The organism is Bradyrhizobium sp. USDA 3397, assembly GCF_054060965.1.
Window position 1 is genome coordinate 7,927,598 of the sequence record NZ_JBSSDS010000001.1, and the last position, 57,671, is coordinate 7,985,268.

Annotated in this window: 48 protein-coding genes and 2 pseudogenes (2 of these 50 running past the window's edge); 30 read left to right on the plus strand and 20 right to left on the minus strand. The window is 65.6% G+C overall.

The genetic code is table 11. The features are described from left to right. Together ACVWYQ_RS36860 and ACVWYQ_RS36865 are read right to left on the minus strand one after the other, a co-directional pair. Positions 1-102 carry the start of a thiolase C-terminal domain-containing protein gene (locus ACVWYQ_RS36860; RefSeq protein ID WP_275496593.1) on the minus strand. It extends 1,038 nt beyond the left edge of the window, so the window shows 102 of its 1,140 coding nt (coding positions 1-102); it begins with the start codon at positions 100-102; its stop codon lies off the left edge, out of view. A 4-nt stretch (positions 103-106) separates the two neighbouring features. Then, on the minus strand, positions 107-520 hold the full coding sequence (locus ACVWYQ_RS36865; protein WP_275496592.1) for a Zn-ribbon domain-containing OB-fold protein: 414 nt from the start codon (positions 518-520) through the stop codon (positions 107-109). 188 nt (positions 521-708) lie between these two features. Here ACVWYQ_RS36865 and ACVWYQ_RS36870 point away from each other — a divergent pair, with 188 nt between their 5' ends. From ACVWYQ_RS36870 to ACVWYQ_RS36890, 5 genes are all read left to right on the plus strand, one after another. Further along, positions 709-2,058: an amidase gene (locus ACVWYQ_RS36870; protein ID WP_456727069.1), complete on the plus strand. Its 1,350-nt coding sequence runs from the start codon at positions 709-711 to the stop codon at positions 2,056-2,058. Beyond that, a complete protein-coding gene (locus tag ACVWYQ_RS36875; RefSeq protein WP_404542519.1) occupies positions 2,051-2,737 on the plus strand; it encodes a DUF2848 domain-containing protein in 687 nt (228 codons plus the stop codon). Before ACVWYQ_RS36870 ends, ACVWYQ_RS36875 begins: the two co-directional genes overlap by 8 nt. 401 nt (positions 2,738-3,138) lie before the next feature. Beyond that, entirely contained in the window at positions 3,139-3,885 is a 747-nt protein-coding gene (locus tag ACVWYQ_RS36880; protein WP_404542517.1) for a 2OG-Fe(II) oxygenase, read from the plus strand. A gap of 9 nt (positions 3,886-3,894) precedes the next feature. Beyond that, positions 3,895-4,548: a DNA oxidative demethylase AlkB gene (gene alkB / locus ACVWYQ_RS36885; RefSeq protein WP_404542515.1), complete on the plus strand. Its 654-nt coding sequence runs from the start codon at positions 3,895-3,897 to the stop codon at positions 4,546-4,548. Positions 4,549-4,601: 53 nt separating this feature from the next. Beyond that, positions 4,602-5,828 carry an MFS transporter gene (locus ACVWYQ_RS36890; RefSeq protein WP_404652617.1) on the plus strand — a complete coding sequence of 409 codons (1,227 nt, stop codon included), beginning with the start codon at positions 4,602-4,604 and terminating at the stop codon, positions 5,826-5,828. Positions 5,829-6,023: 195 nt separating this feature from the next. Here the strand turns inward: ACVWYQ_RS36890 and ACVWYQ_RS36895 are convergent, their stop codons facing one another. The 6 genes from ACVWYQ_RS36895 to hpaH form a co-directional block, all read right to left on the minus strand. Further along, entirely contained in the window at positions 6,024-7,649 is a 1,626-nt protein-coding gene (locus ACVWYQ_RS36895) for a thiamine pyrophosphate-dependent enzyme (protein ID WP_271545311.1), read from the minus strand. Positions 7,650-7,674: 25 nt separating this feature from the next. Beyond that, positions 7,675-8,544: a fumarylacetoacetate hydrolase family protein gene (locus ACVWYQ_RS36900; protein ID WP_157281278.1), complete on the minus strand. Its 870-nt coding sequence runs from the start codon at positions 8,542-8,544 to the stop codon at positions 7,675-7,677. Beyond that, entirely contained in the window at positions 8,544-9,527 is a 984-nt protein-coding gene (gene hpaD, locus ACVWYQ_RS36905; protein WP_157281281.1) for a 3,4-dihydroxyphenylacetate 2,3-dioxygenase, read from the minus strand. The genes ACVWYQ_RS36900 and hpaD overlap by 1 nt, the downstream gene beginning before the upstream one ends. 131 nt (positions 9,528-9,658) lie before the next feature. Continuing rightward, positions 9,659-11,197: a 5-carboxymethyl-2-hydroxymuconate semialdehyde dehydrogenase gene (hpaE, locus tag ACVWYQ_RS36910; protein ID WP_456727070.1), complete on the minus strand. Its 1,539-nt coding sequence runs from the start codon at positions 11,195-11,197 to the stop codon at positions 9,659-9,661. Next, entirely contained in the window at positions 11,190-11,588 is a 399-nt protein-coding gene (locus ACVWYQ_RS36915) for a 5-carboxymethyl-2-hydroxymuconate Delta-isomerase (RefSeq protein WP_404542509.1), read from the minus strand. The genes hpaE and ACVWYQ_RS36915 overlap by 8 nt, the downstream gene beginning before the upstream one ends. 28 nt (positions 11,589-11,616) lie before the next feature. Further along, complete coding sequence (hpaH, locus tag ACVWYQ_RS36920) at positions 11,617-12,423, minus strand: 2-oxo-hept-4-ene-1,7-dioate hydratase (protein ID WP_271545308.1); 807 nt, start codon at positions 12,421-12,423, stop codon at positions 11,617-11,619. A gap of 112 nt (positions 12,424-12,535) precedes the next feature. Between hpaH and hpaR the strand changes: the two genes are divergently transcribed. From hpaR to ACVWYQ_RS36960, 8 genes and pseudogenes are all read left to right on the plus strand, one after another. Further along, positions 12,536-13,054 (plus strand): homoprotocatechuate degradation operon regulator HpaR, encoded by a 519-nt coding sequence (gene hpaR, locus ACVWYQ_RS36925; protein WP_225149904.1) that lies wholly within the window; start codon positions 12,536-12,538, stop codon positions 13,052-13,054. A 114-nt stretch (positions 13,055-13,168) separates the two neighbouring features. Further along, entirely contained in the window at positions 13,169-13,945 is a 777-nt protein-coding gene (locus ACVWYQ_RS36930; protein ID WP_035709283.1) for an HpcH/HpaI aldolase family protein, read from the plus strand. Positions 13,946-14,040: 95 nt separating this feature from the next. Further along, positions 14,041-15,564, plus strand: a complete 1,524-nt coding sequence (locus tag ACVWYQ_RS36935) for a UxaA family hydrolase (RefSeq protein ID WP_404542505.1) — start codon at positions 14,041-14,043, stop codon at positions 15,562-15,564. A gap of 239 nt (positions 15,565-15,803) precedes the next feature. Continuing rightward, the gene (locus tag ACVWYQ_RS36940) at positions 15,804-16,322 is read left to right on the plus strand and encodes a PAS domain-containing protein (RefSeq protein WP_404542502.1); all 519 of its coding nucleotides are present in this window, start codon (positions 15,804-15,806) and stop codon (positions 16,320-16,322) included. Continuing rightward, a pseudogene (locus ACVWYQ_RS36945) lies at positions 16,300-17,602 on the plus strand (methyl-accepting chemotaxis protein). Before ACVWYQ_RS36940 ends, ACVWYQ_RS36945 begins: the two are co-directional and overlap by 23 nt. A gap of 259 nt (positions 17,603-17,861) precedes the next feature. Beyond that, positions 17,862-21,131: a transglutaminase family protein gene (locus tag ACVWYQ_RS36950; protein ID WP_456727071.1), complete on the plus strand. Its 3,270-nt coding sequence runs from the start codon at positions 17,862-17,864 to the stop codon at positions 21,129-21,131. Between the two features lie 27 nt (positions 21,132-21,158). Beyond that, entirely contained in the window at positions 21,159-23,672 is a 2,514-nt protein-coding gene (locus ACVWYQ_RS36955; RefSeq protein WP_271545304.1) for a circularly permuted type 2 ATP-grasp protein, read from the plus strand. Then, positions 23,669-24,547 carry a transglutaminase family protein gene (locus tag ACVWYQ_RS36960; protein ID WP_271545303.1) on the plus strand — a complete coding sequence of 293 codons (879 nt, stop codon included), beginning with the start codon at positions 23,669-23,671 and terminating at the stop codon, positions 24,545-24,547. The genes ACVWYQ_RS36955 and ACVWYQ_RS36960 overlap by 4 nt, the downstream gene beginning before the upstream one ends. A gap of 74 nt (positions 24,548-24,621) precedes the next feature. On the opposite strand, the pseudogene ACVWYQ_RS36965 reads toward ACVWYQ_RS36960, so the two are convergent. The 3 genes and pseudogenes from ACVWYQ_RS36965 to ACVWYQ_RS36975 all read right to left on the minus strand — a co-directional run bounded on the left by ACVWYQ_RS36965 (position 24,622) and on the right by ACVWYQ_RS36975 (position 28,337). Further along, a pseudogene (locus ACVWYQ_RS36965) lies at positions 24,622-26,734 on the minus strand (xanthine dehydrogenase family protein molybdopterin-binding subunit). Then, positions 26,731-27,708 (minus strand): FAD binding domain-containing protein, encoded by a 978-nt coding sequence (locus tag ACVWYQ_RS36970; protein WP_404542496.1) that lies wholly within the window; start codon positions 27,706-27,708, stop codon positions 26,731-26,733. The pseudogene ACVWYQ_RS36965 and the gene ACVWYQ_RS36970 overlap by 4 nt, the downstream one beginning before the upstream one ends. A gap of 2 nt (positions 27,709-27,710) precedes the next feature. Continuing rightward, complete coding sequence (locus ACVWYQ_RS36975) at positions 27,711-28,337, minus strand: (2Fe-2S)-binding protein (RefSeq protein WP_404542494.1); 627 nt, start codon at positions 28,335-28,337, stop codon at positions 27,711-27,713. 447 nt (positions 28,338-28,784) lie between these two features. On the opposite strand from ACVWYQ_RS36975, the gene ACVWYQ_RS36980 reads away from it, so the two are divergent. Continuing rightward, positions 28,785-29,609, plus strand: a complete 825-nt coding sequence (locus tag ACVWYQ_RS36980; RefSeq protein ID WP_404542491.1) for an AraC family transcriptional regulator — start codon at positions 28,785-28,787, stop codon at positions 29,607-29,609. A 144-nt stretch (positions 29,610-29,753) separates the two neighbouring features. Here ACVWYQ_RS36980 and ACVWYQ_RS36985 read toward each other — a convergent pair whose 3' ends face one another. From ACVWYQ_RS36985 to ACVWYQ_RS37010, 6 genes are all read right to left on the minus strand, one after another. Continuing rightward, complete coding sequence (locus ACVWYQ_RS36985; RefSeq protein ID WP_404542490.1) at positions 29,754-30,119, minus strand: metallophosphoesterase family protein; 366 nt, start codon at positions 30,117-30,119, stop codon at positions 29,754-29,756. A 4-nt stretch (positions 30,120-30,123) separates the two neighbouring features. Further along, positions 30,124-30,576: a metallophosphoesterase gene (locus ACVWYQ_RS36990; protein WP_404542487.1), complete on the minus strand. Its 453-nt coding sequence runs from the start codon at positions 30,574-30,576 to the stop codon at positions 30,124-30,126. A gap of 67 nt (positions 30,577-30,643) precedes the next feature. Beyond that, a complete protein-coding gene (locus ACVWYQ_RS36995; protein WP_404542485.1) occupies positions 30,644-31,924 on the minus strand; it encodes an ABC transporter substrate-binding protein in 1,281 nt (426 codons plus the stop codon). Positions 31,925-31,952: 28 nt separating this feature from the next. Next, positions 31,953-32,789, minus strand: a complete 837-nt coding sequence (locus tag ACVWYQ_RS37000) for a carbohydrate ABC transporter permease (protein WP_157281323.1) — start codon at positions 32,787-32,789, stop codon at positions 31,953-31,955. Then, positions 32,786-33,733, minus strand: a complete 948-nt coding sequence (locus tag ACVWYQ_RS37005; protein ID WP_404542482.1) for a carbohydrate ABC transporter permease — start codon at positions 33,731-33,733, stop codon at positions 32,786-32,788. The genes ACVWYQ_RS37000 and ACVWYQ_RS37005 overlap by 4 nt, the downstream gene beginning before the upstream one ends. Then, the gene (locus ACVWYQ_RS37010) at positions 33,726-34,877 is read right to left on the minus strand and encodes an ABC transporter ATP-binding protein (protein WP_404542480.1); all 1,152 of its coding nucleotides are present in this window, start codon (positions 34,875-34,877) and stop codon (positions 33,726-33,728) included. Before ACVWYQ_RS37010 ends, ACVWYQ_RS37005 begins: the two co-directional genes overlap by 8 nt. A gap of 150 nt (positions 34,878-35,027) precedes the next feature. Here ACVWYQ_RS37010 and ACVWYQ_RS37015 point away from each other — a divergent pair, with 150 nt between their 5' ends. From ACVWYQ_RS37015 to ACVWYQ_RS37055, 9 genes are all read left to right on the plus strand, one after another. Continuing rightward, positions 35,028-35,927, plus strand: coding sequence for a LysR substrate-binding domain-containing protein (locus tag ACVWYQ_RS37015; RefSeq protein ID WP_404542478.1), 900 nt, complete (start codon positions 35,028-35,030; stop codon positions 35,925-35,927). A 208-nt stretch (positions 35,928-36,135) separates the two neighbouring features. Continuing rightward, a complete protein-coding gene (locus ACVWYQ_RS37020) occupies positions 36,136-36,963 on the plus strand; it encodes an HD domain-containing protein (protein ID WP_271545292.1) in 828 nt (275 codons plus the stop codon). An 11-nt stretch (positions 36,964-36,974) separates the two neighbouring features. Further along, positions 36,975-37,868, plus strand: a complete 894-nt coding sequence (locus ACVWYQ_RS37025) for an alpha/beta fold hydrolase (protein ID WP_271545291.1) — start codon at positions 36,975-36,977, stop codon at positions 37,866-37,868. Positions 37,869-38,039: 171 nt separating this feature from the next. Next, positions 38,040-38,666, plus strand: a complete 627-nt coding sequence (gene folE, locus ACVWYQ_RS37030) for a GTP cyclohydrolase I FolE (RefSeq protein ID WP_036006126.1) — start codon at positions 38,040-38,042, stop codon at positions 38,664-38,666. A gap of 28 nt (positions 38,667-38,694) precedes the next feature. Beyond that, on the plus strand, positions 38,695-40,218 hold the full coding sequence (locus ACVWYQ_RS37035) for an FAD-dependent oxidoreductase (protein ID WP_404542474.1): 1,524 nt from the start codon (positions 38,695-38,697) through the stop codon (positions 40,216-40,218). A 127-nt stretch (positions 40,219-40,345) separates the two neighbouring features. Further along, positions 40,346-40,915: an HdeD family acid-resistance protein gene (locus ACVWYQ_RS37040; protein WP_271545288.1), complete on the plus strand. Its 570-nt coding sequence runs from the start codon at positions 40,346-40,348 to the stop codon at positions 40,913-40,915. Between the two features lie 121 nt (positions 40,916-41,036). After that, positions 41,037-42,248, plus strand: coding sequence for an ABC transporter substrate-binding protein (locus tag ACVWYQ_RS37045; RefSeq protein ID WP_404542471.1), 1,212 nt, complete (start codon positions 41,037-41,039; stop codon positions 42,246-42,248). A 295-nt stretch (positions 42,249-42,543) separates the two neighbouring features. After that, positions 42,544-43,758, plus strand: a complete 1,215-nt coding sequence (locus tag ACVWYQ_RS37050; protein ID WP_404542469.1) for an acyl-CoA dehydrogenase family protein — start codon at positions 42,544-42,546, stop codon at positions 43,756-43,758. A gap of 255 nt (positions 43,759-44,013) precedes the next feature. Further along, positions 44,014-45,471: a hypothetical protein gene (locus tag ACVWYQ_RS37055; protein WP_271545285.1), complete on the plus strand. Its 1,458-nt coding sequence runs from the start codon at positions 44,014-44,016 to the stop codon at positions 45,469-45,471. A 211-nt stretch (positions 45,472-45,682) separates the two neighbouring features. Here ACVWYQ_RS37055 and ACVWYQ_RS37060 read toward each other — a convergent pair whose 3' ends face one another. Beyond that, complete coding sequence (locus ACVWYQ_RS37060) at positions 45,683-47,422, minus strand: methyl-accepting chemotaxis protein (RefSeq protein ID WP_404542466.1); 1,740 nt, start codon at positions 47,420-47,422, stop codon at positions 45,683-45,685. Between the two features lie 235 nt (positions 47,423-47,657). Between ACVWYQ_RS37060 and ACVWYQ_RS37065 the strand changes: the two genes are divergently transcribed. The 5 genes from ACVWYQ_RS37065 to ACVWYQ_RS37085 all read left to right on the plus strand — a co-directional run bounded on the left by ACVWYQ_RS37065 (position 47,658) and on the right by ACVWYQ_RS37085 (position 54,998). Next, entirely contained in the window at positions 47,658-49,040 is a 1,383-nt protein-coding gene (locus tag ACVWYQ_RS37065) for an ethanolamine ammonia-lyase subunit EutB (RefSeq protein WP_404542463.1), read from the plus strand. Between the two features lie 147 nt (positions 49,041-49,187). Then, positions 49,188-50,774, plus strand: coding sequence for a B12-binding domain-containing radical SAM protein (locus tag ACVWYQ_RS37070; protein ID WP_157281353.1), 1,587 nt, complete (start codon positions 49,188-49,190; stop codon positions 50,772-50,774). Between the two features lie 6 nt (positions 50,775-50,780). Further along, positions 50,781-51,566 carry an ethanolamine ammonia-lyase subunit EutC gene (gene eutC / locus ACVWYQ_RS37075; protein ID WP_404542460.1) on the plus strand — a complete coding sequence of 262 codons (786 nt, stop codon included), beginning with the start codon at positions 50,781-50,783 and terminating at the stop codon, positions 51,564-51,566. Positions 51,567-51,775: 209 nt separating this feature from the next. After that, the gene (locus ACVWYQ_RS37080) at positions 51,776-54,142 is read left to right on the plus strand and encodes an efflux RND transporter permease subunit (RefSeq protein ID WP_271545280.1); all 2,367 of its coding nucleotides are present in this window, start codon (positions 51,776-51,778) and stop codon (positions 54,140-54,142) included. 73 nt (positions 54,143-54,215) lie between these two features. Continuing rightward, positions 54,216-54,998 (plus strand): class I SAM-dependent methyltransferase, encoded by a 783-nt coding sequence (locus tag ACVWYQ_RS37085; protein WP_404542458.1) that lies wholly within the window; start codon positions 54,216-54,218, stop codon positions 54,996-54,998. Positions 54,999-55,014: 16 nt separating this feature from the next. On the opposite strand, the gene ACVWYQ_RS37090 is transcribed toward ACVWYQ_RS37085, so the two are convergent. Next, positions 55,015-55,845, minus strand: coding sequence for a hypothetical protein (locus ACVWYQ_RS37090; RefSeq protein WP_404542457.1), 831 nt, complete (start codon positions 55,843-55,845; stop codon positions 55,015-55,017). 91 nt (positions 55,846-55,936) lie between these two features. Then, positions 55,937-56,434 carry a hypothetical protein gene (locus ACVWYQ_RS37095; RefSeq protein ID WP_157281367.1) on the minus strand — a complete coding sequence of 166 codons (498 nt, stop codon included), beginning with the start codon at positions 56,432-56,434 and terminating at the stop codon, positions 55,937-55,939. A gap of 457 nt (positions 56,435-56,891) precedes the next feature. Here ACVWYQ_RS37095 and ACVWYQ_RS37100 point away from each other — a divergent pair, with 457 nt between their 5' ends. Beyond that, positions 56,892-57,125 (plus strand): hypothetical protein, encoded by a 234-nt coding sequence (locus ACVWYQ_RS37100; RefSeq protein ID WP_225145159.1) that lies wholly within the window; start codon positions 56,892-56,894, stop codon positions 57,123-57,125. A 190-nt stretch (positions 57,126-57,315) separates the two neighbouring features. After that, positions 57,316-57,671 carry the 5' portion of a squalene synthase HpnC gene (gene hpnC / locus ACVWYQ_RS37105; protein WP_404542456.1) on the plus strand. Its footprint extends 529 nt past the window's final position, so the window shows 356 of its 885 coding nt (coding positions 1-356); the start codon lies at positions 57,316-57,318; the stop codon falls past the right edge of the window.

A 57,671-nucleotide genomic window follows, 5' to 3' on the forward strand; every position in this document is an offset into this window, starting at 1 on the left:
GAGCGCGGCATCCGCATGCAGCTGGAGCTGCGAGGCGTTGGGAATGACACCGAGCTCTGTGGTCTCGGCCGCGCCGACGACGGCAACCTGGTTCTTGCGCATGGCCTTACCCCTTCGCCGGGCGGAAGACGGGGAGGGTGATCTTGTCGTCGAGCTCCTGGAAGGCGACCTCGAGCTTCATGTCGAGTTCGAGCGCCTCGGGGGTCTGCGGGCAGTCGATGATGTTGCTCATCATCCGCGGGCCCTCGTCGAGCTCGACCACCGCGATGGCGTAAGGCGGCGTGAAGCCCGGCGCGGCCGGACGATGGTTGATCACGTAGCTGTAGAGAATGCCCTTGCCGCTCGCTTTGAAGATGCTGACCTTGCGCGAGGCGCAGGAGGGGCAGAACGGGCGCGGCGGGAAGTAGACATGGGCACAGGCATCGCAGCGCTGCAGGCGCAATTCGCCGGCCTTGGTGCCGTCCCAGAAGTGCTGGGTCTCCGGCGTCGGTTTCGGTCGCGCGCGCTGCGGTTCGGCCATGTTGGCGGCTCCTCCCAAGAGACTCCCGAGCGACAGGCCTCGCGCCCGCCGGTTTCGAACTTGATGCGACAATCGACCATGGCGCGTCAACGGTCCAGCAATGCGCATGCATGCCATCATGCGCACAATGCTTGTGTCGAGCTGAGCCAGCGCTATAGATTGCGCGCGAAATATTCCGTGAGACAGACATGCCCGATTTTCCGACACTGGCGCAGCTCGCCGAAGATCTCGAAAGCGGCCGCACCACCTCCCGCAAATTGGTCGAGGCCTGCCTCGCCAGGATCGCCGACCCCGCGGGCGAGGGCCAGCGCGCCTTCATCCATGTCGACAAGGACGCCGCGCTCGCCGCCGCCGATGCGATGGATGCCTTGCGCAAGGCCAAGGCGGCGCCGTCGCGCTATGCCGGCATCCCGATCTCGATCAAGGATCTGTTCGACATCAAGGGCCAGGTGACGCGCGCCGGCTCGCGCGCGCTGGATGACTCAGCCCCGGCCGAGCACGATGCCGCGACGGTGGCGCGGCTGCGAAAGGCCGGCTTCGTCGTGATCGGTCGCACCAACATGACCGAGTTCGCGTATTCCGGCATCGGCATCAATCCGCATTATGGCACGCCGAAGGGAGCTTGGAACCGGTCCGAAGGCCACGTGCCCGGCGGCTCGTCCGCCGGCGCGGCGGTGTCCGTGCTCGACGGCATGGCGCATGGCGCGCTCGGCACCGACACCGGCGGCTCCTGCCGGATTCCGGCCGCCTTCAACAGCATCGTCGGCTACAAGCCGACGCAGCGCCGCGTGCCGCTCGACGGCTCGGTGCCGCTTTCATTCTCGCTCGACAGCATCGGACCGCTCGCACGATCGGTCAGCTGCTGTGCCATACTCGATGCCGTGCTCGCCAATGAGCCGATCGTCGCCTTGAGGCCGCGGCCGATCCAGGGCATGCGCCTTGCGGTGCCCACCACGATCGCGCTCGATGACCTCGACGCCGAGGTGGCCAAGACCTTCGAGCGCGCGCTGAAGACGCTGTCCGATCACGGCGCCATCGTCGAGCGTATCGAGATGGCGGAGTTCCATGACGTCGGCCCGATGAACGCCAAGGGCGGTTTTGCGGCCTCCGAGAGCTATGCCTGGCACCGCTATCTCATCACGGCCAAGGGCGACGTCTACGATCCCAGGGTCGCGGTGCGCATCATGCGCGGCGAGGCGCAGAGCGCGGCCGACTACATCGACCTGCTCAACGAACGCCGCTCGCTGATCGCGCGCGTCAATGCGCGCATCGCGCCCTATGATGCGCTGGTGCTGCCGACCACGCCCAACACACCGCCGAAGATCGCCGACCTCGCCGACGATCAGGCGTTCACCCGCGAGAACATCCGCGCCTTGCGCAATTGCAGCCTGATCAACCTGATCGACGGTTGCGCCATCTCGCTGCCCTGTCATCGCGAGGGCGACATTCCCGTCGGCCTGATGCTGGCGGGCGCAGGCGGCTCGGACCGCCGTATCTTCGAGCTTGCTGCCGGCATGGAGGCCGTCATTCGTGTTTGATCTCACTTTCACCGTCGATGCCCAGGACACCACCACGCCCCTAACGCTGGCGATCGACCAGCTGGTCATCGCCGGCTGGACCGGCCGCGACACGGTCGCGCGCGACAAGCACATCGCCGAGCTGGAGGAGATGGGCATCGCCCGCCCGGCCTCGACGCCGATCTACTACCGCGCCTCGGCGCGGCGGCTGACCCAGGAGGACAGCATCGAATGCACCGGCGGCGATTCTAGCGGCGAGGTCGAGTTCGTGCTGATCGGCTGGCAGGGCCGCATCTTCGTCGGCTGCGGCTCGGATCACACCGACCGCAAGGTCGAGGCCTACAGCGTCACGGTCTCCAAGCAGATGTGCGACAAGCCGATCGCCTCGGCGCTGTGGCAGCTCGAGGACGTCATCGGCCATTGGGACAAGATGATCCTGCGCTCCTACGCCACCATCAAGGGCGAGCGCGTGCTCTACCAAGAGGGCACGCTGGACGCGATGCTGCCGGTCGCCGACCTCATCGCGCGCGGCTTTGACGGTAGCAAGTTCCCCGACGGCTGCGCCATGTTCGGCGGCACCTTCGCCGCCAAGGGCGGCATCCGCCCCGCAGATCGGTTCGATTTCGAGCTGGAAGATCCCGTGCTGAAGCGGACGATCCGGCACGGCTACGACGTGGTGACGCTGCCGGTGCGGGGGTAACTCGCTCCACAAGCGACGGCCCCGTAGGGTGGGCAAAGCGAAGCGTGCCCACGTATTGCCAAGACGTGGGCACGGCGCAAGAGCGCCTTTGCCCACCCTACGAAACTGCCGGTGAGGGGCTGATCCCTCTCCGCGTCATTGCGAGCGAAGCGAAGCAATCCAGGCTCTCTCCGCGGAACCAGTCTGGATTGCTTCGTCGCAAGGGCTCCTCGCAATGACGGGGAGACGATCATCGGAAATCGGGTGGTTGTGGCGCCCGGGATCTGCGACACCCGCTCCCGTCATTCCGGGGCGCGCCCACTTGGGCGCGAGCCCGGAATCCATACTCCCGATCGTGGTTATGGATTCCGGGCTCGCGACTGCATCGCGCCCCGGAATGACGGATGGATAGGATCATCGCCATGGCCATCGCGAAACTCGTTTCCGCTCTCGATGAAACAGCCGACCTCGCCGGCCACGTCGACGCCCTCGACTGGCCCCAAATCACCGCCGAGCTCGACTCCCAAGGCTGCGCCGTGCTGAAGAACCTGCTGACGCCTGCCCAATGCGGCGCCATTGCCGCGCTCTACCCGGACGATGCGCACTTCCGCAGCCGCATCGTGATGGGCCGCCACGGCTTTGGCCGCGGCGAGTACAAGTACTTCGCCTATCCGTTGCCCGAACTGATCGCGCAGCTCCGCCCCGCGCTCTACGCGCACCTGCAAGCCGTCGCCAATCGCTGGAATGAGGCGATGGGGATCGACATCCGCTATCCCGGCACACATGCGGCGTTCCTGAAGCGCTGCCACGACGCCGGGCAGACGCGGCCGACGCCCCTGCTGCTGCAATATGAGGCTGGCGACTACAATTGCCTGCACCAGGACCTCTATGGCGAGCACGTGTTCCCGCTCCAGGTCGCGATCCTGCTGTCCGACCCCGGACGCGATTTCAGCGGCGGCGAGTTCGTGCTGACCGAGCAGCGTCCGCGCATGCAGTCGCGGGCCGAGGTGGTGCCGCTGGCACAGGGCGATGCGGTCGCCTTCGCTGTGCATCATCGTCCGGTGCAGGGGACACGCGGCACCTACCGCGTTAATCTGCGCCACGGCGTCAGCCGGATCAGATCCGGCCGGCGCCACACGCTGGGTGTGATCTTCCACGATGCCAAATGAGCGCTGCGATTGACGGGTGATCTGTTCGACAGCCTCGCCGAGGCGCAGCCATCGCGCGAAAAGATCGCCGACGGTGCCGTGCTGCTGCGCGGCTTCGTCAAGCCGATCGAGAGCGGGCTGATCGACGCGGTCCGCGCCATCGTGGCGCAGTCGCCGTTCCGGCGGATGACGACGCCGGGCGGCCACCTGATGTCGGTGGCGATGACCAATTGCGGCGAGCGGGGCTGGATCACCGATCACACCGGCTATCGCTACGATCCCATCGATCCGCGCACCGGTGCGCCATGGCCGGCGATGCCGCCGCTGTTCGCCGATCTCGCCCGCCGCGCCGCGGAGCAGGGCGGCTTTGAAGGCTTTGCCCCCGATGCCTGCCTCGTCAACCGCTACGAGCCGGGCACGAGGCTGTCGCTGCATCAGGACAAGGACGAGCTGGACTATTCCGCGCCGATCGTCTCGGTCTCGCTCGGGCTGCCCGCGACCTTCCTGTTCGGCGGCCTCGCGCGCAATGACAAGCCGCGCCGCTTCCGGCTCGTCCATGGCGACGTCGTGGTCTGGGGCGGGGCCAGCAGGCTCGCCTATCACGGCGTGGCGCCGCTCGCCGACGGCGAGCATCCGCTGCTCGGCCGGAAGCGGATCAACCTGACCTTCCGCAGGACGCGCTGACGCGTTTCCTCGCAGCCCTCGCTCGTCTAAGCTTGGGGCGGGGAGGCGGCGACATGACGACCACACAGAGCTCGGCCGGCACGGGCACGGCGAACCGCACGGGGCTGTATCTCGGGGTGCTGCAATTGGTGTTCACGCTGGGCTGGACCACCTACGTCGTCTACCTGCCAAAGCTCGCCGCCGATGTCGGCATCGCGCCGTCCACCGTGATCCTCATCCTGATGCTGGATCAGGCGATCTTCACCATTGCCGATACCGCGATGGGAGTAGCCGCCGACAAGCTCGCGCCCCATGTCGGCAGGCTCGGCCTGTTCGTCGCCCTCGTGACCGCGATCTCCTGCGGCGCCTTCGTCGCGCTGCCCTTCGTTGCCGGAGCCGGCGCGGCGGCGCAGGGCTGGTTCATCGCGCTGATCGTGATCTGGTCGATCACCTCCTCGGCGCTGCGCGCGCCGCCGCTGACCTTGCTCGGCAAATACCGCGCCAAGCCGCAGGTGCCGTTCCTCGCAGCGCTCGCCATGCTCGGCTACGGCATCGCCGGCGCGGTCTCCCCCTATCTCGGCGTGGTGCTGCGCGAGCACGATGCGCGGTTGCCGTTCGTGATCTCCAGCGTGGTGCTGCTTCTGACCGCGCTCGGGCTATCCAGGATCGAGCATGACGTGGCGCGCGAGACCGTGCCGCCCACACCGGACGAAGCGGCAAAGCCGCTCGGTCTCGTCCCAATCGCCTTCATCGTCGCGATGATCACGCTCGCACTCGGCTACCAGCTGCACTTTGCCATGAACAGCGCGCCGTTCTATCTGCGCTTTGCAGCTCCCGGCGACCTGCAATGGCTGATGCCGGTGTTTTGGATCGGCTTCAACATCGCGATGTTTCCGGCAAGCCTGATCGTCAAGCATCGCGGCGGCCTCGTCGTGATGGGCGCCGCCGGCCTGTTCGGTGCGGTGGCGATTGCGGCGGCCGAATTCGCCGGCAATCTCAACACGCTGATCGCCGCGCAATTTCTCGCCGGAGCTGCCTGGGGCTGCATGCTGATGAGCGCGGTCTCGGCTGCGCTCGCGATCGGCTCGACCGGCGCGGAAGGCAAGGTCACGGGCCTCGTCTTCTCCGCGCTCGCCCTCGGCACCTTCGCGCGGATGGCCGCGGTTGCCGGCGGCCTGCAGAAGATGCCGGAATACGCGCCGCTGCTGCACTGGGCGCCGGTCGCCTGCTGGTCGGTCGCGGGCGCCGGTCTGCTGGTGATTGCAGCCGCGCGGCTGCAGGGCGCGTCTAAAGCGCGATGAATTAGGCTTGATCGCGCAACGACGGAGGTACGCTCCCTCTCCCGCTTGCGGGAGAGGGTTGGGGAGAGGGTGCTTCCGCAATGGGACAATCCCCAAGAGGAGAAAGCCCTCACCCGCGCCTTCGGCGCGACCTCTCCCGCAAGCGGGAGAGGTGAACAAGCCGCGACAATCGATTCAACCTAAAGCCATTTCGCCTCAAGGCTTCGGCGGGTGAATGAAGGCCCACGGGCTGACTTCGGAATCCCGGGGCACCTCGACGGAAATCAGCACCGGCCCGCCGTGGCCGAGCGCCTTCTCCATCGCCGCCTTGAATTGCTCCGGCGCGGTGACGCGCGCAGCAGTCACGCCAAAGGATTCCGCGAGCTTGACGAAATCCGGATTGACGAGGTCGGACGCCACCACTCGGCCATCGAAATGCTGGCGTTGGTCGCGGCGGACATTGCCGTAGGCGTTGTTGTTGAACACCAGCGTCACCACGCCGATGTTGAACTGCACGGCGGTGGCAAGCTCCTGCACGCCGAACATGAAGCCGCCGTCCCCGGTGATGGCGACGACCGGCTTGTCGGGATTGGCGACCTTGGCGCCGAGCGCGGTCGGGAAACCCGAGCCGAGCGTGCCCTGGTAGCCCGAGGTGATGAAGGTGCGCGGCTGGTAGATTGGAAAGCCGTACCAGGAGGCGAAGCCGACCTGCGACAGTTCGTCGGTGACGATCGCATCTGCCGGCAGTACCTCGCGCAGGATGTTGAGATAGGCCATCTGCGGCTGAACCCGCTGGATCTCGGCTTGCGCGGCCGCGGTGGCCTCGCGGATCGTGCCGCGCCGTCCGGAAGTCTTGCTGTAGCCGGCCCTGCGAACGGCGGCGGCGAGATCGCGGGTCGCGGTCTTGGCATCGGCGACGATCGCGGTGTCCGACGAGAACCGCCGCATCTCGACCGGATCGATGTCGATGCGGATGCTCTTCAGGCCAGTGGGCCGATACGGCCAGCGCGACATGGTCGGCAGCTCAAGCCGTGTGCCGATGCCGATCATGAGATCGGTATTCGGCCACAGCCTGTAGGCCGCGGCCATAGTGAGCCCGAGCTCGTGCGCATTGGAGACGATGCCGCGGCCGCTGCGGAAGGCGACCACGGGCGCATCGATCATCTCGGCGAGCTCGAGGATTTCCTCACCCGCTTCGATCGCGCCGCTGCCGACGAAGATCATCGGCGCCTTGCTGGTCCTGATGAGCGCGGCGGCCTGCTTGATCATATCAGGATCAGGCTGCGGCGCCGGCAGAGGCTCCAGCACCTTCGCAGGCGCCGCGTCGGCACGCTGGGTGAAGACGTCCCAGGGCATCTCGACCGACGCGGGGCCGCGCCGTCCCGACATCATCTCCTGGAAAGCGCGCGCGACGATCGTCGGCGCATCGCCGGGATATTCGATGCGCTCGGCCCATTTCACATAGGTGCGCAAGGTCGCGAGTTGGTCCGGCATCTCATGCAGATGGCCGCGACCCTTGCCCAGGAACGAAGTCGGCACCTGGCCGGTGACGCACAGCACCGGCTCGTTGCAGCCGAACGCGGTGAGCAGCGCGGCGCTGGCATTGAGCACGCCCGGGCCGGGTACCACGCTGAACACGCCGGGCCGGCCGCTGGAGCGCGCATAGCCGAATGCCATGTAGCCGCAGGCCTGCTCGTGCCGCGCGCCGATCACCTTGAGCTGGGCCTGGTGGAACGCGTCGAACAGGCCGTAGACCTGCGCGCCGGGCAGGCCGAACACGGTGTCGACGCCGTGGGCGACAAGCCCGCTTACGATCGCTTCGCCGCCGGAGAGGCTGGTCATTTGGTTATTCCATTTCGCTTGTTGTTCAGGCTTCGTCGATCACGCCGTTGCGCAAGCGCCCGATCCCCTCGGCCTCGACCTCGACGACATCGCCAGGCTTCAGATAGCGCGGCGGATCGAACCGCGCACCGGCGCCGGTCGGCGTGCCCGTGACGATGATATCGCCGGGGACCAGGGTTGCGAAGGTCGAGATATAGTTCAGGAGATAGCGGAACGGAAACATCAGCCGGCTGGTGCGATCGTCCTGCCTGAGCTCGCCGTTGACATGCGTGGTGAGCCTGACGTCCGCGATCTGCGATTCCCGCGTGTAGGGCACCAGCCACGGGCCGAGGCTGCCGCTGGAATCGAAGTTCTTGCCCTGCGTCACGTTGAACTTGGCGTGGCGCAGCCAGTCACGCACCGAGCCCTCGTTGCAGAGCGTCAGCGCGGCGATGTGATCGAGCGCGGCGCTTTCGGGAATGTGCCGGCCTTGCTTGCCGATCACCAGCACGATCTCGCCCTCATAGTCGAGCTGCGCCGAGGCGCGCGGGCGCACCAGCGGCGTGTCGTGGCCGACGAAGGAGCGGGGCGAGCGCATGAACATGCTGGGATATTTCGGCGCCTCCTGGCCGTCCTTGTACTCGGCGTTACGATCAGGATAGTTGACGCCGATGCAGATGATCTTCTCCGGTGCCGGGACCGGCGGCAACCAGGTGATCTCGCTGAGTGCGTGAACCGGCGTGCGACCAGCGGCTTCCTCTGCAAGGCTCACGAGCTTTCCGGACGCGATCACCTCGCGCAGCGTCGGATAGGTCTGGGCATAGCGCGCGGAGAGATCGACGATGCCGCCTTCCAGAACGGCGCCGTACTTGGTTTCACCCTTGACGGAATAGGTGGCGAGACGAGGCAGCTTCATCAGTCCGCCACCAGCACATCGGCCACGAATTTCGGCTCGCGCACGGCTTGGCCCGTGAACGGCGAGCCCTGCTCGAACCAGGACCGCGGCGCCGGGGCGCCCCACAGCGTCTGGCGGCGCGGATCGCGCAGCGACCAGCGCAGCGGCTCGTGGTCGTGATCTCCGGTGAAATAGTCGCTGGTGTAGAGCTCGAGGCGGTGTCCGTCGGGATCGCGCACATAGAGGAAGAACGCGTTCGAGATGCCATGGCGTCCCGGCCCGCGCTCGATGTTCTTCACAAAACCTTGCGAAGCCATGACGTCGCAGAGATGGATGATGTTCATCGCCGTCGGCGTCCAGTAGGCGAAGTGATGGAGGCGCGGCCCCTTGCCGTTGGTGATCGCAAAATCGTGGACATTGCCCTTGCGATGCATCCAGGCCGCGGCGATGCGCCCGTTCGGCCCGTCCTCCTCGGCATATTCGGTGAGGCGAAAACCGAGCCGGGCGTAGAATTCCATCGTGTCCTGCACTTCGGCCGCGAAGACGTTGAAGTGATCCAGCCGCTGCGGGTGGCAGCCCCGGTAGAGGTCGTAGCGGCGCAGGAGATGCGGCCGCCGCTCCATCGCCGCGTAGAGCTCGATTCTAAAGCCGAAGGGATCGGTGAATTGCAGCGTGCGGCCCTGGAACGGCTGGTCGACGAAGGCGTAGGCGAGGCCGTTCTCGGACAGGAACGTGGCGGCCTTGTCGAGATCTTTGTCGTTGCCGACCTTGAAGCCGAGCCGGGCGCAAGCCGGCACCGCGGCCTTGCGCAGCACCAGCGAGTGATGCTGGTGCTCCTCGGCCGCGCGCAGGTAGACGGCCTCTTCGTCGGCGTCCTCGACATGCAGGCCGACAATGGTCTCGTAGAACTCGCGGCTCAGCTTCAGGTCGGTGACGTCGAGCACGACGTGGCTGGAGCGGATGATGTTGAACGGCGGTTCGAAGACATGTTGCGGTACCGGCATGTGCGTTTCCCCTTCTCGGCTTCGTCATTCCGGGCTTACGAAGCACGAACCCGGAATCCATTCATCCACCAACTCTGCTGCTCGATGGATCCGGGTTAGGCTCTTCGAGCCGCCCCGGAATGACACCGCCGCTAAATTCCCAGCTTCTGAATCTTGTGCGTGCCCCGCGCTAGCGAGACGTGCTTGGTTTCCATGTAGAAGTCGAACGAATAATCGCCGCCGTCGCGGCCGATGCCTGAAGCCTTCATGCCGCCGAACGGCGTCGGCAGATGGCGGACATTCTCCGAGTTCAGCCAGATCATGCCGGCCTCGAGCGCATCGGCAACACGCAGTGCGCGTCCCATGTCATTGGTCCAGACATAGCCGGTCAGGCCGTAACGGATGTCGTTGGCGATCTCGATCGCGTCCACCTCGTGTGGGAAGGGCAGTACGGTCAGGAACGGCCCGAACACCTCCTCCTGCGCGACCCGCATCTTGCCGTGCGCACCGGTCACCAGCGTCGGCTCGACATAATGCCCGCCGCCGGGGCCGTCGTAGGCCTTGCCGCCGACCGCAATGGTGGCACCGTCCTGGCGCGCCACGTCGAAATAGGAGCAGACCTTTGCCAGATGCCGCTCGTGGATCAGCGGGCCGATCTCGGTGGCGGGATCGAGGGGATGGCCCACCTTGAGCGCCTTCACCCGCGCGGTCAGCTTCTCCACGAATTCTTTCGCGATGCTCTGCTGGATCAGCAGCCGACTCGAAGAGGTGCAGCGCTCGCCATTGAGCGAGTAGATCATGAACACGACGGCATCGAGCGCGCGGTCGAGATCGGCGTCGTCAAACACGATCACCGGGTTCTTGCCGCCAAGCTCGAAATGCACGCGCTTCAAGGTCGGCGCGCCCTGCATCATGATGGCCGAGCCGGTCGCGCTCTCGCCGACGAAGCCGATTGCCTTGATGGCGGGATGCTCGGTCAGCGCCTTGCCCGCTTCCTCGCCAAAGCCGTGCACGGTGTTGAGCACGCCGTCGGGGACGCCGGCTTCCTTCACGAGCCTTCCCAGAATGGAAGCGGTCACCGGCGACCATTCGGCCGGCTTGTGCACGACGGTGCAGCCGGCCGCCAGCGCTGGCGCGATCTTCCAGGTCGAGAGCATGAACGGCGTATTCCATGGCGTGATCACGCCGACCGGGCCGATCGGCACCCGCGTCGAGACGTTCCAATGCTCCTCGCTCGGCGTGTTAAGGCCGTCGCGCGCCTCGCTGCATTTGTCGGCGAAGAAACGGAAATTCTCGGCGGCGCGGATCGCGGCCTTTGCCATGAAGCGATAGGCCTGCCCGGTATCGATGCATTCGAGCACCGCGATGTCCTCGGCATTGTCCTCGATCGCATCGGCCACCCGATGCAGCAGCTTCTTCCGCATCGGCGGGCCCATGTCGCGCCACGACTTGAACGCGAGTGCAGCCGCAGTCGCTGCCGCGTCGATGTCCTCGGCATTGCCCCGCGCGACGCTGGCGAGCACGGCGCCATCGACCGGCGACCTGGTCTCGAACGTCTCGCCCGAGATCGAGGCGACGGTCTTGCCGTCGATCATGTGGCCGATGCCGTCCGCGCGCAGAGTTTTCAAAAGCGGCGCGAGGCGGTCACGGTTGGCCTGGAACAGATCGGCTTTCGGCGTGGGCTTATCCATGAGCGGCCTCCGCTTTCAGGGCGTCGTGAATGTTGTTGCGCTTCCAGCTGGTGTCCTTGTCGTTGATCTGCATGTCGAACGACAGGGCGAACTTGCTGGCGGCGAAGACGGGATCGAGATGTCTTGAGAGCGCCTGGAAGACGTGCTCGCCGGCCTTCTGGCGGGTAGGCAGGTCGCGGCCCTCGCCGATGCGCAGCACCATGTCCAGGAATCCGTAGTCCTGCCGCGCGTCCGCAATCGCATAGTGCTCGCAGCGGATGGCACGAACGCGGATGCCGCCGAGCGGGAAGATACCGGTCTCGCTAGCTGCCTTGCGCACGACCTCGCACACCGCGGCGATGTCGAGACGGCCGTCGAGATTGGCCGAATACTCGATGGTGAAATGCGGCATCGCGGTTTCACTCCCTGTCTTCTTCCGCCTAGGCGAAGTAGCAGCTCACCGAGCCGTAGGCGCCATAATCGGCCTGGATTGTGTCGCCCTTGCGGGTCTCAATCGGACGGATGAACGAGCCGGCGAGCACGACCTGGCCGGGCTCGAGCGCCAGCCCAAGCGGGGCGATCTTGTTGGCGAGCCAGGCGACGGCAGTCGCGGGATGATTGAGCACGCCGGCGGCAAGGCCGGTCTCTTCCAGCTGGCCGTTCTTGAAGCAGAGCGCTCCGATCCAGCGCAGGTCAGCATCCAGCGGGCGGATCGGCCGCCCGCCGAGCACGATGCCGGCATTCGCCGCATTGTCGGCGATGGTGTCGAAGATCTTTCGCGTCGCCTTGGTCTTGGGATCGACGCGCTCGATCCGCGTATCCAAAATCTCCAGCGCCGGCACCACGAAGTCGGTGGCGTTGAGCACGTCGAACAGCGTGCAGTCGGGCCCTGAAAGGCGCTTGCTCATGACGAAGGCGAGCTCGGCCTCGACGCGCGTCGCGATGAAGCGCTCGGTCGGAACGAGGCCGCCATCAGCGAAGAACATGTCGTCGAGCAGCACGCCGGAATCCGGCTCGTCGATGCCAAGCGCGCTCTGCATCGCTTTCGAAGTGAGGCCGATCTTGTGGCCTTTGACCACGCGCCCCTCGGCGATCTTGACGTCGACCCAGGCCTTCTGAATCGCATACGCATCCGAGATGCTGATGTCCGGGAAGTCGTGCGAGAGCTGCCGGATTTGCGTGCGCGTCTTCTCCGCCTGGTGCAGACGCCTCGCGCAAGCTTGGATATCGTCGTTGGAAAGCGCCATTTGTGATCTTACAAATCGTGGTGCCGCGGAGATACTTAACATGTTAAGTGAATGCGTCAAACACAGATTCGGCTTGCTGCACTGCAAACGTTTTGCGGCTTGAAGGGGCGTCATGACCAAGAAATCTGCCGATCCCGCCAACGGTCACCCGCCTGCCGCGCGCCAGGTGCCGATGCGCGATTTCTCGCGCTCGCTGCCGATGTCGCTGCTGCGAGCCCGGGAAGCGGTGATGCGGCAGTTTCGTCCCTCGCTGCGCGAGCACGGCCTGACCGAGCAGCAATGGCGCATCCTGCGCGCGCTGGCGGCGATCGAGGCGGTCGAGGTCACGGAACTCGCGCGCACCGCGTTCCTGCTCGGGCCGAGCCTGTCGCGCATCCTGCGCGACCTCGAGGCGCGCAACCTGATCGAGCGCAAGACGGCGAAGGCCGACCAGCGCCGCAGCATGGTCTCGATCTCGAAAGAGGGGCTGAAGCTGATGGCCTCGGTCGCGCCGACGTCGGAGGCGATCTATGCCGAGATCACGCGGCGCTTCGGCGCCCGCAAGCTCGCCGAATTGCAGGAGATGCTCGGCGAGCTCGAACGGAGCCTTGCCGGGCTCGGCGGCGCGGACGAGACAATAGCCGGGGAGTGAAACCAGATATGCGTGCGTGCGCGGCGAGAGCCATGGACATTCACGCTTTTTTTCGCTCAAAGTGCGGCCCAACCGATCCGCGGCGAGTGAGAGCAACAGGGAAGGAAAGGCAACGTGGCGAACAAAGTCAAAGAGATCTGGAAGTCGGGCAAGGCGGTCGTCAACGCCTGGCTTGCCATTCCCTCCGGCTTCTCGGCCGAGATGGTCGCGCAATGCGGCTTCGACAGCGTCACGGTCGACATGCAGCACGGCGTGCAGGACTATCTCTCGATGGTGCAGTGCTTCCAGGCCATGGACAAGCATCCGATCACCCCGATGGTCCGCGTGCCCTGGAACGAACCCGGCATCATCGGCAAGGTGCTCGATGGCGGCGCCTATGGCGTGATCTGCCCGATGGTCAACACGCCGCAGGAAGCCCGGAACCTGGTCTCCTATTCGAAATATCCGCCCAAGGGCGTGCGCTCCAACGGTCCGATCCGCGCCGGCATGTACGGCACCGCCGGCTCCTATCAGAAGACGGCCAACGACGAGATTGTGCTGCTGCCGATGATGGAGACGCGGACCGCCGTCGAGAACATGGAAGCGATCCTCGACGTCGAAGGCATCGACGGCGTCTATATCGGCCCGTCCGATCTCGGCTTCTCCTACGGCCTCGAGCCCAAGCTCGACCGCAGCGAGCCCGAGATCCTCGCGATCTACGAGAAGATCATCAAGGAATGCGGCAAGCGCGGCCTCAACCCGGGCATCCATTGCAGCGGCGCCGAAGGCGCGGCGCGCGCGATCAACATGGGCTTCAAGCTGGTGACGCTGTCCAACGAAGTCGGCCTGATGACCACCTACGCCAAGATGCAGGTGAACGCGACCCGCAAGGATTCGGGCGGCAAGGCGTAAAAAACCCGCGAATGGCGAATGGGAGTAGCGAATAGGGCTGCTCCCATTTCCACTCGCCATTCGCTATTCGCTACTCGCCTCCGAAGGAGACTTCCATGACCATCAGCCCCGTCATCCGCCTCCATCCCGATGATGGTGTGGTGATCGCGCGCGCGAGCCTGCCGCCGGGAACATTGGTCGCCGACGGCGTGACCACGGTCGATCGCATCCCCTCCGGCCACAAGGTCGCGATCAAGCCGATCGCCGAAGGCGAGCCGATCAGGCGCTACGGCCAGATCATCGGCTTTGCCACGCAAGCCATCGCGCCGGGCCAGCACGTGCACGTGCAGAATTGCGGCATGGGTGATTTCGCCAAGGACTATGCCTATTGCGTCGACGTCAAGCCGACGCCGAATTTCGACCTGCCGGCGACCTTCGAGGGCATCCGCCGTCCGGACGGCCGCGTCGCCACGCGCAACTATATCGGCATCCTCACCTCGGTGAATTGCAGCGCGCATGTCGCGAGCCTCGTCGCCGACGTCTTCAAGAAGAATCCCTTCACCGGCGACAATCCGCTCGCCGACTTCCCCAACGTCGACGGCGTCGTCGCGCTGACCCACAAGACCGGCTGCGGCATGACGCAGAACGAGCCGCTGGCGCTGCTCCGCCGCACGCTCGGCGGCTATGCGCGGCACGTCAACTTCTCCCACGTCATCGTGCTCGGCCTCGGCTGCGAGGTGAACCAGATCGGCGGCCTCATGGAAGAGCAGAAGCTTGCCGGACGACTGCGCGCGATGGACATCCAGGAGGTCGGCGGCACCCGCAAGACGGTCGAAGCCGGCATCGCCTTCGTGCGCGAGGCGCTGACTGACGCCGACAAGGTCAAACGCGAGACGGTGCCGGCGAGCGAGCTCACCGTGGCGCTGCAATGCGGCGGCTCGGACGGCTATTCCGGCGTTTCCGCCAATCCCGCGCTGGGGGCGGCCAGCGACCTCATCGTGCGTCACGGCGGCACCGTGATCCTGTCGGAGACGCCGGAGACCTACGGCGCCGAGCATCTCTTGACACGCCGCGCCGTCAGCCGCGAGGTCGGCGAGAAGCTGGTCGACCTGATGCGCTGGTGGGACGAGTACACCGCGCGCGAAGGCGCCGAGATGAACGCCAATCCGAGCCCCGGCAACAAGGCCGGCGGCCTTACCACCATTCTGGAGAAGTCGCTCGGCGCGATGGCGAAGGCCGGCACCACCAACCTCGTCGAGGTGCTGCGCTACGCCGAGCCCGTCACCAAGAAGGGGTTCGTGTTCATGGACACGCCCGGCTACGATCCAGTAGCTGCGACCGGGCAGGTCGCCGGCGGCGCCAACCTCGTCTGCTTCACCACGGGCCGCGGCAGCGTGTTCGGCTGCAAGCCGGCGCCGTCGATCAAGCTCGCCACCAACACGCCCATGTACAAGCGCATGGAAGAGGACATGGACGTCAATTGCGGCACCATCCTCGAAGGCGAGGAGAGCGTCGAACAATGCGGACGGCGCATCTTCGAACTCATCCTCAAGACCGCCTCGGGCCAGCCCACAAAGAGCGAGAGCTTCGATTTCGGCGGCGCCGAGTTCGCGCCCTGGGTGCTGGGCGCGACGATGTAGTCGCGCTTGGCTAGCGCTGCGCAGCCCATCAAGAGCCGCCGGTAGCCGATGACCGCAACCGGAATCGGAGCGCGTGTGGCGATCCGAAATGCAACGACCGTTCGCTAAGTAATGATACGTAGGTGGGCGCCGGCTGCAAAAAGTTCCCGGCTTACACCTGGTTAACATTGTTGCCGTAGACACGAGGGTGATGCGGCTTCACAGCGTGGTGGGGCCGGCGTGACTTGAGGATCGAACCGATGCAAGCGATACGTCCCACTGGGGTGGAAAATCTCCTCGGTGAGGAGGAGCTGATCGTATCGAAGACCGATCTCAAAGGCCGCATCACCTACGCCAACGACGTCTTCATCCGCATGGCGAAGTACTCGTGGAAGGAGCTGATGGGCGCGCCCCACAGCTTGATCCGCCATCCCGACATGCCGCGCGCCGTCTTCAAGCTGCTGTGGGACACGCTGCAGTCCAAGCAGGAGATCTTCGCCTACGTCGTCAACCTGGCGAAGGACGGCAGCCACTATTGGGTGTTCGCCCACGTCACGCCGACATTCGACGAGCGCGGCAACATCGTCGGCTATCACTCCAACCGTCGCAAGCCGGATCCCGCGCAGATCGAGCGCATCAAGCCGATCTACAAGACGCTGTGCACTGAGGAGGCGCGGCATGCCAATGCCAAGGAGGGCATGCAGGCGAGCTTCGAGACGATGGTCGGGCTGCTCAAGCAACAGGGTGTCGGTTACGATGAATTTGTGCTCTCTCTCTAAGGCGCAGGGAGCGACCGCGCTCGCGTGTGGTCTTGCCGTCGTTGCGTTCGTTCTCTCGCTGCTCGGCATATCCGGTATCACGAGTGCCGCTTCTCTCGGCGCGACGATCGCGCTCTCCGGCTATGCCGTCTGGTGCCAGCACCGCGCGGCGGTTTCCGTCGACGAGGTCGCCGATGTCTGTCGCAAGGCGGCGGCCGGCGATCTCGAGGCGCGCATCCTCAGCGAGCGGCAGGCCGGGCGCATCGGCGCCATCCAGAAATCGGTCAACGACATGCTCGACATTACCGATGCGTTCCAGCGTGAAGCTTCGGCGTCGATGGAGTATGCCAGCCGCGGCAAGTATTTCCGCAAGATCCTGGCGCGGATTGCCCGGCTCGTTCCGCCGCTCGGCGACCGTCATCAATTCCGGCACCGACAGCCTTGGCCGCAGGGTCGTCGAGATCGCGGACCTTGCCAGGCAGTTCGGCGCGCATCTCGACCAGGTTGCGGGCACGCTGATGGGCGCGGCGACCGATCTCGAATCCGATGCCGGCCAGATGGCGGCGGCGGCGGAGAAGACCAGCCTGCAAACCTCCGGCGTGCTCAGCGCGTCCGACCAGGCCTCGCGCAACGTCGCCACTGTCGCCAGCGCCGCCGAGCAGCTCGCATCGTCGATCGCCGAGATCAACCGCCAGGTGGCCGGCTCGACCGCGAGCACGGGGCGGGCGGTGAACGAAGCCAATCGCGCCGGCGGCGAGATCCGGAGCCTTGCGGACGCCGCGATGCAGATCGGCGATGTCGTCAAGCTGATCAGCGAGATCGCCTCGCAGACCAACCTGCTCGCGCTCAATGCCACCATCGAGGCGGCCCGCGCGGGCGACGCCGGCCGCGGCTTCGCGGTGGTGGCCTCCGAGGTCAAGAGCCTCGCCAACCAGACCGCCAAGGCGACCGAAGAGATCAGCGCCAAGGTCGGCGAGATGCAGCAATCGACCACCACTTCGGTCGCTGCCGTCGAGGCGATCGCGCAGACCATCGCGGAGATCGACGGCATCTCCGCCTCGATTGCCGCCTCGATCGAGCAGCAGGGGGCGGCGACGCGCGAGATCGCCCGCAACGTTCACGAAGCCTCAACCGGCACCTCGCAGGTCTCCTCCAACGTGACGGGCATCAGCGAAGCCGCCGCCGACACCGGCCGCGTCGCTGCCCGCGTCAACCACGCCTCCGAACGCGTCCACGGCGAAGTCGAGACGCTCCGCCGCGAAGTGACCCAGTTCCTGCAAAGGCTGACCTCGGCGGCGTAACGTTTCTGCAAACGAGGTCGTCATGCCCGGGCTCGTCCCGGGCATCCACGTTCTTGGTTCTGCGCGGCAAAGGTCGTGGATGGCCGGGACAAGCCCGGCCATGACGCCGTGGAAGCAGCACCGCGCCAACCCTAACGTCGGATGCGATCGCCCCCATGGCGATTGGGATACTTCCTAGGCACCCCGTGCCCGTTGTTAGTGCTTGATCGCACTCCCCTCAGGTGTTCTGCTCAAAAAAGCTGCTGGAGCACTGCAACCCGTGTCGATCTACGTCGCGCTACACCACGTCACGCACTACAAATACGACCGCCCGATCGACCTTGGCCCGCAGACCATCCGGCTGCGGCCGGCGCCGCATACGCGCACGCCGATCCTGAGCTATTCGCTCAAGGTCACGCCCTCAAATCATTTCGTGAACTGGCAGCAGGACCCGCAGGGCAACTGGCTGGCGCGCTACGTCTTTCCGGAGAAGACCACCGAACTGAAATTCGAGGTCGACTTCACGGCGCAGATGACCGTGGTCAACCCGTTCGACTTCTTCGTCGAGCCCTATGCCGACAGCTTTCCGTTCGAATATCCCAAGGATCTGAAGACGGAGCTTGCGCCTTATCTCGAGACTATCAAGCCCGACCGCCTGTTCGCCAAGTTCCTGGATTCGATTCCCCACGAGGCCCCCAACACCGTCAACTTCCTGGTCGACCTCAATCGCGAGCTCCAGAAGAAGGTCCGCTACATCATCCGCATGGAGCCGGGCGTGCAGACGCCGGAGGAGACGCTTGCCTCAGGCGCGGGCTCATGCCGCGACTCCGCCTGGCTCTTGATCCAGACCTTGCGCCATCTCGGCCTCGCCGCCCGCTTCGTCTCGGGCTATCTGGTCCAGATCCGTCCCGACATCGATCCGATCGAGGGACCGCCGGAAGTCGAGAACGACTTTACCGATCTGCACGCCTGGGCCGAGGTCTATCTGCCGGGTGCCGGCTGGATCGGATTCGACGCGACCTCGGGCATGCTCGCAGGCGAAGGGCACATCCCCGTCGCAGCCACGCCGCACTATCGATCCGCGGCGCCGATCTCCGGCGGGGCCGGCTTTGCCGAGGTCGAGTTCTCCTTCGACATGAGCGTGAGGCGCATCCGCGAGGCGCCGCGCATCACAAAGCCGTTCTCCGACGAATCCTGGGCGCGCCTCAACGATCTCGGCGAGCAGGTCGACGGCGATCTCGCCGCCCATGACGTGCGCCTCACCATGGGCGGCGAGCCGACCTTCGTCTCGGTCGACGATCTCGAGGCCGGCGAGTGGAACACGGAAGCGGTCGGCCCGACCAAGCGCGCGCTCGGCGACGATCTGATCCGCCGGCTGCGCACGCGCTTCGCGCCGGGCGGGCTGCTGCATTACGGCCAGGGCAAATGGTATCCGGGCGAGAGCCTGCCGCGCTGGGCCTTCGGCCTCTATTGGCGCAAGGACGGCGTGCCGATCTGGAAGAATGCCGACCTCATCGCCAAGGTCGAAAACCCGCGTCGCGCCGAGGTGAAGGACGCCGAGACCTTCATGGAAGGCACCGCGGCCCGGCTCGGCCTCGATGCCGGCTACATCATGCCGGCTTATGAGGACACCGCGTACTGGCTCCAGAAGGAGGCGGAGCTTCCCGTCAACGTCGATCCCTCCGATTCCAAACTATCCGATCCGGAAGCCCGCGCGCGGATGGCGCGCGTGTTCGACGAGGGCCTCAACACACCGCGCGGCTTCGTGCTGCCGGTGCAGCGCTGGAACGCGCCGCCGCGTTGGCGCAGCGAGCGATGGCAACTCCGGCGCAATCATCTGTTCCTGATGCCGGGCGATTCGCCGCTCGGTTTGCGCCTGCCGATCGGCTCGCTCGGTTACGTCCCGCCCAACCAATATCCCTACATCGTCGAGCAGGACCCGATGGAGGCGCGGGACAGGCTGCCGGTGTTCACGCTCGCGGCGCGGCCGGAATCCCCGCCGCGGGCCGCGCCCGAGCATCTCAACACCTCCGTCCCGGTTCGCACCGCGATGTCGGTCGAAGTCCGCGACGGCGTGCTCTGCGCCTTCATGCCGCCGGTCGAGCGCATCGAGGACTATCTCGAACTGGTCGCCGCGCTCGAAGCCACCGCGGAGGAGATGCAGCTCCAGGTCCATGTCGAGGGCTACCCGCCGCCGTTCGACCCGCGCATCGAGGTGATCAAGGTGACGCCCGACCCCGGTGTCATCGAGATCAACATCCAGCCGGCGAAGAACTGGCGCGATGCGGTCGAGATCACGACCGGTCTCTATGAGGATGCGGCGAAGGTGCGCCTCGGCGCCAACCGTTTCCTGGTCGACGGCCGTCACACCGGCACCGGTGGCGGCAATCACGTCGTGATCGGCGGCTCCTCACCGCAAGACTCGCCGTTCCTGCGCCGGCCCGATCTTCTGAAGAGCCTGGTGCTGTATTGGCAGCGCCATCCGGCGCTGTCCTATTTCTTCTCCGGTCTTTTCATCGGCCCGACCAGCCAGGCGCCGCGCATCGACGAGGCACGCCACGACAGCATCTACGAGCTCGAGATCGCGCTCTCGCACGTGCCGCCGCCCAGCTACCAGACGCCGCTCTGGCTGGTGGACCGGCTGTTCCGGCATCTATTGGTCGACATCACCGGTAACACCCACCGCGCCGAGATCTGCATCGACAAGCTCTATTCACCGGAAGGGCCCACGGGCCGGCTCGGCCTCGTCGAATTCCGCGCGCTCGAAATGCCGCCGGATCCGCGCATGTCGCTCGCGCAGCAGCTCCTGATCCGCGCGCTGATCGCAAAGTTCTGGCGCGAGCCGCTGAGCGGCAAGTTCGTGCGCTGGGGCACCGCGCTGCACGATCGCTTCATGCTGCCGCATTTCATCTGGGAAGATTTTCTCGACGTGCTCGGTGAGCTCAAGCAATCGGGCTATCCGTTCGAGCCGGAATGGTATCTGGCCCAGCTCGAATTCCGCTTCCCCGCTTTCGGCCGCATCCATCATGGCGGAGTGACGCTGGAGCTGCGGCAAGCGCTCGAGCCTTGGCACGTGCTCGGCGAGGAGGGCTCGGCCGGCGGCACCGTGCGCTATGTCGATAGCTCGGTCGAGCGGCTCCAGGTCAAGGCCGAAGGCTTCGTCGAGGGCCGCCATGTCGTCACCTGCAACGGCCGCCGCCTGCCGATGACCCCGACCGGCCGCTCCGGCGAGGCTGTGGCCGCCGTCCGCTTCAAGGCCTGGCAGCCGGCCTCCGGCCTGCACCCGACCATCCCCGTGCACGCGCCGCTGACCTTTGACCTGATCGATACCTGGAACGGCCGCTCGCTCGGCGGCTGCGTCTACCACGTCGCCCATCCCGGCGGGCGCAACTACGACACCAAGCCGGTCAATACCTACGAGGCCGAGGCCCGGCGGCTGGCGCGCTTCCAGGACCACGGTCACACCCCGGGTCCGATACAGCCGCCGCCCGAGGAACGCACAAATGAATTTCCGCTGACCCTCGACTTGCGGACCCCGCTCCTGCAATGAGTATGATGGTGGGGGAGGGAAAGGCCCATGGGCGAGGGCGCAGCCGAAGACAACGACCAGGCGGGCAGGGCAAATGCCCAGCAGCGGATTGCGCAGTGGGTCCGCGACTATAGCCGCCTGCCCGGCATCCCCGACGAGTTCCTGGGGCCCGACGGTGCGCCGCGCGCGGTCTGGAGCCGCTTCTTCGACGCCTTCGGCGCGCTGGCGCCCGACGAGATCGAGCGCCGCTTCGGCATGGCCGATCGCCATCTCCGCGAGGCCGGCGTCACCTACCGCGCGCCCGGCGATAGCGCCGACCGGCCCTGGTCGATCAGCCATCTGCCGCTTTTGATCGACGAGGCCGACTGGCAGCAGCTTTGCGCCGGCATCACCCAGCGCGCCGAGCTGCTCGAGCGCGTGCTGCGCGACATCTATGGCGAGGGGCGCCTCGTGGCCGAAGGCGCGCTCCCGGCCGCGGCGATCGCCGGCAGTCCCGAATATCTCCGTCCCGTCTGCGGCGTGCCGCCGCCCGGCGGACGCTATCTCTCGATCTATGCCGCCGATGTTGGCCGCGGGCCCGACGGCCGCTGGTGGGTGCTCGGCGACCGCACCCAGGCGCCATCGGGTGCGGGCTACGCGCTGGAGAACCGCCTGGTGCTGTCGCGCGCCTTCTCCGATCTCTACAAGTCGATGAACGTGCCGCGCGTCGCGCCGTTTTTCGAAGCGTTCCGCGACTCCCTTCGCGCGCGCGCCGATCGCGACGAGCCCAGGATCGGCGTGCTCACCCCCGGCAGCTTCAGCGAGACCTATTTCGAGCACGCGACGCTGGCGCGCTATCTCGGATTCCTGCTGGTCGAGGGCGACGATCTCGCGGTCAGCGACAATCGCGTCCACATCCGCACCGTCGCCGGCCTGAAGCGGCTGGATGTGCTGTTGCGCCGGGTCGATTCCAACTCGCTCGATCCGCTCGAGCTCGATGCCTCCTCGCGGCTCGGCGTGCCCGGCCTGATCGACGTGCTGCGCAAGGACGGCGTCGTCGTCGCCAACATGCCGGGCTCGGGCGTTTTGGAGGCGCGGGCGCTGCTCGGCTTCCTGCCGGCGCTGAGCCGCCGCCTGCTCGGCGAAGACCTGAAGATGCCGCACATCGCGACCTGGTGGTGTGGCCAGCGCGTGGCGCGCGACGAGGTGCTGGCGCGGCTCGACGAGGTCGCGATCGAAGGCGCCTATCGCCGCGGCGTTCCCGGCTTCGACTCCAGCGGTCCGGTGCTCGCGAGCGAGCTCGACGCGAGCGGACGGCAGCGCCTGATCGAGGCGATCGGCGCGCGCGGCATGGACTATGTCGGCCAGGAGGTGGTGCGGCTCTCGACCATGCCGGTGTGGGAGCATGGGCAGCTCACGCCGCGTCCCTTCGTGCTGCGCGTGTTCGCGGCCGCCACGCCGGATGGCTGGGCCATCATGCCGGGCGGCTTCTGCCGCATCGCCGAGCAGCCGGACGCGCGCGCGGTGTCGATGGGCGACGGCGCGCGCGCCGCCGACGTCTGGGTCGTCTCCGACAAGCAGGTCGCGACCGCGACGCTTCTGCCCGCGATCGACAAGGTGCGCATCCGCCGTATCGCCGGCGTGCTGCCGAGCCGCGCCGCCGACAATCTGTTCTGGCTCGGCCGCTATCTCGAGCGCGCCGAGGCGACGCTGCGGCTGGTGCGCGCTTTGGGCTCGCCGAGCGGGCCGAACAAGGGCACCGCGGCCTCGGTGCAATCGGCCGAACGCATCCAGCGCCTGCTGGTGGCCTGGGGCGCGGTTTCGCAATCCTCACGCACGGCCGCGGGGCGCATCGTCGCCGAAGCGCTGCAGGGCGCGGAGCGTTTCGGCTCGGCCCTGTCGCTGGTGAGGGCGGCGCAGCGCACGGCGACCTCCTTGCGCGAGCGGCTGTCGCCCGATGCCTGGCAGGTGATCACCGAGATGGCCGAGCGCCTCGCCATCGAGGTGGAGGACGACGACAGCGTGCTGAGCGCCGCCGAGCTGACCTTGCAGGAGCTGGCGAGCTTCGCAGGCCTTGCGCAGGAGAATATGAATCGCGCCGCCGGCTGGCGCTTCCTCGACATCGGCCGCCGTATCGAGCGCGCCATCAACACCACGCGCTTCACCCGCCAGTTCGCCTATGACGAGGCCGGTGACGAGGATCTCGACATCCTGCTGACGCTGGTGGATTGCCAGATCACCTACCGCTCGCGTTATCTGCTGGCGCCGATCCTGGCCCCGGTGCGCGACCTCGCGGTGCTCGACGGCTACAATCCGCGTTCGGTGGCGTTCCAGGTGACGACGCTGAACGAGCACATCGCCGCGCTGCCGAGCCTGAAGGAGCATGGCCTGATCGAGAAGCCGCAGCGTCTGGCGGTGGCGATGCAGGCGATGCTCGCGACCGCCGAGGCTGAGAAGCTCGAGGTCAAGACGCTGTTCGCCCTGGAGCAGGATCTGCTCAGCCTCGGCGAGGCGATCGGGCAGCACTACTTCCCGCACGGCCCCAATGCCAGCCGGCCGGAAAAGCTGACGGGGCTGGCGTGATCTACGACATCCGTCACGTCACCACCTACGAGTACGAGAATCCCGTCAGCTTCGCCCGCTGCACGCTGCGACTGGAGCCCGCAAGCGGCGGCGGCCAGGAGCTGATCTCGCACGAGGTCGAGATCCATCCGCGCCCGGCCGAGCGCAATGTGCGGCGCGACTTCTTCGGCACGCTGACCGAGAGCGTGGTGATCGAAGCCGCGCATCGCAATCTGCGCATCGACTCGCGCTCGCGCGTCTCGGTGTCGCGCAAACCGCCGGCCCGCGATGCGGTCAGCCCGCCCTGGGAGAGCGTCCGCGATGTCGCGTTCGAAGCCACCAGCCTCGGGCCGTCCTCGCCGGTCGGCTATGTCTTTGCCAGCCCCCTGGTGCCGGTGCTGCGCCCGGTCAGCGCCTATGCGGGGATAAGCTTTCCGCCCGGCGCGGGCATCCTCACCGGCGCCGTCGACCTGATGCGACGGATCCGCGGCGAATTCCGCTACGATCCGAAGGCGACCGTGATCTCGACACCGCTCGACGAGGTGTTCGACAAGCGTCACGGCGTCTGCCAGGACTTCGCCCATGTCATGATTGCCGGGCTGCGCGGGCTTGGCCTGCCGGCGGCCTATGTCAGCGGTTATCTGCGCACCGCTCCGCCGCCGGGACAGCCGCGTCTGCAAGGCGCCGACGCCAGCCATGCCTGGGTCTCGTTATGGTGCGGGCCGGAGCTCGGCTGGATCGATCTCGATCCGACCAACGATCTCCTCATCGGCAACGATCACATCGTGCTCGCAATGGGGCGCGATTTTTCCGACGTCTCGCCGGTCGACGGCATCATCGTCGGCTCGCCCAAGCAGAAGCTCAGCGTTGCCGTCGACGTGCTGCAGGTGGAGTAGGGCGGGTACGTCAGCCTCTTCGATGCAGCACAATCACATGCCCAGGAGCGGCGTATGCCACCCTCTTTACAGCGCTAAGCGGTCAGCACGTCTTCGATCCGGATCGGCAGGGTGCGGACGCGCTTGCCGGTCGCATGAAAGACGGCGTTCGCGATCGCGGGGGCGATACCGACCAGGGCGATTTCGCCGAGACCCTTGACCCCGAGTTCATTGACGTGCGGATCCGACTCCTCGAGGAAGTGCGCTTCGACCTGGGGAATGTCCAGGTTGACGGGCATCAGGTAGTCGGCCATGTGAGCGTTGACCGGCCGGCCGTCGCGAGCGTCGAGAACGGTGCGCTCCATCAGCGCCATACCGATGCCGCCGACCATTCCGCCGGTGCATTGGCTGCGGGCGAGACGCGGGTTGACGACGCGGCCGATGCCATAGGCGCCGACCGCGCGGCGGACGCGGATCGTGCCGACGTCGGGATCGACGGCGACCTCGACGAAGACGGCGCCGAACGAGTGCATCGAGAACCTGGCGGCAGCCTCGGGATCCCGCTGAGACGACGCCGTGGCTTCGATCGGTCGATCGTTCCGGTCCTTCGCGGCCTGTTCCCGCACGGCGATGCAGGCAGCGCGGATCGCGGAGCCGACCGAGGCCATGGTCCAAGAGCCGCCGTGGGATGGTGCAGGCGGATAATCTGAGCGGCCAAGGCTGAAGCGCACCTTTTCGACGGGGAGCCCGAGAGTCTCGGCGGCGACCTGCGTCATCGACGTATAGGTGCCCGGACCCATGTCGCTGGCCGCGATCTCGACCTCGGCTGTCCCGTCGCGAAGCAGCCGCGCCCGCGCGGTGGCCGGCGCGTGAAAGGCCGGATAGCTTGCCGAGGCTACTCCCATCCCGATCAGCAGGCGGCCGTCGCGCATCGAGCGCGGTTCGGGCGTACGGCGCGACCAGCCGAATCGTTCGGCCCCGAGATCGTAGCATTTCATCAGCGATCGGCTGGAGAAGGGCTTGTTTTCTCCCTCGTCGATCTCCGGCTCGTTCCGGCGCCGCAGATCGATCGGATCCAGGCGGAGCCTATAAGCCAACTCGTCCATGGCGCATTCGAGCGCGAAAACGCCGCTGGCCTCGCCAGGGCCACGCATGTGGTTTGGCGTTCCGGTATCGAGCGGGACCAGGCGGTAGCGCGTCCGCACGTTGGGCGAGGAGTAGAGGAACGTCGTGACCGAGGTCAGGGCTTCCATGAATTCTTCGTAGCGACTGGTCTCGCCCGTACCTTCGTGCACCACGCTGATGAGCTTTCCATCCGCCGTGGCGCCGAGAGCGATCCTCTGCACCGTGCGCGGCCGATGTCCGGTCGTGAAGAACATCTGCTTGCGCGTCAGGACGAGCTTCACCGGGCGGCCAACGTGGCGGGCGGCCATGGCCGCGAGCGTCACATGAGGCCAGGTTCTGAGCGAGGTCCCGAAGGCCCCGCCGATGAACGGGCAGATCACCGTCACTTTCTCGGGTGACAAACCGAAGATCGCCGCGATCTCGGCCTGCTCGTTGACGACGAACTGGCTCTTGCTCCAAAGCGTCAGGCGGTCACCGTTCCAGCTGGCGATCGTCGCATGCGGCTCCATCGGATTGTGGTTCTCGCGCGCGATGTCATAGGTCTCGTCGACCTTCACCGGCGCGTCGGCCAGAGCCTTATCCGCGCTTCCGCGCGTCGTGTCGGCGGGAAGCCGGGCGTCCGGCTGTTTGCCGGCCTCCGGTACGATGGGACGAGCTTCAGGGCCCGCGGAATCGACGATTGGCCGCTCGGCCTTGTAGGTGACGCGCAGCGCCGCGGCGGCCCGCTCCGCCTGCGCGATGGTCGCGGCAACGACGAGCGCCACCGGCCTGGCCGTGGAAGCGCACAAGATCGTCCTGCAGCACATGCAGCCGCTCGCCCGTCGCCGGATCGATGTAGCTCTTGTGCGGGCCGTACGCCAGGCGTGGCGCGTTGAGATGCGAGAGAACGGCGAGAACGCCCGGCATCTTCTCGACCGCCGCGCTGTCTACGCCGGTCAATCGTCCAAGCCCTATTGTGGCGCTGACGATCACGGCATAGGCCTGGCCCGGCTGATTAAAATCGGCCGCGTACCGCGCGGAGCCGGTGACCTTGGCGCGGCCATCCACGCGGGGCAGCGGCTGTCCGATGACGCTGATCGTCATGCAATTCCTCCCGTCATTTCGAAGGCGCGGACGATCGTCCGCGGCAGGAGTTCGAGTTTGTAATGATTGCCGGACAGCGGGCGGGCCCCTTCCAACGCCGATCGGGCGGCCGCCTCAAACACCTGCCGGCCCGGTACCTTGCCGATCAGCGCCGCTTCCACCGCGCGCATGCGCCAAGGTCGGGTGCCGACCCCGCCAACCGCGAGCCGCGCGCCGCGGATCACGCCGTCCACGACGTCGAGCGCCGCTGCCGCGGAGACCAGCGCAAATTCGTAAGACGCGCGGTCGCGCACCTTGAGGTAGCGCGCCCGGCGGCTATCAGGCCCCCCGGGGATCCGCACTTCAACGATGAGCTCGCCCGGCAGCAGCGTGTGTTCGAGATGGGGGGTGTCGCCGGGCAAGCGAAACAGCTCCTCGACCGGGAAAGTGCGCTCGCCCTTCGGACCCCTGACCTGCATGGTGGCGTCGAGCGCGACCAGCGCGACCGCAACGTCCGAGGGGTGCGTCGCCACGCAGTGATCGCTGGTGCCGAGAATGGCGTGACCGGCATTCAGGCCGTCGCGTGCGGCGCAACCTGAGCCAGGGCTGCGCTTGTTGCAGGATGCGTCGAGCATCCGAAAGTAGGGGCAGCGGACGCGCTGGAGCAGGTTGCCGCCGATCGAGGCCATGTTGCGCAGTTGCGGTGAGGCGCCCTCGATCAGGCTCTCGGAGATCAGCGGGTAAAGACGCTGAACATCGGAGTGGGCGGCGATGTCGGCCATCCGCGCGAGCGCGCCGATGACGAGATTGGACCGGTCGACGCGAATACCGGAGAGCGGAAGCGCATTGATGTCGACGAGCTGCTGCGGCTGCTCCACCTCGTCGCGCATGAGATCGATCAATGTCGTGCCGCCGGCGATGAGGCGGCCTCCGGAGGACGCGGCGGCGACGGCGGCCTCGATGGAGGTCACCTTCTCGATCGTGAACGGGAGCATGGTCAGACCCTCTTGGCGGCGTCGGCAACGGCGGCGACGATCCCGGGATACGCCCCGCAGCGACAGATATTGCCGCTCATCCAGAACCGAATGTCCTCCGGCGAGCCCGCATGGCCTTCGGCGATGCAGCCGACGGCCGACATGATCTGCCCGGGGGTACAGAAGCCGCATTGCAAGCCGTCGTGCTCGACGAATGCGCTCTGGAGCGGATGAAGCTCACCATTCTTCTCGAGACCCTCGATCGTCTCGACTGTGGCCCCGTCGTGCATCGCAGCCAGCGTCAGACACGACACGACCCGCCTGCCGTTGAGCAGGATGGTGCAAGCGCCGCAGGCGCCCTGATTGCAGCCCTTCTTCGTACCGGTGAGACCGAGATCTTCGCGCAGGACGTCGAGCAGGGATTGCCGCGTATCCAAGTCAAGCTCCTGTCTCGTTCCGTTCACGTTCAGGCGAACCCGTGCCGTCGATGCAGCGGGCTTGCTTTCGGATGCGGGTTGCGCGGCAACTTGGGGCACCACCGCCATGGAAGCCGCTCCGCCGACAGTCAGCAGGAGCGAACGGCGCGATACTCCGCCCCGCGTGCTTTCGGTCTCAGCAGCGCCGGCGGCGAACGGCTCTTGGTTTGTCATGGTGGTCGGGATCCCCTCGGATGATCCCGCCCAGTAAGCCACGATCCCGGCGGACGCACCGTTCCGATATTGCGGCGACTATCGCAATCTTGCGACGAAGTGGTGCCGGCGCCTAAGGACTCTGCTTCTCGCCCATTGCGGCGAAAGGCCGCCCAGCTGTGAGGGGGCGCAATGAGATCAAGCCCGACCCTTGCGCTATCTTCCCATCGGCGTTGTCTCGATACCGCCATGTCCATCATGCGCAGTATTTGGGCAATCAGTCAGAAGACATTTCGGGCCGAAGCTTCCCTTCCCCGCAATGTCGTGAAATATTGGTATGTTGATGAAGCGCCTGTCGCGGGTGCGGTCAAATAGTGCGTAACCAAAGCGATGCCCGATCCGGTACACACACGAGAACGAAACCCTTCTCAATCTATGATCCGGATTCTATCGGAGGCACCGCCGCCGTTGGCACCCATCCAGCTAGACTGCGGCACTCAACTCACTCATCGTTTTGTTCGCGGCACGCGTTACGGCTATGCCCCGGGCATGCCCGGACACCTTGTCGGCACCTATTATGGTGAGCCTCAACACAGTGCGTGGACGGTTGAGCGACGGCGGCTCTCCGCTCCGCTGCGGCCCAATTCCATCACAGTGATTCCCGAGCGGCATGATGGAGATTGGGAAGTTGACGGACCGCTGCACGTGTCCCATGTCTACCTCACCAACGAACGACTGGAGCATTGCCGAACGCTCATCGGCGGACGAGGCAATGTAGAGCTGATAGCACGCGTCGGCAGCGAAGACGCCGTGACCTCGCAGATTCTCGCGATCCTCAGCAACCCCGCCGTCATTGCCGATCCTTCGGCAAAGTTGCTGGTCGATCGCTCGGTCGACCTGCTCTGCATCCAGTTGTTGCGTTTGCACAGCATAGTACAACTGCCGCAGAGCCCCGCCTATACTCGCGGCGGGCTCGCACGCTGGCAGCTTAAGCGTGTGACCGATTACATGCTGGCGCATCTCGACAAGCCGATCGGCCTCGACGAACTGGCGTCGCTCGTCGGCCTCAGCCGCTACCACTTTTGCACGGCGTTCCGCCTCTCGACCGGATTGACGCCGCATGTCTGGTTAACTCGGCAACGCATATTGCTTGCACAACGGCTGCTGAATGATCCAAATCTATCGATCAGTGAAGTTGCGCTCGCGGTCGGATATTCGACGCCATCGGCTTTCGCCCAGACCTTCCGCAGAATTGTCGGCACGACGCCCCGAAGTTTCCGCCGATCCTTGTAGCCTCACATCGGATGTCTGCTTCTGGGCCCATCTCCGACCCGGGGCGAGGACGCCAGCGCGCTGCTATCGAGGTGGAGCGGACTCTCCAAGGAGTGCAGCGCGGGCTTATAAGTAGCGCCCCTGGTAATGGTCGGCGCTCGCCGTTCATCTCACCATGGTCTCGCGATCCCAGGCCTTGTAATCGGGCGAACCCTGGGTGCGGATAGGACCGTCATAGCCGTATTCCACCATGTGCACGGTCACATAATCTTCTCCAAAAAACGCGACGCCGTAGGATTGCGGCAGGTCGCAGGCGCTCAGCAGCTGTGTCTCGGAAAAGAGCGGATAGCTCGCATGGTTGGTGCCGCGCAGCGACGAGACGGGGACGCCTGCAATCGAGCCTGCAAGCGGCAAGTGGCAATGCCCGAAGAAGACGTGGCGGATCTTGGCCCGATGGCGGCTGACGAGATGCCGGAACGGAGCCTCGTCGAGCAGGCCGATCTGGTCGAACGGGACGAGATGCACCGGCATGGGATTATGGTGTGAAGAGCAGGAACGGCCCGTCATGCTCGGAAAGCCGGGCCTCGAGCCAGCCGAAACGATCGTCGCAATAGCGGCCGGCGTGCGTCTCCGGATGGGCGGTGTCGAGAAACAGGCAGCGCCCCGCGGCGGTGTCGTGGATGCCCTGGACGAAGCCGTTCTCGTCGGCGAGGTCGGGGAATACGCTCAGGAAGGCGGCGCGCCGGTCGTGGTTGCCGATGCACAGCCGCACCGGCAGCGGATATGCGTCGAGGCGCTGCTTGAGCCATTGATAATCGGCGAGATCGCCCCAATCCGAGAGGTCGCCGGTGATCACCATCAATTCGGCGTCGTGATGATCGTTCAGCGCATGCGCCAGCGCCCGCTCGAAATTGACGCGCGGATCGCGGCCGCCGATGGTCGAGCCGGGCGCCGTCAAGTGAATGTCGCTCAGGTGCAGCAGTTTCATCGCCATCTCCAGTCATTGGTCCGGCACGGGCGCCGATGGCGTCCCGTGCCGGCAGATGTCAGGACGCTCAGCGCGCCGCGCCGGTCGTCTTCGGCAGCAGCTTCTGCACGTCAGCCGTCATGTCGGCGAGAACGGCCTCCGGCTCCTTGGCGCGGGCGCCCGAGATGATCGAATTGAGATGATCCTTGATCACGTCGGTGATCTTCAGGCCGTTGTCGCCGGGGAAGGCGTACCACTTCGTGAGCAGCGCGAGTTGGCTGACCGCGGTGTAGTTATTGGGGTTCTTGACGTAGAAGTCCTTCAGATAGACCTCGTTGGCGACCTTGTTCGGCGGCATGTAGCCGGTCGTCTCCGCCATGATCGCAGCGCCCTTGGGGCCGGTCCAGAACTTTACCACTTCCCAGGCGGCATCGCGCTTGGCCTTGTCCTTGGCGAGGATCAGCACGACGTTGCCGCCGGCCGGCAGCCTGCCCTTCGCCGCGACGACGTCCGGGAACGGAATCGTCTTCAGCGCGAACTTGCCGCCGGTCATCTGCGTGACCTTGTTGAGGTCCGAGGTCGAGGTGACGTGGAAGCCGGTCTTGCCGGCCGCGAACGCCGCGCGCATCGACGGCTGGTCGAGATTGGGCATGCCGGCCTCGTTGACGAGCCGCGCGATCGTGTTGATGGCGAACTTGCCCTCGGCTCCGTCGAAGGCGACCTTGGTCTCGTCGGCATTGAGCATGGTGCCGCCGCGCGCGAACACCGGCGCCTGCCACAGCCAGTTGCCGGTGATGTCCCAGGCATAGGTGACGCCGTTGGTGTCATTGCCGAGCGCCTTGATCTTCTTGGCCAGCGCGATCAGCTCGTCCCATGTCTTCGGCAAATTGTTCACGTCGCCGCCGGCCTGCTTCACCAGGTCAAGATTGACGTAGACGATCGGCAGCGAGATCGCGAAGGGCAGGGCGTAGACCTTGCCGCTGGCGGTGCCGATGTCGAACATCGCCTGGTGGAAGCCCTGCTTGTCGAAATCCTTTTCGGCGGCGATGTAGCCGTCCAGCTCGGCCGGGATGCTCTTGTCGACCAGGACGCGGATGCGGTTCAGACCCTGGAACGAGACATCAGGCATCTGATTGGTCACGGCCTCGCGGAGCACCTTCTGGGTGCCGTCCTCGTAGGATTCGTAAGGCGCCCGCATCGTGACCTTGATCTCCGGGCGCACCTTGGCGAATTCCTCGGCGATGCGCTTGTGCGTCTCGGTGAACAGCTCCGGATATGGATATTGCATCACGATCTCGGTCTTTGTCTGCGCGAGCGCAGATCCGGCCGCAAGCGACAGAGCCGCCGCGGCGATGATGGTCTTCAGCATGATAGACTCCTTGTTTGAGGTGACGTGGCTACTTGATCCCGGTCAGGGTGATGCCCTCGATGAAACGGCGCTGGGCAAAGAGGAAAGCGATGACGAGCGGCGCGATGATCACCATCGCCGCCGCCATCAGCGGGCCGTAGCTGGTGCCGGCCTCGCTGTTGCGGAAATGGGCGACCGCGAGCGGCGGCGTGCGTAAGTGCTCGCTATTGAGCACGATCAGCGGCCAGAAATAGTCGTTCCAATGCGCGACCACGGAGAAGATGCCGAAGGCGGTCACTGCGGGAATCGCGGCCGGCAGCATCACCCGCCAGACGATGCCGAATTCGGAGATGCCGTCCATGCGCGCGGCGTCGACGAGATCGTCGGGAACGGTCTTGAAGAACTGGCGCATCAGGAAGATGCCGAACACCGAGATCGTGAAGGGCAGCACGAGCGCGGCATAGCTGTCGAGCAGGCCGATCTTGTGCAGCAGCAGGAAGACCGGGATCGCGGTCGCCTGCGGCGGGATCAGGATCCCGAACAGCACCAGCGCAAACAGCGTCTCGCGGCCGAGGAAGCGAAGTTTTGCGAGCGCATAGGCCGCCGGCAGCGCCACCATCACCTGCAGCACGAAGATCGAGACCGTGACGATGATACCGTTGAGCAGGAAGCGCAGCAGATTGGCCTTGGCGAAGGCCTCGCGCAGATTCTCGACAAGCGCGAACTGGTGCGGGATCAGGTGCAATTCGCTGGAGAAGATCTCGGTCTGCGGCTTGGATGCGGTCGAGATCATCCAGATGAAGGGTGCCAGCATGAGCGCGGCGCCCGCGATCAGGAGCACGTGGCGGAGGATCGCCCGGAACGGGATGGGATGCGCGTTGCTCATGTGTAGTGCACGCCGCGATCGGCGAGCCTCGATTTGATCAGCGTGAGCAGGAGGACGAAGACCAGGAAGACGACGGTGATGGCCGCGGCATAGCCCGAGCGGAAAAACTCGAAGCCTTCCGTGTACATCGTGTGGATCAGCACCTCGGTGGATTTCGACGGGCCGCCCTTAGTCAAGACGTGCACGGTGTCGAACACCTGGAACGAGCGGATGCCGGAGATCACGACGACGAAGGTCGTGACCGGCCCCAGCATCGGCCAGGTCACGAGGCGGAAGCGTGCCCAGCCGCTCGAGGCACCGTCGATTTCGGCCGCCTCGTAGAGCTGCTTGGGGATGGAGACGAGGCCGGCGAGGAACAGCACCATGTTGAAGCCGACCGCCTGCCAGATGCCGATCGCGCACAGCGCATAGAGCGCCGTGCTGCGGTCCTGCAGCCAGGCGAAGGCCGGCAGGCCGGCGCCGCGGAGCAGCCCGTTCACCAGGCCGAATTGCGGATGCAGCATGAATTCCCACACCACCGCCATCGCGATCAGAGTCGCCATGACGGGCAGGAAATAGATCGTCCGGTAGAGGCTGCGCAGGCTGGTGCCGCTCTGGATCAAGAGCGCGATCGCAAGGCCGGCGATCACGGCGCCGGGCACTACGATCACGACGTAAGTCAGCGTGTTGCGCAGCGCGGTCCAGAACACCTTGTCGGCGAACAGGTCCTGGTAGTTGGCCAGCCCGATCCAGGAGAAATGCGGCGCGCCGAGCTGATAATCGGTGAAGGAGAGGGCGATCACGCCGGCGAGCGGACCGAGCAGCATGACCAGCATGAGCGCGGCGGCCGGCGTCACCAGCGCGTAGGCGGCATGAGTCCGCCTGCTGCCATGGGCCGGCAGCGTGCGCCTCGTCGTGCCCGCGGGAGCGACGGCCGCCCCGATGGTCATGGAGCCGTCAGACATGGGCGGGCTCACGGATGCGATCGGCCTGCTCCACTCTGAGCTCGATCCGCTTCCCGGCCGGATCGAACATCCGCACCGCGTCCGGTGCGAAGCCGAAGGCGACGGAGCTTGCCATCGCCGGCAAATGCCTGACGTCCGCGAGCCGCGCGATCAGGCGCGACCCGGTGCCTTCGACCGCGAGATGCACGAAGGCCTCGGCGCCGAGATTCTCCAGGTGGATGACGGTTCCGGAGAACGGCCCGGTGCCGAGTTCGATCCGCTCCGGGCGGACCCCGATGCGACAATCGCCGGCCGCCGCGTTGCACGTGAGCTTCAGCGTGGTCCCCAGCACATCGACGCCGCCGTCCTTTCGGATCCCGCCGGGGAGGACGTTGATCTTGGGGCTGCCGATGAATTCGGCAACGCGGATGTCGTCGGGCTCGTTGTAGATTTCGGCCGGCGTGCCGGCCTGGATCAGCTCACCGCCCATCATGACGGCGATCCGGCTCGACATCGTCATCGCCTCGGCCTGGTCGTGCGTGACGTAGACGAACGTTGCCTTGAGGCGGCGGTGCAGCTCGGCGAGCTCTGCGCGCATGTGGACGCGCAGCTTGGCGTCGAGATTGGAGAGCGGTTCGTCGAACAGGAAGGCCACCGGCTCGCGCACCATGGCGCGTCCGACCGCGACGCGTTGCCGCTGTCCGCCGGACAATTGTCCGGGCTTGCGCCGCAGCAATGGGGTGATGTCGAGCTGCTCGGCGATGCCTTCGATGTCGGCGCGAATGTGCCGTTCCTTGGCGCGCCGGCCCGGCAGCAGCGCACCCAGCAGCGGCAGTCGCTCGATCGCGGAGAGGCGCCGCATCCGCAGCGGCACCGCGATATTGTCGAAGGCGCTCAAATGCGGATAAAGCGCATAGGATTGGAACACCATCGCGAGGTTGCGCGCGCTCGGGCGAATGCCGTCCACGGGGCGGCCGTCGATGTGGACCTCGCCGGAATTTTGCGGCTCGAGCCCGGCAATGATGCGAAGCAGGGTCGACTTGCCGCAGCCGGACGGGCCGACCAGCGAGATGAATTCGCCGTTCCCGATGCGGAAATCGATGCCTTTCAGGACGTCGGTGCCGTCAAAGGACTTGCGGATTGCGGATAGTTCGATTTGCGCCATGCGCGCTGATCCCCTGCTGGTCCGTTTGCGGCGCATGAGGAGTAGGAAGCGCGTCTGACATTCACATAACGGTCAATGGCCTTCCTTATGGTCATCCCAGGTTTTGCTTTCGCCCGGTCCGACGGGGAATATCATCTTGGGGTTGTTGTCGTGGCGTTGACGTCGTCGCGTGTCCGGGCGGTCAATGCGGTGTTCGAGTCCGGCAGCTTTGCCGCTGCGGCAAGGCGGCTCGGGGTGTCGCAGCCGGCCGTTGCGCAGCTGGTGCGGGATCTGGAGGCCGAGTTCGGGGTGGCGCTGTTCGACCGGCACGGCCAGACTCTGATCGCAACGTCGCTGTGTCGGCGGCTCTATGCCGCAACGAGCCGCATGCAAGCGGTCGAGGCGGATGCGCTCGCCATCCTGCAGCAGCGCGACGAGCTCACGGGGGGTGAGCTTCGCATCGGGCTCGGCAATGCGATGCCCGGCATGGCCTTGATCGCGGCGTTCCGCAATCTGTATCCGAAGATCCAGATCAACATCGAGATCGGCAGCTGGTCGGCGATCATGGCCGCGGTGGTCGACCAGCGCGTCGACGTCGCCGTATTGCCGGAGGTGCCGCAGGACAACCGCTTCCGGCGCGAGGCCTGCGTGCAGCAGCGCGTCGTTGCGATCTGCCATCCCGTTCACGATCTCAGTCGCCAGTCGCGCGTGTCCATCGCCGGCCTCATGCAATATCCGCTGGTGTTCCGGACCCGGGATTCCGCGACCCAGCGCGCCGTGGACCGGGCGTTTCGCGCCCTCAATTTGCGCGCCAGTCCGGCGATCATCGTCAATACGCGCGAGGGGATGCTCGAGGCGGTGGCCAACCGGCTTGGCGTCGGCTTCGTCTGGGAGCACGGCTCGAGCCGCATCGATCGCATCGCGAAGGTGGCGATCGCGGAAATCGAGGCGGAGTCGCCCGAATACATCTTCTCGCTGGCCGGCAAGCGCGGCAAGCTGGTCGAGCTGTTCTATCTCGCCAGAAGCCTTTCGCGCCCGGCCGACGGCGCCGATATCCTGGCCGCGCCCTGAGCGGTGGCCGCTTCCCGCTGCTTTGGGTTGTTCTGAACTGTGACGGCAACCGTGATGTTGCGCAGCGGGACGGTAAGGTATTTGCGTATTATCCGTCCCCGAAGTTTGGTTACCCGGCCCAAGATGGGCTATGCTCCCCGGCAAGTCGAGACAAGAATGAGACGTCGGGAGACGGCATGGGATACCAGCGGCGGACGGGGCTGCATCCATGATGACCTTACCCAGGCTGGCGGCCGAATCCCTGGAGAAGGTGCTGGGCTCGTTCATGCGTCGCAGGTTCGGTGAGACGCCGGCCAACATCATCGAGAGCGCCACCCGCACGACGATGGAATGCATCGGCAACAGCGATGCGCTCTATCACAATATCGAGCACACGATGCTGGTGACGCTGGCTGGGCATTCGATTCTCAGCGGTCGGTATCTCCACACGCACCTGGCGGCAGAGGATTATGTCCACGTCCTGATTGCCTGCCTCGCTCACGATATCGGCTATGTGCGCGGCCTGTTCGAAGAGGATGACGAGGACGGCTTCCTGGTCGACGCGGCCGGCACCAAGGTTTCCCTGCCGCGCGGCGCATCGGATGCCAGCCTGATGATGTATCACGTCGATCGCTCGAAATTGTACGTGATGCGGCGACTGAGGCATATTCCGGGGCTTGACCCGGAACGCGTCGCCCGCGCGATCGAAGGCACGCGGTTTCCCGCCCAGCCGGGGCAGGAATACGATACCGAAGCCTCGATCCTGCGCGCGGCCGACTTCATCGGCCAGCTCGGCGATCCCAACTATCTGCGCAAGGCCAACGCGCTCTATTACGAGTTCGAGGAGGTCGGCATCAACCGCCAGCTCGGCTACGACTCGCCCGCCGACATCGTGAACCGCTATCCGCAATTCTATTGGAACAGCGTTGCTCCGCACATCCAGACCGAGATCGGCTATCTCAACAAGACCGAGATCGGCCGGCAATGGATCGCCAACCTCTACAGCAACGTGTTCCGTGCCGAGCGCGACATCTCGCTGTCCGGTCCGCAGAAATAGCTGCGACATGCATGCAACAAAAAACCGTCACCACTGACGTCCTCGACATCGCCTATCGCGAATACGGTGCGCCGGACGGCTGGCCCTGCATCATGGGGCACGGCTTTCCCTATGACGTGAACGCCTATGCCGAGACCGCGCCGATCCTCGCCGAGGCCGGCGCACGCGTGCTGGTGCCCTGGCTGCGCGGTTACGGGCCGACGCGGTTTCGCTTCGCCGAGACGCTACGCTCCGGCGAGCAGGCGGCGTTAGGTGCCGATCTCCTGGCCTTCATGGATGCGCTCGGGGTCAAGCGTGCCATCGTCGGCGGCTATGATTGGGGCGGGCGCGCCGCCTGCGTGGTTTCGGCGCTCTATCCGGAGCGCGTGATCGGTCTCGTCTCCGGCAATTCCTACAACATCCAGAACATCGCCCTCGCCATGGAGCCGGCCTCGCCGCCGGAGGAGGCGGCGTTCTGGTATCAATATCTCTTCCACAACGAGCGCGGCCGCCGCGCCTTGGAGCGCAACCGCCGCGGCTTTGCCCGTCAGCTCTGGACGATGTGGTCGCCGAAATGGGCCTTCGATGACGCAACGTTCGAGACGAGCGCCGTGTCCTTCGACAATCCCGATTTCGTCGACGTCGTGATCCATTCCTACCGCCATCGCTACGCGCTGGTTGCCGGCGATCCCGCCTATGCGGGGATCGAGGCGAAGCTTGCCGCGCAGCCGCCGATCCGTGTCCCGACGATCGCGATCGACGGCGACAGCGACGGCGTCAATCCCGGCACCGCCCACCACGCGCGCAAGTTCGAGGGGTTTTTCGAGCGGCGCGTCTTCACCGACGCCGGTCACAATTTGCCGCAAGAGCGGCCGGCCGAATGGGCACAGGCCGTGATCGACGTGCGGAAAGCGGCTGCCTCATAGGCGGCCCCGAGGCGCCCTCGGCGCACCTCATCATGAGGGGATTGGCGGGTCGGCACTAGGCCATCCTCCCGTTCCCCAAATTTCCCCGACTTTCGGGAACCTTTTCCGATTGGCGCCGTCCAAGCTGTGGGCCCGCTTCCATATGCGGGCTCGTTGCAGGGGAGAAGCTTGATGAAGTCACAAGTGCGCAAGCTGGAACGTGTCGCCGTGGCGCAGACGCCGTCCGATCGGCCTGACAGGGCGGAGGTCGAACAGGCGATCCGGACCATGATCCGCTGGGCCGGCGATGATCCCGCGCGCGACGGTTTGCGCGAGACACCTGCTCGCGTTGCACGCGCGTTCGCAGAGTATTTTTCCGGATACGCACAGGACCCGACCGAAATCCTGCAAAAGACCTTCGAGGAGATCGAAGGCTATGACGAGATGATCGTGCTGCGCGGCGTTCGCTTCGAGAGCCATTGCGAGCACCACATGGCGCCGATCGTCGGTCGCGCCTGGGTCGCCTATATTCCGCAGGGGCGCGTCGTCGGCATCTCCAAGCTCGCACGCGTGGTGGACGTCTACGCAAAACGGCTCCAGATCCAGGAGAAGATGACCGCACAGATCGCCAACACCATCAACGACGTGCTCAAGCCCGAAGGCGTCGGCGTCATCATCAAGGCGACACATCACTGCATGACCACGCGCGGCGCGCACAAGCCTGGGACCGATCTCGTCACCAGCCGCATGCTGGGCGTATTCCGCGACAATGCGCTGACGCGCCAGGAACTCTTGGGGCTCGCCAGTTCGGACGATTGACTCGCGCGCTCATGATGGAGGCGTTGCCATGGCCGAGGATAAGAAGCCGAGCGGACCCGACCTGACCGAAGGCGTGGCCCTGACCGAGTTCAAGGACGGCAAATTGCTCGGTCACGTCGGAGAGGACGATGTCCTGCTGGTGCAGGCTGGCAGCGAGGTCTTTGCGATCGAGCCGGCCTGCAGCCATTATCACGGCCCGCTCGCCGAGGGCCTGGTGGTGGGCGACACCATCCGCTGTCCCTGGCATCATGCCTGCTTCTCCCTGCGCACGGGCGAAGCCACGCGGCCGCCGGCCTTGAACGCGCTGGCGGTCTGGGAGGCCACGCGCGATCAGGACAAGATCATCGTCCGGCGCAAGCGCGAGGCCCTGACGCCGCCGTCCGCCCATCGCAGCGCACCGGCGCCAGACAAATTCGTCATCGTCGGCGGTGGCGCCGCCGGCTTCGCCGCCGCCGAGACGCTCCGGCGCGAGGGCTTTGCCGGTGCCATCACCATGTTCAGCAATGACGGCGCGATGCCGGTCGACCGGCCAAATCTCTCCAAGGATTACCTTGCGGGCAACGCGCCGGAGGACTGGTTGCCGCTGCGTGGCGAGGACTATTACCGCGACTCGGGCATCGATCTCAGGCTCAACGCCGACGTCGTCGCGATCGATGCCAAGTCGCGCAGCGTCACGCTCGGCAACGGCGACAAGCTGCCGTTCGATCGGCTGCTGCTGGCGACCGGCGCCGAGCCGCTCAAGCTGCAGATCCCGGGCGCGGACCAGCCGCATGTTCACACCCTGCGCTCCGTCGCCGACAGCCGGGCGATCATCCAGGCGGCGGGGAGCGCCAAGCGGGCGCTGGTGATCGGCGCCAGCTTCATCGGCCTCGAGGTCGCGGCGTCCTTGCGGGCCCGCAAGATCGAGGTGCACGTGGTCGCGCCGGACGAGCGGCCGATGCAGAAGGTGCTCGGCGCCGAGATGGGCGATTTCGTTCGCTCCCTTCACGAGGACAACGGCGTCGTCTTCCACTTGAAGGAAACGGTGGAGAAGCTCGATGGCCTACGTGCGAGGCTGAAGAGCGGTGCTGTCATCGAGGCCGACCTCGTCGTGGTCGGCATCGGCGTCAAGCCGCGCCTCGCGCTCGCCGAGCAGGCGGGGCTAACCGCCGATCGCGGCGTCAGCGTCAGCGAATATCTGGAGACCAGCGTCGCCGGTATCTTCGCGGCCGGCGACATCACGCGCTGGCCCGATCCCCATTCGCGGCAGAGCATCCGTGTGGAGCATTGGGTGGTGGCGGAGCGGCAGGGTCAGACCGCCGCGCGCAACATGCTCGGCAGGCGCGAGCGCTTCGACGCGGTGCCGTTCTTCTGGAGCCAACACTATGACGTGCCGATCAACTATGTCGGCCACGCTGAGAACTTCGATGACGTCGCGATCGACGGCAATATCTCCGGAAGGGACTGCCTGCTGAAGTACCGCAAGGGCGGCCGCGTCCTCGCGGTCGCTTCAATCTATCGCGATCTCGACAATCTCAAGGCCGAGCTCGAGATGGAGCGCACGCGCGGCTGAAGCCCCGCGCGCGAGCTTGATTTGCGTCAACATTGCGACAGGTGAAGGCTGTTCTGCTGGCTGTCGTCCCGGTGCGGTGTGTGCTATCCTGGCGTGTGCCCGCGGGCTTCGCATGCAGGAGTGGCCCATGACCAGTGCTTCAGACGCATCTCATCCTTCCAGCTCGGGTATCTCTGCGCTGCACGGCAAATGGGGGTGGATCGTCGCGCTAGGCGTCGTTTACCTCATCGCCGGCTTCGTTGCGCTCGGCAGCATGGTCATGGCGACGGTGGCGAGTGTGATCGTGGTCGGCGCCATGATGATCGTCGCCGGCGTGACGGAGATCATCGGCGCATTCCAGATGAAGAGCTGGGGCAAGTTTCTGATCTGGGCCTTGCTCGGCGTGCTCTATGTCATCGCCGGCTTCCTGACCTTCGCCAACCCGCTGTTCGCGGCAGTCCTGCTGACATTGTTCTTGGGCGCATCGCTGATCGCCTCGGGCGCGGTGCGGCTGTTTCTTGCCTTCAGCATGAAGCGCGAGAGCCCGTGGCTGTGGGTCGCGCTCTCGGGCGCCATCACGCTGCTGCTCGGCCTCCTGGTCGTGGCGCGCTGGCCGGTGAACAGCGTCTACATCCTCGGCCTGTTTCTCGGTATCGACCTGATGATGGCCGGCGCCGGCTGGATCAGCTTGGGTTTCGCCTTGAAGCGGCGCGGCTAGCGCAACGCCATCAGCAACTCGACGCAAGACCCTCTTGCGGAACTCCGCTGAGCTGACGTGCTGACAAGAGTCAGCACGCCGCGTGACCGTCTCGCGCGGCGATGATCATCGGGGAGAAACCATGAAAGCCGCTTTGGCCCTGGCCGCAGCGCTGGCCGCCGCCTGCGCGTCCGCCCCTGTCTCCGCGCAAAAATCCTACGGTCCTGGGGTCAGCGACACCGAGATCAAGATCGGCAACACCATGCCCTATAGCGGTCCGGCCTCGCCGCTCAGCATCACGGGACGGGTGATCTCCGCCTATTTCGACGAGATCAACGAGAAGGGTGGTGTTGGCGGCCGCAAGCTCAACCTGATCTCGCTGGACGACGCCTTCTCCCCGCCCAAGACCATGGAAGCCGCGCGGCGCCTCGTCGAGGGCGACGGCGTCGCCTTCATCTTCGCCACCATGGGCACGGCGCCGAGCTCGGCGATTGCAAAATATCTCAACAGCAACAAGGTGCCGCAGATCTTCCTGATCAGCTCGGCCTCGAAGTGGAACGATCCCGCCAACATGCCGTGGTCGATCGCGCTGCCCTGGGCACCGAACTACACCAGCGAGGCCGCAATCGATGTCGCCTATGCCCGCGCCAAGAACCCGAATGCGCGCTTTGCGGTGCTCTACCAGAACGACGACGCCGGCAAGGAATATCTTCGCGGTGTCAAGGAGGCGCTCGGTGCCGACGCCGACAAGGCGATCGCGATGGCCTCGAGCTTCGAGGTCGCCGACCCCACCGTCGATTCCCAGGTTCTGACGCTCGCCAATACCAAGGCCGACGTCTTCATGATCTATTCGGTGACGCCGCGCGCCTGCGCGCAGGCGATCCGCAAGGCGCACGAGGTCGGCTGGCAGCCGACGCGCTTTCTCGCCTCGGGATGCGCCAACAAGGCCACCGTGATGGCGCCGGCCGGGCTTGAGGCCGGCAAGGGTGTGCTGTCGCTCGGCGCGCTCAAGCCGTTCGTCGAAACGCCCAGGGACGACCCGGCGATGACGGCCTATATCGACTTCATGAAGAAGCGCCTGCCCAATGCCGACATCAACAACGTCGCCGGCCTCTACGGCTACACCGTCGCCGAGGCGCTGGTGGCGCTGCTGAAGCAGTGCAAGGACAATCTGACGCGCGAGAACATCATGGCGCAGGCCGCGAATCTGAAGAACGTGCCGCTGTCGCTCCTGATGCCCGGCATCACCCTCAACACCACGCCGCAGGATTTCCGCCCGATCAAGGACGGCTACATGCTCCAGTTCGACGGCAACGACTGGGTGGTGGCAAGCGAGCTGTTGCGCGGGACGTGAGAGGCGGGTTCTCGCGGCGGATGCGAAATCGTAGGGTGGGCAAAGGCGCACTTGCGCCGTGCCCACGATCTATCAATGATGACCGAGAAAGAGCGTGGGCACGCTTCGCTTTGCCCACCCTACGAGACTGATGTCTCCATCACGTCATGGCCGGGCTTGTCCCGGCCATCCACGCATTTCCCCGCGGCACGAAGAACGTGGATGCCCGGGCCTTCGCCTCGCCGAAGCGGCTTCGGCCGCGCAGGCGGGATAAGCCGGGCATGACGACCTCAAATGTAGCGAACAGGAGACCAGCATGGATTTTCACCACTCCGCCCGTTCGCTGGAGCTCCAGGACCGCGTTCGCCAGTTCATGCAGGCCCATGTCGAGCCGGTCGAGGAGCTCTATTACGAGCAGGTCAAGCCGGAAGCTTCACGCTACAAGACTCCGCAAATCCTTCAGGATCTGAAGCGGCTGGCGCGCGATCAGGGGCTCTGGAATCTGTTCCTGTCCGGCGAGCACGGCCCGGGCCTGACCAACCTCGAATACGCGCCGGTGAAGGAGATCATGGGCCGCATCCTCTGGGCGCCCGAAGTCTTCAACTGCTCCGCGCCCGATGTCGGCAACATGGAGGTGCTCGCCAACTACGGCACCAAGGCGCAGCAGGAGCGCTGGCTGGCGCCGCTCCTCGAGGGGCGTATCCGCTCTGGCTTCTCGATGACGGAGCCGCAGGTCGCCTCCAGCGATGCCACCAACATCCAGTGCGAGATCAAGCGCGACGGCGACGATTACGTCGTCAACGGCCGCAAATGGTTTACCTCGGGCGCGATGAACGAGGATTGCGAGATCCTGATCGTGATGGGCAAGACTGCGCCCGACCACCCCGACCGCCATCGCCAGCAATCCATGATCCTGGTGCCGAGGAATACGCCCGGCGTACGCATCGTCCGCGACATGCTCACCTACGGCTTTGACGATGCGCCCGTCGGCCATCCCGAGATCGTCTATGACAACGTCCGCGTGCCCGCCGAGAACATTCTGCTCGGGGAGGGCCGCGGCTTCGAGATCGCGCAAGGCCGGCTCGGCCCCGGCCGCATTCATCACTGCATGCGCCTGATCGGCTGCGCCCAGCGTGCGCTGGAATTGATGTGCCAGCGCGCGGTCTCGCGCGTCGCCTTCGGCAAGCCGCTCGCAGAGCAGGGCTCGGTGCGCGAGGACATCGCGCATTCCTTCTGCGAGATCGCGCAGGCGCGGCTGCTCACCTTGCAGGCCACCGACAAGATGGACCGCGAAGGCAACAAGGCCGCGCGCGATCTGATCGCCGCGGCCAAGATCGTGGTCCCCAGCATGGCCGCCCGCGTCATCGACCGCGCCATCCAGATCCACGGCGCCGCCGGCGTCTCGCAGGACACGTTCCTCGCGCGCGCTTACGTCTACGCCCGCTTCATCCGCATCGGCGACGGGCCGGACCAGGTGCATCTCGCGGCCGTCGGGAAGGAGCTGATCAGGCGCGGCGGGGTGATGGGGTAGCGCCGTGGCCCTTGGCCGGATTGCGCATCGGCGGCGCTTCGAAGCGCCGCGACGGGCAAGTCCTTTGGCCGCGATGCCGTATGGCCTCAGATCACTGTAGTACAATAGTAACTACTGCTGACCGAGAGTGACCCTGCACGCCATGGCGGGTTCACCCAGGTGAAAGAGCACAGATCGCTTTCGCGCGAGAAAACGTCCGATACCGACGTTACAGGAAGCGCTCGCGTCCTGGAGGTGCCGGCGGGCCATTTCCGCATGAGCCTGCGTTGGCTGATCGTCGCGGCGCTCCTCCTGGCTGCCTTGCTCGTCCAGATACCGATCGTCCTGAACCCGGATCTGGCCTGCCTGCTGACGGAGGGCGAGCAGGTCCTGGATGGCCGCAAGCCGGGCGTCGATCTCTTCGAGCTGAATCCACCCCTGTCGGTCTATTTGTACATGCCGGCATCGATGCTGGCGCGAACGACCGGAATTGCGCCTGAAGTGATCGTGATCATCCTGATCCTGGTCGAAATCGTCGTCGCGCTTCTGATGATCGATCGTGCCGCTGCGGCGGCAAGGCTGGGGGCTGAAGAGCGGATCGTTGCGACCTGCCTGTTCGCGTTCTTGTTCGCAATTCTTCCGAGCGGCGTATTCGGACAGCGTGAGCACGTCGCCGTCATTGCGCTGACCCCTTTCGTCGCCGTCACCGCGATCCGCTGGCGTGGCCTCAGCCCCGGACCGGTTGCGATCCTGGCGGGACTTGGGGCCGGGCTCGCCATGAGCATCAAGCCCCACCTTGCCATGGTCGTTGGGCTTCCGATCGTGCTGGCGGTCTTCCGCCAGCGCTCGCTCAGGCCGTTGTTCTCTCCGGAAGCGATGACGGCGGCGGCTGTCGTCATCGGATACGGAGCGGTCCTCGCCAGCGTTTTCCCCGCTTATCTTTTCGACTATGCGCCGATGGTCTCTGCCGCATATCTGCCGTTGCGGATGAATCTGGGCGATCTGCTGTCTTTCCCGGCCATGGTGTTGGCCGGGTCCGTCGTGTTTCTCGGCTTGCTGGCCCCGCACGAGTTCAAGTTTGGAGGCAACGCGACCCCGTGGTTGGCTGCGGCGCTCGGTGGAGCTGCGAGTTTCGTTCTCCAGGGCAAGCATTGGACCTACACGGCGTTTGCGCTCTGTGTCTTTGCGATCGCCGCGCCGCTGTTGCATGCGCGCATCAGGACGATGCGGATGCCGGTCATGATCGCCGGCCTCGCCGCCGTTGCGCTCATCGGCTATTGCCTGGCCTTGCAGGTCCGGCCGTTTCCGCCGCTCAAGGAGCGCATCCTGGCCCTCGCAAAGCATCCGCGGCTGATCACGATCGGCGATCACGTCGCGCTGGGGCATCCGCTCGTCCGCGAGGTCAACGGGACCTGGGTGGGCAGCTCCTGCATGCAGCTGTTGGCTGCCGGCGCGATGATGCTGCAGAAAACGACGACGCCAACCGAAGGCGAGCGCGCAAGACTGGACAGCATCATCGATTTCGAGCGGCGGCACTTGCTCGCAGACCTGCGCGCCGGTCGTCCGGATGTGATCCTCGTGGATACCCGGCTGCTGAGCGCGGTCCCGTTCGACTGGCTGGCCTGGGCGAGGTCCGATCCGGAGCTCCAGGCCGAGCTAACTCGTTACCGCGAACTCGAGGATGCCGGCGGCCGGGTCCGGATCTTGGTCGCTCGATCGGGTTCGGAGCGGTAACCCCGTTCGGTTGCCAGCCGCGGCAGGCGCCACGCTCGGCATGCTGACATCATGCCCCTGTTTTGCCCGACGAGTCAAAATCGGTCCGTAAGAACAGCACGCTTTCGCGCCGTTCGGCCAAGCCATTGAAAAACCTCACCCCGCCTACTGTGCATGGGGTTGTTTTTCCGTTTTTGCTGGAGCGACCGTTTTCGCGGCGCCAGGCGGGCCGCTATCCCGCCTTGGCGATGCGCCCGTCCGCCGACCCCGCGCGCAGGTTCTGGAAGAACGTCTCCACCTCCCGCGACAGCGTCTGCGCCGTCTCGGTCAGGCTGCTGGCGGCGGTGAACACCGAAGCCGCCGCAGTATCGGTCTCGCCAATGGCATCGCGCAGCGAGGTGATGTTCGCCACCAGCGTCTCGTTGCCTTGGGCGGCGCTTTGCGCGTTGGAGGAGATCTCGCGCGTGGCCTGGTCCTGCTGACTGACGGCGCCGGCAATCGCGGATGTGACCTCGTTGATCTCGCGCACGGCCCCGCCGATCTCGCGCACGGCGTCGACGGCGTTCCGCGTCGAGGCCTGGATCATCGCGACGTTCTCGCTGATCTCGGCCGTGGCCTTGGCGGTCTGGCCCGCGAGCGCCTTCACCTCGTGGGCGACGACAGCAAAGCCGCGGCCGGCATCGCCGGCGCGCGCCGCCTCGATGGTGGCGTTCAACGCAAGCAGGTTGGTCTGCTCGGCGATCGCCTGGATCAGGTTGAGCACGCCGTCGATGCGTTGCGTGGCTGCAGCGAGGCTCTCGATCTCGGAGATCGACTTCTCGGTGCGCTGGCCGGTCTGCTCGACCGCGCCCGCGCTCTGCCGCACCTGGCGGCCGATCTCCACCACCGAGGCCGAAAGCTCCTCGGCCGCGCCCGCCACCGCGGTGACGTTGTGCGAGGCCTGCTCGGTGGCATTCGCCGCGGTGCCGGCGCGGCTGCTAGCATCCGCAGTGACACGCGTGATGGTCTGCGCGGTCTCGCGCATGACGGAGGCGTTGTCGCTGAGGCCGCGCATGATCGCGCCGATCGCCTCGCGAAATTGCTCGACGGACCGCTCGACGTGACGGGCGCGCTCCTCGCGCGCGGCGGCGTCTTGCGACACTTGCGAGGCGAGGTTGCGGTTGCGCCCCATCGAGTCCTGGAACACCTGGATGGCGCGGGCCAGCGCGCCGATCTCGTCGGCGCGGTCGGAGTGCGGCACCACGACATCGTCGGCGCCGTCGGCGACCTGCTTGATGGTGGCGGTGATCGCGGCGAGCGGCCGGGCGATCGAGCGGGCAATGATGACGATGCCAGCGACGACGAGGGCCAGCGCCACGCCGCCGAGGCAGGTGAGGATGAACGACAATGTGCGGGCGGTCTCGGTCTGCTGCGCGATCTGCCTGCCGCGCTCGGCATAGACCTTGGACAGCGCCTCGAGGTCCTTGTTCAGCGCCGAGCGGACGCTGCGGTTGGCGTCGTTGTCGCCCCATTCGCGGCCCGCTGCCGCGTTGATCTCGACGCCGCGCCGCACCAGCTCCTTGCGGAATTCGACGAACTGCTCGATGCGCTTCTTGAAGGTCGCGAACTGCTCGGCATCGTCTTCCTTGACGATGGTCTCCCAGCGTTTCACGACGTCGAGGATCTGGGCGTTGAACTTGAGCAGGCCGTCGCCGTATTTCTTCACCACGGCCGGCTCGGTCGACATGTAGATGCCGCGCGATTCCATCACCACCGCATAGACGAGGGAGTTGACCCGCTCGACGTTCAGCGCGGCGGCATTGGCCGTCTCGATCGCGACTGCGAGGTCCGCGCTGCGGCGGCTGTTGTAGTCGGACAAGATCGCGATCGCTGCCGTGAGCAGCGCGAACAGCGCGAAGATCGCATAGAGCTTGCTGGCAAGCGTGAAGCGGCCTGCCGGCTTGGCGGCATTCCCAGATCGGTCGGATGTCATGATGTTCAAGGAGCCCGGATTGGCCTGACCGGCCGGTGAACGGGGTCAGGCAAATTGTTGCAAAACTATGCAGAACGAAGATGGACGCCTCGTTAACGCGCGGCCTGGCCGCCTCCGTCCTTGGTCGAAGGAAAGGCAAGTCATTTCAGCGTCTTGATCCGAAGGTTTAGTTTCAGGATAGTCTTTTGGGATAGTCTTGGAGTCGGCCGTTGGCCGAGCAACCCCGGAGAGACCCTTGGTCTACCGCCACAGCATCGACGCCACGACCTACAGCTTCCCCGACCTGCGCGACCTGCTCGCCAAGGCGACACCCCCACGCTCCGGCGACCGGCTGGCCGGCATTGCCGCTGCCAGCTCCGAGCAGATGATCGCCGCGCGGATGGCGCTCGCCGATGTGCCGCTCGGCCAGTTCCTGCAGGAAGCCGTCGTTCCCTACGAGGCCGACGAGGTCACCCGCCTCGTCATCGACAGCCATGACGCCAGGGCGTTCGCGCCGGTGGCATCGCTGACGGTCGGCGCCTTCCGCGACTGGCTGCTGTCGGACGCCGCAACGCCCGAGATCCTGCGCAAGCTGGCGCCCGGCATCACGCCGGAGATGGCGGCCGCGGTGTCGAAGCTGATGCGCAACCAGGATCTGATCCTGGCGGCGCGGAAATGCGAGGTCACCACCGCCTTTCGCAACACCATCGGCCTGAAGGGGCGGATGAGCACACGCCTGCAGCCGAACCATCCCTTCGACGATGCAAGGGGCATCACCGCCTCGATCCTCGACGGCATCCTGCTGGGGGCAGGCGATGCCTGCATCGGCATCAATCCCGCCAGCGATGATCCGGCCGTCATCGCGCAATTGCTGCGGCTGCTCGACGAGATCATCGCGCGGCTGCAGATCCCGACGCAAGGCTGCGTCCTGACCCATGTCACGACGACGCTGTCTCTGATCGGGCAGGGCGTGCCGGTCGACCTCGTCTTCCAGTCGGTCGCGGGCACCGAGGCCGCCAACCGCAGCTTCGGCATCGACCTCGCACTGTTGAAGGAGGCGCAAGAGGCCGGGCTGTCGCAGTCGCGCGGCACGGTCGGGCGGAACCTGATGTATTTCGAGACCGGCCAGGGCTCGGCGCTGTCGGCGGGCGCCCATCACGGCGTCGACCAGCAGACCTGCGAGGCGCGCGCCTATGCGGTCGCCCGCGCCTTCGCTCCGCTGCTGGTCAACAGCGTGGTCGGCTTCATCGGCCCCGAATATCTCTATGACGGCAAGGAAATCATCCGCGCCGGGCTAGAGGATCATTTCTGTGGCAAGCTGCTCGGCCTGCCGCTCGGGGTCGACATCTGCTACACCAACCACGCCGAGGCGGATCAGGACGACATGGACAATCTCCTGACGCTGCTCGCCGCCGCCGGCGTCACCTTCATCATGGGTGTTCCCGGTGCCGACGACGTCATGCTGAACTACCAGTCGACGTCTTTTCACGACGCGCTCTATGTCAGGGACGTCTTCGCGCTGCGCCGTGCGCCGGAATTCGACGACTGGCTGGCGCGCTCGGGCATTGCAAGTGCCGATTTCCGGATTGCCGGCGATGCAGGCCTGCTGCCCGATTTTGCCGCGCGGCTGATCGCATGAGGCGGAAGGTCACTCGGTTGGGAAACCATCGGCGCCTCTCGGAATTATGCTTACGCCACAATATTGAGAAATTCCGGCGACAGCATTACGCTATGTGTCGGGCTGGCAATTTCCGCACCATCGGTTGAGTGTGGCGGGGGAGCTTTGATGCGAGCTGAAAGTAACGGAACGTCCCGGCGGATTCTCTGCGTGTTTCCGCGCTACACCTCGTCCTTCGGCACGTTCGAGCATTCCTATCCGCTGACCGATGGCGTTCGCGCCTTCATGCCGCCGCAGGGGCTGCTGCTGATCTCCGCCTATCTTCCGAAGGAGTGGCAGGTCAAATTCGTCGACGAGAACCTGCGCCGCACGACGAGGGAGGAGTTCGAATGGGCGGAAGCGGTCTTCGTCAGCGGCATGCACATCCAGCGCCAGCAGATGAACGACATCTGCCGCCGTGCCCATGAGTTCGATCTGCCGGTCGCGCTCGGCGGGCCTTCCGTCAGCGCCTGTCCCGACTATTACCCGTCCTTCGATTATCTGCATGTCGGCGAGCTCGGCGATGCCACCAACCAGCTGATCGAGATCCTGTCGCGCGACACCTCGCGGCCCGAGCAGCAGGTCGTGCTCACGACCAAGGACCGCGTGCCGATGACGGAGTTTCCGATTCCGGCCTACGAGCTCGCCGACGTGAAGAAGTACTTCCTCGGCAGCATCCAATATTCCAGCGGCTGTCCCTACCAGTGCGAGTTCTGCGACATCCCCGGCCTTTACGGCCGCAATCCGCGCATCAAGACGCCGCAGCAGATCATCGCCGAGCTCGACCGCCTGCGCGAATGCGGCATGACCGACACGGTCTATTTCGTCGACGACAATTTCATCGGCAACCGCAAGGCGGCCATGGACCTGCTGCCGCACCTGATCGAGTGGCAGAAGCGGACCGGCTACGTGGTGCGGCTCGCCTGCGAGGCCACGCTCAACATCGCCAAACGCCCCGAGATCCTCGAGAAGATGCGCGAGGCCTATTTCATCACCATCTTCTGCGGCATCGAGACGCCCGATCCCGACGCGTTGAAGGCGATGCAGAAGGACCACAACATGATGGTCCCGATCCTGGAGGGCGTGCGCACCATTAACTCCTACGGCATGGAGGTGGTCTCAGGCATCATCATGGGGCTCGACACCGACAAGCCGAACACCTCGGAGGCGCTGCTCGCCTTCGTCGAGGAGTCCCGGATTCCGCTGCTCACCATCAATCTGCTGCAGGCGCTGCCGAAGACGCCGCTATGGGACCGGCTTGAGCGCGAGGGGCGGCTGGTCGAGGACGATGGCCGCGATTCCAACGTCGACTTCCTATTGCCCTATGACGAGGTCGTCGCGTCCTGGAAGCACGCCATGGCAGTCGCTTACGCGCCCGACAAGGTCTACGCGCGCTATCAGCACCAATGCGACCACGTCTATGTGAACCGGCTCAAGGTGCCGGTGCCGGACGAGATGAAGACCTGGCCGAACATCCGGCGCGGCCTCGTCATGCTACGCAACATCTTCTGGAAGGTCGGCGTGCTTGGCGACTACAGGCGCGTGTTCTGGAAGTTCGCGCTGGGCCGCATCAAGCGCGGCGACATCGAAGGCCTGATCGGCTGCACGCTGATCGCGCACCATCTCATCACCTTTGCGCGCGCGGCCTCCAGCGGCAAACAGAACGCTTCGAACTATTCGATCCGGCTGCGCGAGGCCGCCGTTCCGGCCGAATGATGCCCCATGTCTGACCCGGCCCTGCCGCGCCGTCCGACCCTCGATTTGCAGTCGTTCACGCCTGCGCGCGTCGCGCTGGGACGCAGCGGCGCGAGCCTGCCGACGAAGGCGTTGCTCGATTTCACGCTGGATCATGCCCGCGCCCGCGATGCCGTGCATGCCGCCTTCGATACGCCGCGTCTCATCGCCGATCTCGACGCGCTCGGTGTTGCCGCGACCGAGGTGAGGAGCCGGGCGGTCGATCGCAGCGACTATCTGCGGCGGCCGGACCTGGGACGGCAGCTCGATCCCGCCTCGGCCCAGCGTCTGGCACGAAGCATCTCGGCGCCGTGCCAGCTCGCGGTCGTGATCGGAGACGGCCTGTCCGCGGCGGCGGTCCATAGCCATGCGGCGATCGTGGTGAGGCGCCTGCTGCCATTGCTTGCGGAGGGGGATGCTGTCGCGGTTCGCCATGTCGTCGTCGCATCGGGCGCGCGCGTCGCGCTCGGCGACGAGATCGGCGCCATTCTCGGTGCGCGCATGGTCGTGATGCTGATCGGCGAGCGGCCCGGCCTGTCCGCGCCCGACAGCCTCGGCGCCTATCTGACCTTTGCGCCGAGGCCCGGCCGCACCGATGCCGAGCGCAATTGCGTCTCCAACATCCATCACGCCGGGTTGAGCCACGAGGAGGCGGCGTTCAAGATCGCCTGGCTGGTCCGCGAGGGGCTGGCCCGGGAGATCACCGGCGTGGCGCTGAAGGACGAGAGTGCGGACCGCGCGCCGCGCCAGATTGGCACATCCTCGCCGGGATGACGGTCATTCCAAGCCCGGATCGCCACTTTTCTGATCGATTCGGCCGCGCCGGGCCTGCTTGCGAAAAGACCTGTTGACCTGCTAAACCGCTGCCGGCGATTTTCCGCGCATTTTCAAAGGGCAAGCCTCCCATTGGTATGGCGTTTTCAAGCCGTTCGCGCGGCGCGATAAGCTCGCAAGGCCGAGCCGATTTAGGAACTGGATAAGGCATGCTCGAAAAGCACAGCGAGAATGAGGTTCATGTCGACAAGGTCGAGCAGGGACCTACGTCCTCCATCGCCTTCGGGCTGGAGCGGCTCGGGCTGATCGCCGTTCGGGCCCCGATCGTCTCCTGCATCGTCCTGCTCGCGTTGATCGTCGGCGCGGTGTTCGGGATCTACCGGATCAAGATCGACGATTCGCTGTCGCAGCTGTTCCGCTCCGACAGCCGCGAATTCCGCCAGTACGAAGAGGTGACCAAGAAGTTCCCGGCGGAGGAGTTCGATGTCCTCGTCGTGGTCGAGGGCAAGACCCTCCTGGAACGCAGCAACCTCGAGAAGCTGCGCGACTTCGTCACCGACCTGCAGCTGGTCGAAGGCACCCGCGGGCTGGTCTCGCTGTTCTCGGCGCGCCAGGCGCCGGCCCCCGGCAAGCTGCCGGCGGCCCTGTTCCCGGCCGAGCTGCCCGAGGGCGCGGCCTATGACAAGTTCATCGAGACCGTCAAGAACAACGAGATCATCCGCGGCAAGTTGCTGTCGGAGGACGGCACGCTGGCGTTGATCGTGCTGTCGCTCGATCCCGAAGTGGTCGGCTCCAACAAGCTGACCAAGACCGTCGGCGACATCCGCGCGCTGATGAAGGAGGATCTCGGCGACACCGGGCTCAACGTGCAGCTCTCGGGCGTGCCGGTGATGCAGCTCGAGATCCGCAATGCGGTCGAGCGTGACGGGCTGACCTACAACATCCTCGGCATCCTCGCCGGCTGCATCATCGCCATCATCTTCTTCCGCAAGATCTCGTTCATGATCGCCGCGGCATTCCCGCCGATGATAGCAATCCTGCTGGCGCTCGGCGCGCTCGGCTGGGCCAATTTCAATCTCAACATGTTCCTGAACGTGATGACGCCGCTCATCATGGTCATCAGCTTCTCGGACTCGATGCAGCTCACCTTCGCCGCGCGCGACCGGCTGATCGCGGGCCAGGACAAGTTCACCGCGTTCAAGAACGCGGTGCTGGTGGTGGGCCCGGCCTGCGTGCTGACGCATGGCACCGCCGGCATTTCCTTCATCGCGCTGATGTTCTCCGACTCCGACCTGATCCGCAAGTTCGGGGAGGCGGGCCTTGCCGCCACCATCATCGCGCTGGTCGCGGTGCTGTCGCTGGTGCCGGTGTTCGGCGTCCTGTTCGTGCGCAACGAGAAGGTCTTCGCGGTCAAGTTCCAGGGTGCGGACGCCGGTGTCCAGGCGCTGCGCAATTTCTGCTACTGGATCGCGGTGCGCATGGTCGGCCGGCCCGGCCTGTTCAGCCTGATCGCGGTGCTGTTCGTCGGCGGCCTCGGCGTCATCTATGCCAATCTGGAGCCGCGCTACCGGCTCGCCGACCAGGTGCCGGACAAGCGCCAGGCGGTTGCTGCCAGCGATCGGCTCGATGCCAAGCTCACCGGCGCCAATCCCGTCAACGTGCTGATCGTGTTCCCCAAGGGTGAATCGCTCTATTCACCGCAAACGCTCCAGACCATCGCCGAGGTGCATGCGACGGTCGAGAAGTCCGCAGGGGTCGGCAACGTGTGGTCGCTGGAGACGCTACGCCGCTGGCTGGCGGAGAAGGCCGGCAGTGCCGATGTCGCGACGCTGAAAGAATATGTCAGCGTCATCCCCGAGCACCTGGTGCGGCGCTTCATCGACGCCGAGCAGGACGCCGTGGTGGTGGCCGGCCGCGTGCCGGACAAGGATTCCAGCCAGCTCCTGCCGATCGTCGACAAGCTCGATTCCGAGCTCGACGCCGTCCGCAAGAAGCATCCCGGCTATGAGATCGCCGTGACGGGTCTCGCCGCCATCGCCGCGCGCAACTCGGCCAACATGATCGAGAAGCTGAACCACGGCCTCACGATCGAATTCGCGCTGGTCGCGATCTTCATCGGCCTCGCCTTCCGCTCCTGGGTGGTGACGCTCGCCTGCATCCTGCCGGGCATCTTTCCGGTGGTGATGTCGGGCACGGTGCTGTGGGCGATGGGCGAGGGCCTGCAATTCGCCAGCGTCGTCGCGCTGACCGTCTCGTTCGGACTTGGCCTCTCCGCCACCATCCACTTCCTCAACCGCCTGCGGCTGGAGAACAAGCCGGGCGTCGGCTCGGCGCTGGCGGTGGAGCGGGCGACCGTGCTGGTGGGACCTGCGCTGATCCTGACCACGGTGGTGCTGGCCTGCGGCCTCGTCGTCACCGTGTTCTCCGACCTGCCGTCGCTGCGGCTGTTCGGTTGGCTCAGCGCCTTCTCGATGGTGATGGCGCTCGTCGCCGACCTCTTCATCCTCCGGCCGACGGCGATGTGGCTGATCAATCTGCACGCCAAGCTGCACGGCCCGGACAAGCAGGCGATCTGAGTGGCTTCATCCACCGGACATGGAATCGGCGCAGTCTGAATGACTGCGCCGGAGTTCCGGTCGGGGACGAATCATGCAGTACGACGGCTCCATCGTGGCGTTTCAACAGAAGCGAGGCGGTGATTCAGCTGCTTTTTTCGTCCCGTTCCTGACATCGGGTATGACCCTGCTCGACGCGGGCTGCGGGCCCGGCACCATTACGGCAGCGCTGGCGGACCACGTCGAAAAGGCCGTCGGCCTCGATATCGAGCCGACGGCCATTACCGCCGCCAATCGGCTCGTGTCGGCGGCGGGCTCGACCAATCTGGCCTTTGTCGAAGCCGATATGACGGCGCTGCCGTTCGCAGATGGAACGTTCGACGCCGTGTTCTTTCACGCGGTGCTCTACCATCAGAGCCGGGAGATATTGGCGCGAACGCTGGCCGAAGCGCGCCGCGTGCTGAAGCCGCGCGGTCTCGTCGCAACGCGCGATGCCGACGTCGGCGGCAACGTTCTTTATCCTGAAATCGACGGCGTGCGGCTCGCGCTCGATCTCTGGCAACGCTGGTACCAGCACGACGATCCGGAGGCGCTTCGCTTCGGGCGCCGGCAGGGCTCCATCCTCCGAGCCCACGGCTTCGCGCCGGTCTGGGCCGGTGCAAGCTACGTCAACCACGGTGCCGATGCGCAGACCCGCAGCGAGGCCGTTGCCGATGCGCGGCGGAGCCTGCTGGACCTAGGACCGCAACTCGTGGGCAGTGGGCTCGCGACAGACGATGAGATCCGGGCCGCGCTTGCCGGATGGGAGGCTTGGGAACGCGATCCGGACGCGGTCTATTTCCGATGCCGGTGCGAATGCATCGCGCGAAAGGACTGATCCGGCGCGGTTCGGCTCACGCCTCGACGCGGACGATTCCGTAGGGATTGAACTTGAAGTCGCCCTCGGCGTAGTCCTGCTCCCGCGACAGCGCGAGCTTGCGGTCGCGCAGCGTTGCCTCGATGCCGCGCTCAGCCATCGCGTCCGCGATCTCGTCCATCAGCTTCACCGCGTTCCGGTCGCTGCCGCGCGATCGTGCGACATAGATGTCCGGCAGTCCGACGAGATGGAAGCCGACGCTTTCGTTGTAGGTGTCGCCGGCGAGCGGCCGCTTGGCGAAGGCGAGGCGGCAGGTCCGGGCCATGGCTGCCGTGACAAGGCCCTGGCTCGGGTTCGCGGCGGCCTTGCACTCCCGGGCCAGTTGCCGCCATCGCGCGAGGCCGTGGGCAACGCCCGCGCTTTCGCCCTTCACGGCGGTGGCGCCGGCCTCGATCATCTCCTCGACAATTCGCAAGGCGGCAGCTGAATAGGCGACCGTCTTGTGCTGCTCCATCGGCGGGCTCAGCACGTAGAGGACCGCTTTGTGATTGAGTACGGCCATTTCGTCCGCCTCGGACCACGCTTTCGGAAAGACGCGGTCCCAGCACACACCGAAAGAGCGCTCCATGTGCGGATCCGGTTTGGCTTGCGAATAGGTGCGGTCGATCTCGAAGCCGAAATCGGCGATCGTCTTCGCCACCGCCTTCGGCGGATGCAGCAGGCTTTCATTCTTGCCGAGGAAGCAGAGCACGTGACGCGGCTTCACGGACGAAGGCTGCATGTTCGCTCCCTGCTGCTCGCTGGCGAAGGCGCGGCTGGCCACGAAGAGCCCGGCGGCCTTCAGCAGATGTCTGCGGATCGGGTCCATCTCAGCAAATCCAGCCGGTCAGTTCGTGTCAGCAAAAAGCCCCCGGCTCGCGAGAACCGGGGGCATGTTCCTCATTGCGTGCGAAAGGCCTTCAGCCCTTCGTCATCGTGATGTTGACGCCGCGGATCTCGCCCTTGGACGAGATCTGCACCGTCTGCTTGGTGCCGTTGGTGCGCAGCGACAGGTTGGCGGCAAAGCCGTTGGCCTCGACGAAGACCTCGATCTGGCCGCCGCCGGCGGTGCCCTGGAGATTGCCGAAGATGTTGCGGCTGGACTCGCTCCAATTGCCGGAGATGCGGTCGCCCTGGCTCGTCACGTCGCTGGTGAGGTTGAACTTGTAGCTGTCGGAGGCGCAGCTCAGCGCCTGCTTCAGGTTGAGGCCGCTGCCGGCGACCTTATAGTCCGCCTTGCAGCGAATGCGCTCGGTGGAGCCGTCGGACAGCGACACCGTGCCGGTTCCGGTCCACGCGCCGTCGAAACCGGCAAACGGTCCGGACGACTGAGCATGACTTGCCGATGCCGAGAAGAGCAGCGCCGCCCCGATGCCGGCCGCCTTGATTGCCAGTCCAGATCGCCCAAAGAATGTCATCTCGAATATCCCGTTTTGGAACGACGTTCGCTTCGATTGAGAACGTCTCGCCACACCGAAAGTTTAGTACTCCGAGCAAGTCGCAGGTTCAAAGCCTGGCGGCCAGAGACGGCGGTTCACGCGACGCCGCCGTGCTTCCAGGGCCGCGATTTGCCGCGTTTCGTCATGTTTCCGGCAGCCGACGACGGACGAAGAGATGCAGCGCGGCAACAGGTCTGCATTAAAACGCAATGCTCCCGAATTATGATGTAGTATCAATCCCTTACATCTGTCAATGAAGGCGCGGGGAAGACCTGATTCGGCGGGGGCGGCGCCAATTTGGCCGCATTTGCCAGTGCTTGTGCCTTCTCTGAGGCCGCTACAAGCGGCGACTTGCCATCAGAACCAATCCGTTCCGGCCATCCGCCCTGCGCAGTCCGGGATCGGTGCGATTCTGCCGTCAGAATGAAGGAATACAATGCGCAATCTTCTCGTCGCTCTCACCCTGCTGTCGGCCTCCCTTTCGACGACGGCGTTCGCCCAGCAAGGGCGTGGCACGGACGCCGAGCAGAAGGCCTGCACCCGCGATGTGCAGAAGTTCTGCCGCCCGGTCATCGACCAGGGCGATTTCACCATCCTGGCCTGCCTCAAGGAGAACCGGGCCAAGATCTCGCAGGCCTGCGACCAGGTGCTGAAGAACCACAATCAATAAACTCGGCCATTGGCCCAGAAAGGCGGCCCTCGGCCGCTTTTCCGGGCCTAATCCGAAGGGGCAGCCATCGACGGACAGGATTGGTTTTGCGGCCGTATTCCCCTATATGGGGGCCGCGGCGGCGTCGCCGGCGTGAGCCCGCCCGAGCGAAAAAGCCCTTCCTGTCCAAACGATTGTAAACCAGCCCTCGATGACCTCTGCGAGCGAATTGCGATCCGGCAAGGGTGACCGCGACGAGAATTTTCCCGTCGCGTCCTGGATCATTCATCCGCGTCATCGCGCCCTGATCCTGGCCTATTACAATTTCGTCCGCACAGCCGACGACATCGCCGACCACGCGACGCTACCCGCCGACCAGAAGCTCGCTTATCTCGATCTGCTCGAGGCGGAACTGCTCGGCAGGGGCGACACCCAGCCTGAGGCCGTCAGCTTGCGCCGCGCGCTCGCCGAGCGCGGCATGGCGCCGCGTCATGCGCTCGACGTGCTGATCGCCTTCCGCATGGACGTGACCAAGCTGCGCTATGAGACCTGGGACGAGGTCATCCA

What these genes read in the sequence shown, in the direction of transcription:
- ACVWYQ_RS37090 (WP_404542457.1), bottom strand. Translation starts at nt 55,845, where the DNA reads ATGGACCCGATCCGCAGACATCTGCTGAAGGCCGCCGGGCTCTTCGTG.
- ACVWYQ_RS36915 (WP_404542509.1), bottom strand. Translation starts at nt 11,588, where the DNA reads ATGCCGCATTTCACCATCGAGTATTCGGCCAATCTCGACGGCCGTCTC.
- ACVWYQ_RS36990 (WP_404542487.1), bottom strand. Translation starts at nt 30,576, where the DNA reads ATGAAACTGCTGCACCTGAGCGACATTCACTTGACGGCGCCCGGCTCG.
- ACVWYQ_RS37050 (WP_404542469.1), top strand. Translation starts at nt 42,544, where the DNA reads ATGGATTTTCACCACTCCGCCCGTTCGCTGGAGCTCCAGGACCGCGTT.
- ACVWYQ_RS36985 (WP_404542490.1), bottom strand. Translation starts at nt 30,119, where the DNA reads ATGCCGGTGCATCTCGTCCCGTTCGACCAGATCGGCCTGCTCGACGAG.
- ACVWYQ_RS37080 (WP_271545280.1), top strand. Translation starts at nt 51,776, where the DNA reads ATGCTCGAAAAGCACAGCGAGAATGAGGTTCATGTCGACAAGGTCGAG.
- ACVWYQ_RS37035 (WP_404542474.1), top strand. Translation starts at nt 38,695, where the DNA reads ATGGCCGAGGATAAGAAGCCGAGCGGACCCGACCTGACCGAAGGCGTG.
- ACVWYQ_RS36955 (WP_271545304.1), top strand. Translation starts at nt 21,159, where the DNA reads ATGGGCGAGGGCGCAGCCGAAGACAACGACCAGGCGGGCAGGGCAAAT.
- ACVWYQ_RS36880 (WP_404542517.1), top strand. Translation starts at nt 3,139, where the DNA reads ATGGCCATCGCGAAACTCGTTTCCGCTCTCGATGAAACAGCCGACCTC.
- hpaH (WP_271545308.1), bottom strand. Translation starts at nt 12,423, where the DNA reads ATGGCGCTTTCCAACGACGATATCCAAGCTTGCGCGAGGCGTCTGCAC.
- hpaD (WP_157281281.1), bottom strand. Translation starts at nt 9,527, where the DNA reads ATGCCGGTACCGCAACATGTCTTCGAACCGCCGTTCAACATCATCCGC.
- ACVWYQ_RS36870 (WP_456727069.1), top strand. Translation starts at nt 709, where the DNA reads ATGCCCGATTTTCCGACACTGGCGCAGCTCGCCGAAGATCTCGAAAGC.
- ACVWYQ_RS36900 (WP_157281278.1), bottom strand. Translation starts at nt 8,544, where the DNA reads ATGAAGCTGCCTCGTCTCGCCACCTATTCCGTCAAGGGTGAAACCAAG.
- ACVWYQ_RS36890 (WP_404652617.1), top strand. Translation starts at nt 4,602, where the DNA reads ATGACGACCACACAGAGCTCGGCCGGCACGGGCACGGCGAACCGCACG.
- ACVWYQ_RS37055 (WP_271545285.1), top strand. Translation starts at nt 44,014, where the DNA reads ATGAGCCTGCGTTGGCTGATCGTCGCGGCGCTCCTCCTGGCTGCCTTG.
- ACVWYQ_RS36940 (WP_404542502.1), top strand. Translation starts at nt 15,804, where the DNA reads ATGCAAGCGATACGTCCCACTGGGGTGGAAAATCTCCTCGGTGAGGAG.
- hpaR (WP_225149904.1), top strand. Translation starts at nt 12,536, where the DNA reads ATGACCAAGAAATCTGCCGATCCCGCCAACGGTCACCCGCCTGCCGCG.
- eutC (WP_404542460.1), top strand. Translation starts at nt 50,781, where the DNA reads ATGTCTGACCCGGCCCTGCCGCGCCGTCCGACCCTCGATTTGCAGTCG.
- ACVWYQ_RS37010 (WP_404542480.1), bottom strand. Translation starts at nt 34,877, where the DNA reads ATGGCGCAAATCGAACTATCCGCAATCCGCAAGTCCTTTGACGGCACC.
- ACVWYQ_RS37020 (WP_271545292.1), top strand. Translation starts at nt 36,136, where the DNA reads ATGATGACCTTACCCAGGCTGGCGGCCGAATCCCTGGAGAAGGTGCTG.
- ACVWYQ_RS37045 (WP_404542471.1), top strand. Translation starts at nt 41,037, where the DNA reads ATGAAAGCCGCTTTGGCCCTGGCCGCAGCGCTGGCCGCCGCCTGCGCG.
- folE (WP_036006126.1), top strand. Translation starts at nt 38,040, where the DNA reads ATGAAGTCACAAGTGCGCAAGCTGGAACGTGTCGCCGTGGCGCAGACG.
- ACVWYQ_RS37085 (WP_404542458.1), top strand. Translation starts at nt 54,216, where the DNA reads ATGCAGTACGACGGCTCCATCGTGGCGTTTCAACAGAAGCGAGGCGGT.
- ACVWYQ_RS37100 (WP_225145159.1), top strand. Translation starts at nt 56,892, where the DNA reads ATGCGCAATCTTCTCGTCGCTCTCACCCTGCTGTCGGCCTCCCTTTCG.
- ACVWYQ_RS37040 (WP_271545288.1), top strand. Translation starts at nt 40,346, where the DNA reads ATGACCAGTGCTTCAGACGCATCTCATCCTTCCAGCTCGGGTATCTCT.
- ACVWYQ_RS37060 (WP_404542466.1), bottom strand. Translation starts at nt 47,422, where the DNA reads ATGACATCCGACCGATCTGGGAATGCCGCCAAGCCGGCAGGCCGCTTC.
- ACVWYQ_RS36995 (WP_404542485.1), bottom strand. Translation starts at nt 31,924, where the DNA reads ATGCTGAAGACCATCATCGCCGCGGCGGCTCTGTCGCTTGCGGCCGGA.
- ACVWYQ_RS36935 (WP_404542505.1), top strand. Translation starts at nt 14,041, where the DNA reads ATGACCATCAGCCCCGTCATCCGCCTCCATCCCGATGATGGTGTGGTG.
- hpaE (WP_456727070.1), bottom strand. Translation starts at nt 11,197, where the DNA reads ATGGATAAGCCCACGCCGAAAGCCGATCTGTTCCAGGCCAACCGTGAC.
- ACVWYQ_RS36895 (WP_271545311.1), bottom strand. Translation starts at nt 7,649, where the DNA reads ATGACCAGCCTCTCCGGCGGCGAAGCGATCGTAAGCGGGCTTGTCGCC.
- ACVWYQ_RS36975 (WP_404542494.1), bottom strand. Translation starts at nt 28,337, where the DNA reads ATGACAAACCAAGAGCCGTTCGCCGCCGGCGCTGCTGAGACCGAAAGC.
- ACVWYQ_RS36865 (WP_275496592.1), bottom strand. Translation starts at nt 520, where the DNA reads ATGGCCGAACCGCAGCGCGCGCGACCGAAACCGACGCCGGAGACCCAG.
- ACVWYQ_RS37005 (WP_404542482.1), bottom strand. Translation starts at nt 33,733, where the DNA reads ATGTCTGACGGCTCCATGACCATCGGGGCGGCCGTCGCTCCCGCGGGC.
- ACVWYQ_RS37025 (WP_271545291.1), top strand. Translation starts at nt 36,975, where the DNA reads ATGCAACAAAAAACCGTCACCACTGACGTCCTCGACATCGCCTATCGC.
- ACVWYQ_RS37070 (WP_157281353.1), top strand. Translation starts at nt 49,188, where the DNA reads ATGCGAGCTGAAAGTAACGGAACGTCCCGGCGGATTCTCTGCGTGTTT.
- ACVWYQ_RS37000 (WP_157281323.1), bottom strand. Translation starts at nt 32,789, where the DNA reads ATGAGCAACGCGCATCCCATCCCGTTCCGGGCGATCCTCCGCCACGTG.
- ACVWYQ_RS37095 (WP_157281367.1), bottom strand. Translation starts at nt 56,434, where the DNA reads ATGACATTCTTTGGGCGATCTGGACTGGCAATCAAGGCGGCCGGCATC.
- ACVWYQ_RS36970 (WP_404542496.1), bottom strand. Translation starts at nt 27,708, where the DNA reads ATGCTCCCGTTCACGATCGAGAAGGTGACCTCCATCGAGGCCGCCGTC.